44 protein-coding genes (1 of these 44 cut by a window edge) are annotated in these 57,671 nt (G+C 60.8%); 19 read left to right on the top strand and 25 right to left on the bottom strand.

The window, feature by feature from the left end:
• Positions 1-528, top strand: partial view of a hypothetical protein gene (locus tag ACVIGB_RS00300; protein WP_456717646.1) — the 3' portion only. The gene continues 936 nt to the left of window position 1, outside the view; 528 of the gene's 1,464 nt are visible here — the last part of the coding sequence; the start codon falls outside the window, past its left edge; it ends in the stop codon at positions 526-528.
• Between the two features lie 47 nt (positions 529-575).
• Here ACVIGB_RS00300 and ACVIGB_RS00305 read toward each other — a convergent pair whose 3' ends face one another.
• From ACVIGB_RS00305 to ACVIGB_RS00315, 3 genes are all read right to left on the bottom strand, one after another.
• Positions 576-1,421, bottom strand: a complete 846-nt coding sequence (locus ACVIGB_RS00305) for a DUF7007 domain-containing protein (protein ID WP_456717645.1) — start codon at positions 1,419-1,421, stop codon at positions 576-578.
• Positions 1,422-1,434: 13 nt separating this feature from the next.
• Entirely contained in the window at positions 1,435-2,127 is a 693-nt protein-coding gene (locus tag ACVIGB_RS00310; protein ID WP_456717644.1) for a hypothetical protein, read from the bottom strand.
• A 216-nt stretch (positions 2,128-2,343) separates the two neighbouring features.
• Positions 2,344-3,303, bottom strand: coding sequence for a hypothetical protein (locus ACVIGB_RS00315; protein WP_456717643.1), 960 nt, complete (start codon positions 3,301-3,303; stop codon positions 2,344-2,346).
• Positions 3,304-3,504: 201 nt separating this feature from the next.
• Here ACVIGB_RS00315 and ACVIGB_RS00320 point away from each other — a divergent pair, with 201 nt between their 5' ends.
• From ACVIGB_RS00320 to ACVIGB_RS00330, 3 genes are all read left to right on the top strand, one after another.
• A complete protein-coding gene (locus ACVIGB_RS00320) occupies positions 3,505-4,521 on the top strand; it encodes a hypothetical protein (RefSeq protein ID WP_456717642.1) in 1,017 nt (338 codons plus the stop codon).
• A 27-nt stretch (positions 4,522-4,548) separates the two neighbouring features.
• The gene (locus tag ACVIGB_RS00325; protein WP_456717641.1) at positions 4,549-6,429 is read left to right on the top strand and encodes an ATP-dependent helicase; all 1,881 of its coding nucleotides are present in this window, start codon (positions 4,549-4,551) and stop codon (positions 6,427-6,429) included.
• A 216-nt stretch (positions 6,430-6,645) separates the two neighbouring features.
• Positions 6,646-8,190, top strand: a complete 1,545-nt coding sequence (locus ACVIGB_RS00330; RefSeq protein ID WP_456749063.1) for a single-stranded-DNA-specific exonuclease RecJ — start codon at positions 6,646-6,648, stop codon at positions 8,188-8,190.
• Positions 8,191-8,281: 91 nt separating this feature from the next.
• Here ACVIGB_RS00330 and ACVIGB_RS00335 read toward each other — a convergent pair whose 3' ends face one another.
• On the bottom strand, positions 8,282-9,514 hold the full coding sequence (locus tag ACVIGB_RS00335; RefSeq protein ID WP_456717639.1) for an RNA-guided endonuclease InsQ/TnpB family protein: 1,233 nt from the start codon (positions 9,512-9,514) through the stop codon (positions 8,282-8,284).
• A gap of 110 nt (positions 9,515-9,624) precedes the next feature.
• Positions 9,625-10,959 (bottom strand): hypothetical protein, encoded by a 1,335-nt coding sequence (locus ACVIGB_RS00340; protein WP_456717638.1) that lies wholly within the window; start codon positions 10,957-10,959, stop codon positions 9,625-9,627.
• A gap of 298 nt (positions 10,960-11,257) precedes the next feature.
• Between ACVIGB_RS00340 and ACVIGB_RS00345 the strand changes: the two genes are divergently transcribed.
• Positions 11,258-15,553, top strand: a complete 4,296-nt coding sequence (locus ACVIGB_RS00345) for a bifunctional DNA primase/polymerase (protein ID WP_456717637.1) — start codon at positions 11,258-11,260, stop codon at positions 15,551-15,553.
• Positions 15,554-15,661: 108 nt separating this feature from the next.
• On the opposite strand, the gene ACVIGB_RS00350 is transcribed toward ACVIGB_RS00345, so the two are convergent.
• Positions 15,662-16,483, bottom strand: coding sequence for a hypothetical protein (locus tag ACVIGB_RS00350; protein ID WP_456717636.1), 822 nt, complete (start codon positions 16,481-16,483; stop codon positions 15,662-15,664).
• A 174-nt stretch (positions 16,484-16,657) separates the two neighbouring features.
• On the opposite strand from ACVIGB_RS00350, the gene ACVIGB_RS00355 reads away from it, so the two are divergent.
• Both ACVIGB_RS00355 and ACVIGB_RS00360 read left to right on the top strand, forming a co-directional pair.
• Positions 16,658-17,677, top strand: coding sequence for a hypothetical protein (locus ACVIGB_RS00355; RefSeq protein ID WP_456717635.1), 1,020 nt, complete (start codon positions 16,658-16,660; stop codon positions 17,675-17,677).
• A gap of 470 nt (positions 17,678-18,147) precedes the next feature.
• Positions 18,148-18,618, top strand: coding sequence for a hypothetical protein (locus tag ACVIGB_RS00360; protein WP_456717634.1), 471 nt, complete (start codon positions 18,148-18,150; stop codon positions 18,616-18,618).
• On the opposite strand, the gene ACVIGB_RS00365 is transcribed toward ACVIGB_RS00360, so the two are convergent.
• A complete protein-coding gene (locus ACVIGB_RS00365) occupies positions 18,551-19,075 on the bottom strand; it encodes a hypothetical protein (RefSeq protein WP_456717633.1) in 525 nt (174 codons plus the stop codon). The two genes, ACVIGB_RS00360 and ACVIGB_RS00365, sit on opposite strands and share 68 nt — an antisense overlap.
• Positions 19,076-19,159: 84 nt before the next feature.
• Here ACVIGB_RS00365 and ACVIGB_RS00370 point away from each other — a divergent pair, with 84 nt between their 5' ends.
• Complete coding sequence (locus tag ACVIGB_RS00370) at positions 19,160-19,696, top strand: macro domain-containing protein (protein WP_456717632.1); 537 nt, start codon at positions 19,160-19,162, stop codon at positions 19,694-19,696.
• On the opposite strand, the gene ACVIGB_RS00375 is transcribed toward ACVIGB_RS00370, so the two are convergent.
• From ACVIGB_RS00375 to ACVIGB_RS00385, 3 genes are all read right to left on the bottom strand, one after another.
• Complete coding sequence (locus ACVIGB_RS00375) at positions 19,693-19,974, bottom strand: hypothetical protein (protein WP_456717631.1); 282 nt, start codon at positions 19,972-19,974, stop codon at positions 19,693-19,695. The two genes, ACVIGB_RS00370 and ACVIGB_RS00375, sit on opposite strands and share 4 nt — an antisense overlap.
• A gap of 444 nt (positions 19,975-20,418) precedes the next feature.
• On the bottom strand, positions 20,419-23,316 hold the full coding sequence (locus ACVIGB_RS00380) for a TraM recognition domain-containing protein (RefSeq protein ID WP_456717630.1): 2,898 nt from the start codon (positions 23,314-23,316) through the stop codon (positions 20,419-20,421).
• 493 nt (positions 23,317-23,809) lie between these two features.
• Entirely contained in the window at positions 23,810-24,463 is a 654-nt protein-coding gene (locus ACVIGB_RS00385; protein ID WP_456717629.1) for a hypothetical protein, read from the bottom strand.
• Positions 24,464-24,523: 60 nt separating this feature from the next.
• Here ACVIGB_RS00385 and ACVIGB_RS00390 point away from each other — a divergent pair, with 60 nt between their 5' ends.
• On the top strand, positions 24,524-25,423 hold the full coding sequence (locus ACVIGB_RS00390) for a hypothetical protein (RefSeq protein WP_456717628.1): 900 nt from the start codon (positions 24,524-24,526) through the stop codon (positions 25,421-25,423).
• A gap of 2 nt (positions 25,424-25,425) precedes the next feature.
• Here the strand turns inward: ACVIGB_RS00390 and ACVIGB_RS00395 are convergent, their stop codons facing one another.
• The 3 genes from ACVIGB_RS00395 to ACVIGB_RS00405 all read right to left on the bottom strand — a co-directional run bounded on the left by ACVIGB_RS00395 (position 25,426) and on the right by ACVIGB_RS00405 (position 27,070).
• Complete coding sequence (locus ACVIGB_RS00395; RefSeq protein WP_456717627.1) at positions 25,426-25,764, bottom strand: hypothetical protein; 339 nt, start codon at positions 25,762-25,764, stop codon at positions 25,426-25,428.
• A gap of 64 nt (positions 25,765-25,828) precedes the next feature.
• Positions 25,829-26,410 (bottom strand): hypothetical protein, encoded by a 582-nt coding sequence (locus ACVIGB_RS00400; protein WP_456717626.1) that lies wholly within the window; start codon positions 26,408-26,410, stop codon positions 25,829-25,831.
• A gap of 63 nt (positions 26,411-26,473) precedes the next feature.
• Positions 26,474-27,070, bottom strand: coding sequence for a hypothetical protein (locus ACVIGB_RS00405; RefSeq protein ID WP_456717625.1), 597 nt, complete (start codon positions 27,068-27,070; stop codon positions 26,474-26,476).
• A gap of 258 nt (positions 27,071-27,328) precedes the next feature.
• On the opposite strand from ACVIGB_RS00405, the gene ACVIGB_RS00410 reads away from it, so the two are divergent.
• The 6 genes from ACVIGB_RS00410 to ACVIGB_RS00435 all read left to right on the top strand — a co-directional run bounded on the left by ACVIGB_RS00410 (position 27,329) and on the right by ACVIGB_RS00435 (position 33,137).
• Complete coding sequence (locus ACVIGB_RS00410) at positions 27,329-28,519, top strand: hypothetical protein (protein WP_456717624.1); 1,191 nt, start codon at positions 27,329-27,331, stop codon at positions 28,517-28,519.
• Between the two features lie 60 nt (positions 28,520-28,579).
• Positions 28,580-29,620, top strand: coding sequence for a hypothetical protein (locus ACVIGB_RS00415; protein WP_456717623.1), 1,041 nt, complete (start codon positions 28,580-28,582; stop codon positions 29,618-29,620).
• A gap of 12 nt (positions 29,621-29,632) precedes the next feature.
• Entirely contained in the window at positions 29,633-30,709 is a 1,077-nt protein-coding gene (locus ACVIGB_RS00420; protein ID WP_456717622.1) for a hypothetical protein, read from the top strand.
• A 142-nt stretch (positions 30,710-30,851) separates the two neighbouring features.
• On the top strand, positions 30,852-32,033 hold the full coding sequence (gene rseP / locus ACVIGB_RS00425; protein WP_456717621.1) for an RIP metalloprotease RseP: 1,182 nt from the start codon (positions 30,852-30,854) through the stop codon (positions 32,031-32,033).
• 46 nt (positions 32,034-32,079) lie between these two features.
• Positions 32,080-32,289 (top strand): TraR/DksA C4-type zinc finger protein, encoded by a 210-nt coding sequence (locus tag ACVIGB_RS00430; protein ID WP_456749105.1) that lies wholly within the window; start codon positions 32,080-32,082, stop codon positions 32,287-32,289.
• A 167-nt stretch (positions 32,290-32,456) separates the two neighbouring features.
• The gene (locus tag ACVIGB_RS00435) at positions 32,457-33,137 is read left to right on the top strand and encodes a hypothetical protein (RefSeq protein ID WP_456717619.1); all 681 of its coding nucleotides are present in this window, start codon (positions 32,457-32,459) and stop codon (positions 33,135-33,137) included.
• Here the strand turns inward: ACVIGB_RS00435 and ACVIGB_RS00440 are convergent.
• The 7 genes from ACVIGB_RS00440 to ACVIGB_RS00470 all read right to left on the bottom strand — a co-directional run bounded on the left by ACVIGB_RS00440 (position 33,106) and on the right by ACVIGB_RS00470 (position 46,966).
• A complete protein-coding gene (locus ACVIGB_RS00440; protein WP_456717618.1) occupies positions 33,106-35,034 on the bottom strand; it encodes a hypothetical protein in 1,929 nt (642 codons plus the stop codon). The genes ACVIGB_RS00435 and ACVIGB_RS00440 overlap by 32 nt on opposite strands.
• Positions 35,031-40,160, bottom strand: coding sequence for a strawberry notch C-terminal domain-containing protein (locus ACVIGB_RS00445; RefSeq protein ID WP_456717617.1), 5,130 nt, complete (start codon positions 40,158-40,160; stop codon positions 35,031-35,033). Before ACVIGB_RS00445 ends, ACVIGB_RS00440 begins: the two co-directional genes overlap by 4 nt.
• Before the next feature lie 67 nt (positions 40,161-40,227).
• Complete coding sequence (locus ACVIGB_RS00450) at positions 40,228-40,983, bottom strand: hypothetical protein (protein ID WP_456717616.1); 756 nt, start codon at positions 40,981-40,983, stop codon at positions 40,228-40,230.
• Complete coding sequence (locus ACVIGB_RS00455) at positions 40,980-41,987, bottom strand: hypothetical protein (protein ID WP_456717615.1); 1,008 nt, start codon at positions 41,985-41,987, stop codon at positions 40,980-40,982. Before ACVIGB_RS00455 ends, ACVIGB_RS00450 begins: the two co-directional genes overlap by 4 nt.
• Positions 41,988-42,078: 91 nt before the next feature.
• Positions 42,079-43,629, bottom strand: coding sequence for a hypothetical protein (locus ACVIGB_RS00460; RefSeq protein ID WP_456717614.1), 1,551 nt, complete (start codon positions 43,627-43,629; stop codon positions 42,079-42,081).
• On the bottom strand, positions 43,626-45,149 hold the full coding sequence (locus ACVIGB_RS00465; protein ID WP_456717613.1) for a hypothetical protein: 1,524 nt from the start codon (positions 45,147-45,149) through the stop codon (positions 43,626-43,628). The genes ACVIGB_RS00460 and ACVIGB_RS00465 overlap by 4 nt, the downstream gene beginning before the upstream one ends.
• A 128-nt stretch (positions 45,150-45,277) precedes the next feature.
• The gene (locus ACVIGB_RS00470) at positions 45,278-46,966 is read right to left on the bottom strand and encodes a hypothetical protein (RefSeq protein WP_456717612.1); all 1,689 of its coding nucleotides are present in this window, start codon (positions 46,964-46,966) and stop codon (positions 45,278-45,280) included.
• Between the two features lie 299 nt (positions 46,967-47,265).
• Here ACVIGB_RS00470 and ACVIGB_RS00475 point away from each other — a divergent pair, with 299 nt between their 5' ends.
• Positions 47,266-48,528, top strand: a complete 1,263-nt coding sequence (locus ACVIGB_RS00475; RefSeq protein WP_456717611.1) for a WG repeat-containing protein — start codon at positions 47,266-47,268, stop codon at positions 48,526-48,528.
• Here ACVIGB_RS00475 and ACVIGB_RS00480 read toward each other — a convergent pair.
• Together ACVIGB_RS00480 and ACVIGB_RS00485 are read right to left on the bottom strand one after the other, a co-directional pair.
• Positions 48,456-48,992 carry a DUF805 domain-containing protein gene (locus ACVIGB_RS00480; protein WP_456717610.1) on the bottom strand — a complete coding sequence of 179 codons (537 nt, stop codon included), beginning with the start codon at positions 48,990-48,992 and terminating at the stop codon, positions 48,456-48,458. The two genes, ACVIGB_RS00475 and ACVIGB_RS00480, sit on opposite strands and share 73 nt — an antisense overlap.
• Positions 48,989-49,447: a hypothetical protein gene (locus tag ACVIGB_RS00485; protein WP_456717609.1), complete on the bottom strand. Its 459-nt coding sequence runs from the start codon at positions 49,445-49,447 to the stop codon at positions 48,989-48,991. The genes ACVIGB_RS00480 and ACVIGB_RS00485 overlap by 4 nt, the downstream gene beginning before the upstream one ends.
• A gap of 391 nt (positions 49,448-49,838) precedes the next feature.
• On the opposite strand from ACVIGB_RS00485, the gene ACVIGB_RS00490 reads away from it, so the two are divergent.
• On the top strand, positions 49,839-51,071 hold the full coding sequence (locus ACVIGB_RS00490; RefSeq protein WP_456717608.1) for an RNA-guided endonuclease InsQ/TnpB family protein: 1,233 nt from the start codon (positions 49,839-49,841) through the stop codon (positions 51,069-51,071).
• 12 nt (positions 51,072-51,083) lie between these two features.
• Here ACVIGB_RS00490 and recQ read toward each other — a convergent pair whose 3' ends face one another.
• The 3 genes from recQ to ACVIGB_RS00505 form a co-directional block, all read right to left on the bottom strand.
• Positions 51,084-52,973 carry a DNA helicase RecQ gene (recQ, locus tag ACVIGB_RS00495; RefSeq protein ID WP_456717607.1) on the bottom strand — a complete coding sequence of 630 codons (1,890 nt, stop codon included), beginning with the start codon at positions 52,971-52,973 and terminating at the stop codon, positions 51,084-51,086.
• Between the two features lie 72 nt (positions 52,974-53,045).
• Positions 53,046-54,032, bottom strand: coding sequence for a hypothetical protein (locus ACVIGB_RS00500; RefSeq protein ID WP_456717606.1), 987 nt, complete (start codon positions 54,030-54,032; stop codon positions 53,046-53,048).
• Positions 54,029-54,868 carry a hypothetical protein gene (locus ACVIGB_RS00505; RefSeq protein WP_456717605.1) on the bottom strand — a complete coding sequence of 280 codons (840 nt, stop codon included), beginning with the start codon at positions 54,866-54,868 and terminating at the stop codon, positions 54,029-54,031. The genes ACVIGB_RS00500 and ACVIGB_RS00505 overlap by 4 nt, the downstream gene beginning before the upstream one ends.
• A gap of 367 nt (positions 54,869-55,235) precedes the next feature.
• On the opposite strand from ACVIGB_RS00505, the gene ACVIGB_RS00510 reads away from it, so the two are divergent.
• On the top strand, positions 55,236-56,891 hold the full coding sequence (locus ACVIGB_RS00510; protein WP_456717604.1) for a hypothetical protein: 1,656 nt from the start codon (positions 55,236-55,238) through the stop codon (positions 56,889-56,891).
• A gap of 11 nt (positions 56,892-56,902) precedes the next feature.
• Positions 56,903-57,196: a hypothetical protein gene (locus tag ACVIGB_RS00515; protein ID WP_456717603.1), complete on the top strand. Its 294-nt coding sequence runs from the start codon at positions 56,903-56,905 to the stop codon at positions 57,194-57,196.
• Positions 57,197-57,671 lie beyond the last annotated feature (475 nt).

A 57,671-nucleotide genomic window follows, 5' to 3' on the forward strand; every position in this document is an offset into this window, starting at 1 on the left:
CGGGCTGCGGAGCTCTTCCAGGCTGACGTCGGCGGTGTAGCGTCGGCGGCGCAGATGATCTCTCGCCGGGGCATGCCGGAAGCTGTAACCCCGGAAGCAAGGCTCTACGCCGACGGGATGCCCTATCAAGGTGCCGATCGCGGCCGCGCTGAAGCATTTCTTGCCTCGGCCGACAAGATGGCCAAGATCAACATTGCCGCAAGCTTCTCGGATATTCGGTTGCGTGAGTTCGCAGCGAGAATGCTGGTCGTCTATGACGGAGCGAGCAGCACAGACTTCCATGCCGCGGTTGGTGAACCGCGTGGCAGGCGGCTAGATGCCCTTGGTCGTAAAGCCCTGGAGCGTCCGCATGCCGACATCTCGGCACCCTGGGAGACAATCGCCAAGGCGAAGGCGGATGCCGAGCCTGGCCGGGATGGCGGTTATCTCAATTGGCTGTCCGCAAGGTTTTCCTCGTCAGAGTCCGAGCCACCTATGGCAACCGATGAAGCTTCGCCGGCTGTCGGGCAACTCAATTTTGGCTTCTGATTTCGGTGATAGCATCATCGCACTGCGCAAGTTGCGCGGCCATGACGCTATGGAGTCGGCATCCCCGGAATAGCGTCGATCTCGCGATGGCGGGACGGATCGATGACGAAGGCCAGCTCTGGCGACCTCGCAGCGTATTCATGGTTGGGGACGAGAAAATTCTTCTCCTCAACGGTCGTGTTGAAGGTGCTGCGGTGGCCGCCCAAGGTCGCGGTCACTCGCGTCATGCCCGGATTTTCGTCGTCGTAGATAGCCGAAATCGCCTGCCAGTCGTTGGCGTGACGACGGCCGTGCTCTTCCTCGCGAAGCGTTCGCGACTCCGACGGTTCGACCTTCTCTCCGGTCGCCGCCGTATAGGGGTGGGGGTAGTATTCCTTCAGCGTCTTGATCGCTATACGGCGTTCGCGTGAGGTAAAGAGTTCGCCGTGAGTGAAGGCCACCACGCTCCAAGCGCAATCCTCTTCATACCAGGCGCCGTCTCCGCAGGCCTGGCGGAGCGCCGGGTGAACCTTGGCATTGCGCTTTCGATCAAGATGAAAGCCGCCATGGCCCGGGGTCGTATATTGGACGACGCCGTCGCCATAGACGACCTTGCCGTCGGCCTCGCCCCATGGGGTGCGCTTCTTTTCGGAGACCGTTTCTTCTTGACGGCTCGGAAGCGATCGCAGTTCGACCGCATGTTGATAGCGATCCGCTACATCGCTCCGAGCCTCTTCCAGGGAGCCGTAATGGTAGCCGAAGTCTTGCTCCCACTTCTGGGACGAACGCCAGGTCTCTGTACGCCAATTTTGGTGGCGCGACCCCCCGGCAGGCGTAATGATCCGGATCCGGAACGCGTCTTCTTCGGCGCTGAACACGTGATTGCCCTGGGCGTCGACAGTCCATTTGGTCATGGGATTGTTTCCCTCACATCCTGGGTGCAGCGGTCGTCTCGAGATCAGAGACGTCGATTTCGAGAAGGCGAAGCATTTCGACGACTTTGTCATAAGCTGGTCCGGACGATGCCCCGATTTCTGCGATAAGATCGCGCGCGGCCGAGGCTAGTTCGTCCTTCTTGACGCGCTCGATTTGGAAATTTTTGATCGTCGACCCGATCATGTTGGAGACGTGAAGCTCGATGTCCTCCGGGAGTTCTTTTCCGTTCAGAGCCATCTTCCAGAGCGCATGCATGACGGCCTCTTCGGGAATGATGCCAGAAGACCAATCGCTCCAGCTGCCACCGTCGTCCGGATGGATGCCGTTCATGAAGTAGCGCACGCGCTCGGTGTCTGCCGGCAGGCCGATGCTTTCCGGCACCAGGTCGACCGCCGACGGGATGAACTGCTCGGATAATTTGTCAAGACGATTTAGGTAGGCGCTGTCGCCAGCTTCAGCAATGGTGGCTTCGTAGTTGATGTAACGGCTGGCAACATCCTTGCGAGCCGCATTGATGACGGTCTCCAGGACATTGACGAAGTTCTCGGCGTCGAGCGCCTTGAGTCCTTCCTGCCATCCGATGTTGCATGCAAATGCTGGTGCGATCGGCCCCAGGATGGGGTGATCGGCAAAGGTCACCTTGAAGTCGACTGAGTTGTTGAATTGTGCGACGGGGGCGGACATGGGCAGAGATCCTCTTCGAACGGTTTAGGGTTGTTGCAGCTCGGAAGCCACTTCGGGCTCATTCGGCTTTTCCACGTCGCACCGCGTGACGACGGCGCGTTCCATGGCGGTAATGCGGGTTCTGATGTCCGTGATCGGCCTGCAGTGGCTGAGCAGTCATCGACAACTCCTGAGATGATCGGTCGACCATGGGGTCTCGGGTTGCAAGCCGCAAAACTAAATGGCCGGAGCGAGTGCTGGCGTTGCTTCGTTTCCCAGAAGCGTAGTGGCTCTCGCCGCATCGTAGGTCAGCTCCTGAGCTTCCGCAGACCCAGGCGCGCCCCGATCGAGCGCCCGCTCAAGCTCGAACAACGAGTTTCGCTCCCGCGTCCGATTGACGAAGTCCTCGACTTTCTCGGCGTTGGCCTGAATGAATTCGACAAGTGACGTTTTCAGCCTTTCGGCGAGGCGCATATCACGACGGAGGCCCGGTTTATCCGGGTGCTGGAAAACCGCCTTCGGTTCGCCTGTTTCTGGACCCTCGGAGTGGCGCCAGCGGAAAGAGAACGTGGCCGTCTGGTTGCCGATCTGGAAAGGAGGTTCGGTAGCGTCAGCACCCCCGCGGAGCACCATGTTTTCGCCATCGGTTTCGATAACGGCCGACCCGGCTGCGCACGTGATCTTCAGCGCCGTCAGTCGAAACTCTTCGGCTTCGAGAGCCAAATCGTAGAGCGCGCTCGTGATCGTCTCGGTTAGGGTTTCTGCCTGATCGGCCGAGAGAAGGGCGAACTGGCGATCCGCGACAACCGTGTCCGCTGTTTCCTGGGCGAGGTCAGCGAACCATTCGAGGCGGTCCGGCTGTTCGCGGGGCCGATCTTTGGATGGTGTCTTCTCGAGGAAGGTCTTGATCGCGAAGGACCAGCCGGGCGCGAGGTCGATTTGCAACGGCTTGATCATTGAGTGGTGGGCCGCGTACGCATAGGCCGTGCCGTGCCAGTCCCGTGGGTTGAGGAAGCCATCTTCGACGGCCTGCGACACCGCATCGTCCCACCACTCAATGATCGTCTCTCCCGCGTCGCCATCGCGGTCCTTCCGTGACAGGCAGACGTGAGCGCGGTCACGCTCGAACCACGTGGTGAGAACGGTGTCGCTCTTTTGGGTTGCCAAGGTGCAGGTCGGAATTCGTACGGTGGGCATGCTTCTATTCCGTTCGGGATCGTCCCGATTTGGGGACAGGTCACGGCAAGTCGCAATGATCGTCTTATGAAAATCCGCCGTTTCGTGTCCGCAATGGCGAGCCAAATAGGGAGCCAAATGCACTAAAATTAACCATTCGGGACTGGGTGTGGCCCGCCGGCAATGTTGCCGGCGGCGGAATCCGGATATGGTGGCACCATCATGTTTGCAGATTCTGTCCTAGAAAGAACCGGGTTCCGCTACCCAAACGGAGCCTCCCATGACGCCATGCTGTCGGGTTTCCGTCGCCGGGTACGTGAGGCCCGCAAGTTTGTGCTCACCAAGGAAGCTGTGGCTATGGCGGCAAGTGTCAGCTTGTCGCGCCCGTCCTCAATTGTCGCGGCGCTCAATTGGGTTCGCCTGAAATCCGACCCGATGTGGATCGAATTTTCGAATGCGGACCTGCGCGAGGCTATGGCGAATATGGGATCGCCGAATATCAGGCATGAGCATGCGGTTTCCGAGATCGTGCGATCAGGGTTTCTCTTGCGCTCGACTGACGAGGGGTTTCTGACCATCGAGTACGTCCATGCCGATCGTACGGACCGCGGCGACGTCATTACGGACCTGGCCCCGGTTTTGATGACCTTCGACTTGTCCGATCAGGAGATGCCGCGTGTTTCGACGGCAATTAAACCTAGTCTCCGAGGTGTAGATGGCAAGCTTCGGCGCCATCTCGAGTGGGTCTCCAAAGATCCGAAGGAGGCCGCGGCCGAAGCTAGTTTGCGGGATCGTTTCGCTTATGTCTCGCACCCCGACATGAAGGGGGCGCGAGATTTCATCGTCAAGATCAAAGGTGAAGACGGGGCCGAGCTCACGGAAGAGAACCAGGCGTCCGAAGGATGGAGGCTGTTTAACAATCTGGGGCTGAGTACGCTGATCTTGCTTAATTGCAGGAATGCGGTCGCCACGACCGAGGTCGTGCCATCAGCCAAGCTCAACAAGAACCGTTCCGCCAAGGGCAAGGAGCCCCTCCAGGCCTATGAAACCGTTACCATGCATCTCAGTGCGGCCGCCCAGCGCCGGCAAGCTGCGTCAGGGGATGGCTCCGGTTCGCGTGCCGCAACCATTGTTTTTGGGCACTTCAAGGTTCGTAAGTCAGGGGTTTTCTACTGGAATGAGCATTTCCGATCTGGCCATGGGGAAGCCAAGCCCAAGACAGTGATTGTGAGGGCCTAAAGGGCGCTTAAAGGATTTATCGAATCCTTGGGACGAAAGTCGGGATACGGTGGAAAACGGTGCGAAACGCTGGCGTCCATCGTTCCGGACGGCCACAACCTCCCTATGGAGCTCTCCTCAACACCCCCGCAGCCGCTCAAGCTCGACCCTGAGCAGGAGAAGGCCGTCGCTCATAGCGGCGGGCCGGCGCTCGTGATCGCGGGGCCCGGTGCCGGAAAGACCAGAACTCTGGTTGCCCGTTACCTCAGACTGGTCGAAAGCGGCATCCCCAGAGAATCCATCCTGGTTTCCACCTTCACTTCGCGTGCAGCCGATCAGTTGCGAGAGCGGATCGCAGCAGCGCAAGGTGCGTTGGCGCCGGACGATACTTCGCGGCTGGCGGTCGGCACGTTCCATTCGATTTGCGCACGTCTGTTACGCCGTTTCCATGCGGCGGCAGGTCTCTCGAGCGATTTCACAATTGTGGATACCGCGGAGCAGAACGCGATCCTGTCCCGTCTCGGCATTCGCTGGGACGGTGGCGAGAATGACCTCGTTGACCTGATCTCTCGCTGGAAGGACATGATGAAGTCGCCTGGCGATGCGGCCGCGGAGGCGTCCGTTCGAGGTGATCGTAGTCTTGCTGAGGCTGCCGCCCATTACGAGACCTACGAAATCGAAAAGGAGCGGCTGGGGGTTGTCGATTTCGCGGATCTGATTTCCCGGATGATCGAGGCGATGAGGCGTGAGCCAAGGATTCGCCTAATGTTGCAAGGACGGTTTTTGCATCTACTAGTAGATGAGTTCCAAGACACCAACCCCCTACAATTGAATTTTCTCAAGTTCATAGTCGGGCGTTCTCGCGCCGTCTTCGCCATTGGAGACGATGATCAAGCAATTTATGGCTGGCGTGGCGCGAACGTGGATTTCACCGTAAATTTCGGTCGGCATTTCGCTGGTTCAACTGTTTATCGTCTTTCCACCAATTGGCGCTCTCAACCGGCCATAGTGGCGGCTTCCTCGGGGCTGGTTTCGGCGAACACGAGGCGAGTGCGAAAGAATCTGGTGGCAGCGCAGAGAGCGGGAGCTCTGGATGCTGTTACCATCCGCGGTTTTGCGAACGACACGGAAGAAGCCGAATGGATAGCCGGTTCATGCCGGACGCTCTTGTCGCGCGGCGCCAGGACCGCGGACCTTGTTGTCTTGTTTCGGACGGCTTCGCTCTCACCGGTGCTGGAGCGAGCCTTCTCGCGCTTCGGCGTGCCGGCGACAGTGCAGGGCGCGCCGCGCTTCTGGGATATGCAGGAGACGATGGCGGTCGCAGGGCTAATCGCTATGGCGACCAATCCGGCGGATTCCGAGTTGCTCTATCAGGCTTTCAAGCCAGGCCGGCGGCGGGACCAGCTCGTTGAGTGGACCCGGAATATGGCGGGCATGCCGCTGAAGAACCTCGCCCCCTCGGCCGCGCGCGCGATCGAGGAGTATCCGCCGCCGGGCCTGTCCTCCGAGCGCCTTGGCCTTTGGCTCGATTCCGCGGGGCAGGCTTCGAACGAGGCGCTGCGCTTTCCGGATGTCACTTCCTTTCTCGAATTCGTGCGCATGCAGCGCGCGGCACCGCGTGATGCGAGCCGAGAGGGCATTCCATTGATGTCCATCCATGGAGCCAAGGGGCTTGAATGGAGCGGTGTCTTTGTCTGCGGTTGCGAGGCACATCTGATGCCCCATCACCGGACGAGCGACCTCGAGGAAGAGCGTCGTGTGCTTTATGTCGCAATGACACGTGGGAAGAAGTTCGTGTCGCTGAGCTACGCGCGCGAACGCTTTTCAAAAGGGCAATCGCCCTCGATCTTTTTGCACGACATCGCCGACCGTTCAGCGGGCAAGGCGGTTACCTGGAATGGGCGGCCCGCGCGGCCGTCGCAGGGTTAATTGGAGGTAGTGATGCGTTCCGCGGCAGCTCGGTCGATGAAAAACGCGGCATCGTGGTGCGCGGCAGTGTCAGTGCGCGGCCGGTCCTGGACCGACCCGACGGTGTTGGGGTCGATCGATTGGTCGGGCGAGGCTCCAAAGACGGCTGTTGATGTTGCGCGTCGGCGCGGGGTCGAGGATCTGAACAGCTTCTTTCGGCCGACATTGGCCGCCACGATGCCCGATCCGAGCCGGATTCCGGGGATGGAAAACGCTGTTACGTCGTTTTGTGACGCGGTCTTGAGCGGCAAACCGATGGCGGCTTACGGGGATTATGACGTCGATGGGGCGACCTCGGTTGCCCTTGTCGTTCGATACCTCGCCGAGCTCGGGATCGATTGCCAGTTCTACATCCCGGATCGACTGAAGGAGGGGTATGGGGTCTCGACATTCGGGCTCGATCGCCTCGCAGACCGTGGCGTGCGTTATGTTGTGGTAGTCGACAGCGGTACCAATGCCGTCGACGAGCTTGCCCATGCCACATCACGCGGCATGGAGATGATCGTGCTCGATCATCATGAGCCGGGGTCGTCGCCGGTGCCAGGGGTCGTCAATGCGAAGTGTTCGGACCAGTCGCGCATGTGGGATTACCTCTGCTCCGCCGGCCTTGTGTTTCTCTTTCTGGTGGGGGTCAACCGAGAACTCGAGCAGCGCGGCTGGTTCGCCGAGGGCGCTGCGATCAAACCGGATCTACGCCGGTTTCTTGGTCTTGTGGCGCTCGGCACCGTGGCCGACGTCGTTCCGTTGATTGGCCTGAACCGGTCCTACGTGGCCACCGGCCTCGGCAGGATGACGGACCTGACTGGCATGCGCGCGCTGATCGAGGCGACAGACGAGCACGCATTTTCGGTGCGCAGCCTCGGATTCGTGTTCGGACCATGCATCAATGCCGCGGGCCGCATTGACGACACCTCGCTTGGGGCAAGGCTCCTGATCACCGAGAGCGCCGACGAGGCGGCGCAGCTCGCCGAGCGGCTGGTCGAGATCAATCGCGAACGACAGGGTTTGCAGCAGTTGGCGGCAACCGCCGCTGTCCGTGCCGGTGTCGAGGGGCATGTGAACGAGTGGCCGGTCGTTGTGATGGACGATCCGGAATGGCACCCCGGGATCGTCGGCCTCACAGCTTCGCGGCTGCGCGAGACGTTTGATCGTCCGGCAATGGTGATCGGTGCGGGGGGCAAGGGCTCCTGCCGGTCCGTCGAAGGTTTCGATATCGGTGCCGCGATCTTGGCCGCCAAGGAAGCCGGCATCCTGATTGCCGGTGGAGGCCATCCGATGGCCGCCGGGTTTACGGTTGAAGAAGGCCGGATTCAGGAACTTGCCGATTTCGTCGGCTTGCGCGCGGCCGACCTGGTGCGTCCACCGCTCCAGGTCGATCTCGTGGTGGAAGCCGGCCAGCTCACCCCGGAACTTGCCGCCGAACTGGAGCCGCTGGCTCCGTTTGGCGCCGGCAATCCCCAGCCCAGGATTGCGGTTGTTGGCGGGCTGCTGGCCACGGTTCGTGAGTTGTCCGGTCGACATTTGAAAATGGTACTGCGTGGACCCAGCGGTGAGACGGAGGCCATGCTGTTCGATGGTGTCGGGATCCCGTTTGGCGAATCCTTGAGGGCGGCCGAGGGACAGCGGGTCGATCTGCTTGGGACCATCCGCATCGACAATTACGGGGGCTTCGCGCGCGCGGTCTTGCGGCCGGAGGACGCCATGGTCGCTAGGCTGGATTGATCGAAGTGATGAAAACCAGCGCGCCCTTCGATCTATTATTTGGCTATTCGGATTTCGGTGTTGAAGCACGTCGATCCTGGTCCGGAACGCCTTAAGCTGCTTCCGCAGCTTCAACGTCCGTGTTTCCGGGACGACGCACGGGCTGACGCCCCACGTTGGCGTCCCCGGGCGGCTTGCCCCGCCCGTCGTGCCGCAGGGCACGATCCAGTATGTTCAGCGCCGCGTTGTGATCGCGGTGCAGGTCGGCGCCGCAGCCACAGCGATGGCGGCGCTCCGCCAGCGTCTTCTCCACCGCGGCGCCGCAGGACGAGCAGTCCCGCGAGGTGTTGCGTGGATCGATCTTCACCACCGTCCCACCGGCTCTTGCAGCCTTGTAGGTCAACAGTTCGATCAGACGCGCGGGCGATGCGTCCAGCATCGCCCGGTTCAACCCGGCTTTCTGCCGGACGTTCTTCCCAGGATCACCGGCCGTGCCCCTTGCCGAGCTGGTCAGGTTCTTCAAGCGAAGCTCTTCGACGCCGATCAGCGCGTAACGCCTGGCCAGATCGGCCGACACCTGGTGCAGGTGGTTGGAGCGGACGTTGGCGACCGCACGCTGAAGCCGGGCCAGACGCTCTCGGACCTTGGCGCGGCGCCTCGAGCCGCGCGCGCAGCGCGCCAGCGCGCGCTGCGCGATACGCAGGTCGCGCTCGCGGCGAGACCGCGGACGCACGTTCTCGATATGCCGGCCCTCGCTCGTCGTCACGAGATGCTCGATGCCGACGTCAAGCCCGACGGCCGTCTCCGGCCGGGCATGAGTGGCGGCGACGGGGACATCAACCACCAGGCAAACGTACCAGTGCCGCCCCTTCCGCGAGAACGCCGCGGTCTTCACCGCTGCGCCCGGCGGGAGCTCCCGATGCAGCCGCAGGCGCAGCGCGCCCGCCAGCGGCTTGAACCGCAGCTTGTTTCCCTGGAGCCGGATCCCGGCCCATTCGGCAAAGCCAAAACAGTCCCAGCGGCTCCTGCTCCGGAAGCGCGGGAAGCCGGCCTTCTGGCCGCGCTTCACGCGTCCGAAAAACCCCTTCATCGCGTCGTCGACGCGCCCCAGCGTCCACCGCGACAGGTTCGCGGGGACGTCGCCGTAGTCCGGGTCGAACGACCGTATCTGCGTCAAGGATTTGCACTGGTCGAACCTCGAGATCGAGACCTTCCGCTTCGCCCAGGCGTCGCGGCGCTCCTGCAGCGCGGCATTGTACAGCTGGCGCTGCGCCTCGCAGAGCCCGGCGAGAACGGCGTATTGGCCGCGGGTCGGCGCCAGCTTGATGCGGTAGGTCAGAAACATTCGTGGCAGAAGTTCTCGTTACGTTCCAAGAGAACCATGCCCGGCCGACAACGACCCGTCAAGGACTCGTTCCGACGCCGAAATCCGAATAGCCATTCCTTACATGCCGCCTAGATCGGGAGGTCAGGCAGCTGTGCTGCGGTGGCCGGCTGCGGCTGGGAAGAGATCACCTTCACGCCTCGTCCTCCGAATTCCAGGGCGGCCAGCCGGTCCCGTTCAAGGTTGCGGCAGTAACGGAAGACCAACTCAGCAAATCGGCTTGCTGCGACCTCTGGGACGTCCTTGCCGACGGTCGGCATGAAATCCTGCCCCTGAAGAATGCGATCAACCGTGGTTTCTTGATAGGCACCTCCGCGTTCGCGTGGGGCAGATCGATACTCGTCTCCGAGCCGCAAGATCCGACCGACGGCGGCACGAACGGTGGCCTCCCGCCGGATCGCTGAAAGCTCGCCACGATCGGCCCGGCTCTCGGCCTGGCGGGCGAGTGAAACGTAGTTTTTCGGGACGCTTGGCCACGTTGAGGCAGGCCAGATCGCGTTGTCCGGCCATGTCGATGCCAGACCCCGATAGAGCAGTTCGGGTTGATTGGTCTGGATGAACGGATTTGCGGCTTCCTCGGGTGCAATCGCGTCGTCCTCAGCAGCATAGAGATTGCGGAAATGACGCTGCCAGGTTCTGGCGACCTTCGACAATTCGCGGTCCGCGGCATCCCGGACTCGCGCCAGCGCAATCCGCTCGGCGTAATAGGCGCTGATTGCGAGCGCACACCACAGGCTCTTCATTTCAGCTTTGAACCTGTCGAAGCCACTCGGGAAGACGGTGTGCTTCATCAACTCGTTCGAGATTTCCGCGAGGTTCGGCAGCTTAACATAGCTTGTGTTTTGCCAATCTCCCCGCTCGATCAGTCGTGCCGCCTGGGGCAGGTCCTGGAGTGCTACGAACAGAGCATCGGATTCCATTTCATCGATGAGGGCATGGATATACCGCTCCAACCGCGCGATTCGTCTAAGGGCGCGCTGTCGTACTTCGGGAGTTCGAAGGTTTGCCTTCTCTTCATAGGCTTTACCGTATGCTCTCCAGTCCCCTTCAACTTTCGATTTGATATCCTGTGCGTCGGTGGGGCGGTCCTGGATCCTCCGGCGCAGCACGTCGCTTGCAGCAGCGCGCAAGGCGGGCTGCGGCAACTCCCCCCGAAACATCCGCCGGCCGGCCTTGGCCATGACCTTGTCCTGGTCCGGCGGGAACATCCGAGCGTCCCGGACGCCAAGTCCAACCGGTTCTTCCAGAACGTGGAACTCGTGCGTGACAGTGAATGCGATGGCGTCCGCGCGACGCAGCTTGATCGCAGGATCTGCTGCGATGGCCGAGTAGGAGCCGGGTCGCTTGTCCCCGCTTTCCTCGTCCCGCCGCATGATGGCGAGCTCCGGAATGCCAATCTGATCCACCCACCCGGGGGCTGCTGGTGTCCGCTCCGGCGTGGATTCCGACGCGCGCGCGACCGCATTCCGCAGCGGAATTACCGACAAATTATGGACTTGTGCTGGCGGTGTCGCGGACATGGCATTTCGGGTGAAGAATCGAATTGCATACTCTGCAGGTTATTCGCGAGGATCAAGCGAATCCTTGGACGTCAACGAGCAGCGTTGACAGCGTGCCGACCGGTGCGCAAACGTGATCCGGCTGACTCGAGCGGGTTCACACCCTGATGCGGGATGGCTCTTGGACAATGATGGGGCGGAGCGGATGACCGCGGAAGCGGGGACATCAACAGACGGCATGACGACGGCGGGGGCTCTGGAGCGGCTTTCCCGGCGTTTGACTGCTTTGTCGATCGATGTGTCGGACGAGGTCGAGACCAGCGTTGATTTGGTGTCATCTCCGGGCGCCTCGGTATTCGGTGCGATGGCCACTCGTATCGTCGCAAATGGTTGGAGCATCTATCCGCAGCTCGCCCTTGGCAATCGTATGCCTGGCAAGGTTGACGGCGAGACAATCCGTCCAATGAACGATCACGATCTGCAAAACCGGTTACCGACGCCCGGCTTTCTGAAGAAGTGCATCGAACAGTGTCGTAACCACAATATCGCTCTCGTCTGCGGTCCGGCGTCGTCAGATTGTATGGTTATGGATATCGATATCCTTGACCCGGCCTGGAACGCGAAGATCACCGCGCTTGCTTTGAAGATACTCGGCCCGACGCCGTTCCGGCGCGTCGGCAAGGCGCCGAAGATCGCCCTGTTCTATCGCTGGTCCGAGCTGCCCGACGGCGAAACTCCGCCTGCAAGCAGGAGCTGGCGTTTCGATGACGGCGATCAGCAATCGGCCGACGGGCTAGAGCTACTGTCGCGCGGCAAGGTCGCGACGATTTTCGGCAAGCATCACACGACGGGCCGCGATTTCCGTTGGCACGGACCATCTCCGTTCGATTCACGCTCGGACGAGCTTCCAATCGTAACACCCGATCAGGTCAAGGAATTGATCGAGGAGGTTGGCAAGGTTCGTCCGTTCTACAAGGGGCACGCCGGGCTTGCCGCTACCGATGTGGATTGGAGCCTTGATCCCGAGAGCGATATTGTGGTGCCGCGGCCGCGCCGGGCTCGCGATGGCACTGTCCCGTGGACGGAAGATGCGCAGGGCAAAGTCGTTGACGGACGAGAAGCCTATCTGACCCATCTCGTCATGATGTCTGTGAGGCATAACCCGCAAGCCGTGGGCACCGAGAAGGGCGTGGCTTCTCTCAAGCGTATCATTCTCGACGCGTTTCGCGGCGCCGCGGAGATTAGCGGCCGTTGGGTGGGCGGTAATCTGGAGAGAGAGGTTTCCACCAAGGTCAATCAACTGGTGCGCAAGGCCAGGGACGGTAATTTTGTTCTGGCGCCTCCTCCGCGCCGCGATGCTTCAGGGAACTTTTTGACTGAAGTAGAGCGACCAGTCGCCAGGGTGTTGCCAGAAGGCAAGATCGACACGTTGTCGTTCATTCCTCGACCCGATCCCACCGCCGCGCTTCGGTATGCAGGCCGTCGGCGTCTGAAAATCTACGAGCATCCGATCGGGACTTCCGAGGCGGAAGTCGAGCGCCGTCGCAACGCCCGTGCTGTCGTCACCGATCGCAGCAAGGAAGGGAAACGCACCTCCGAGACCATCGACAAGGCCGTCGGGGCCTTCCTGGAGGACATCTATCGTCCGATCGATGAACGTCGCAACGTGGTGCATCTCCTGAAGACGCCAACGGGATCCGGCAAGACGTCGCGGACCTTCCGTACCATCGCGCTCGATCCGCGAACCAAGGAAGACTATGTGATGGAAGGCAAGGACGGTCTCGAGACCGGCCGCTTTCCATTCCTGTTTCTGCTTCCGACCTACGCCAACATCGGCGAACTCCGGGCAAGGGCGGAAGTTCTCAACCTGGATCCGTCACTGAGCGACGAAAAGTTCGAGAGCGCGGCGAGGGAGGCTGGCCTCGTGCCGGCTGATAACGTGGACGCCAAGATCAAGGAGTTGAGGCGCGAGGCGATGGCGGCCGGCCTCAAAGCAATGATCTACAAGGGCAAGATCCAGGCCGGCTGCAAGATGGCAGATAAGCTGACGCTTGCCATGTCGGCCGGCATCTCTACGTCGGGCTTTTGTCGTGCGGAGGTCCGTCAGAAGGATGCCGCTCCGGGACAGGAAAAGGATATCCGCTACTGCCCCTACCATCCCGACGTAAACATGGAGGAGCCTTGCCCCGCGATCTTGCAGCGACGGGAGATACAGACCATGCATGTGGTCTTTCTGCCGCACGCCTTCATGTCGCTCACGCTCCCTGAGGAGCTTCACAAGGTTCGTGCCGTGATCGCCGACGAGCGCATTCACGATCTCTTTCTGCACGCCGCGCGGTTCAAGCTGAACACCTTCGACCGCGCGCGCCCGCCTCCCAAGCTATCAAAGAAGGAGCGGGAATCTGGCCTGACGCCGGAAGAAGTCGCCTTCGATCGGCAATGGGCGGCAGGCATCGTCAAGCGAGCGCTGCAGGAAGGTAAAGATCCCGCGCATGAGATCGTGCAGGAATGCCGCACGGAGGTTGCCGCGGATGCGGAGACTGAGGCATTCGCGCTTGCCAAGATCCGGGTCGAACGCGCGAAACGGTGCTGCTCAGGTTCGTGGGAGATCTCGTCGCTGATCACGCCTGACATTGCGATGGAAGAGCTGCGCGAGATCTGCGACACGCCAGCCGGCGTCAATATCCGGGAAGAATGGCGATTTTGGGCGATTGTGCTCGAGGGGATCGAGAAGGCGGCCTCCGGTTCGCTGCTTCGCGCTCTACAGCCCGAGAGTGCGCCGCCGGTCCTGGAGCCGACGCTTGACAGAAGATTTCAACTTCTCATGCCGGCCGATCCGGAACAGCGGCCGGATCCCGAAGTCAGAATGTCGTGGCGGACCGATCCAAATTGGCCCGATCGCCCTTTGCTGCTCTTGGACGCCTCGGCCGCGCCTGAGATCGTGTGCAAGATCCTGAAGCGGAAGATGGAGGATCTTCGTCTGACGCCGCTTGAGACGTCGATGAACATCTACACCGTGGCTGTGATCGATCGGAGCTATGCCACGTCCAGTCTCGCGCCCAAGACCAAGGACCAGGAGCAGAAATTTAAGGCCGCAAAGCTCGTCACCCAGGTGCGGGGGTTCCTTTCCCTTCTCTCGGCAGCCTACGGCTGGTCGCGTGTCGTCGCCGGGACAACGATGGCCATTCGGCGGGTGATCAATTCCGGATGGGTGTGCCCGGACAATATCGATTGGGTTCATTTCGGGGCTCTACGTGGGCTGGATTTTGCAAAGTTTCACGCGGCCGCTGTTTCGATCGGCAGACTTGAGCCGCCGCTATGGGTGATCGACGCGACGGTGGCCGCGCTCACCTACGACGATTCGGATCCCGAGCTTCCTTTCGATCGGTATGGCACCGAGCGCGACGAAAAAGGCGAGCCGCTGCGCCTGCCCAATGTCGGTACCACTGTGAGAATGCGGTCGGGCCATGATTACATCATCGACGTGCCGGGCTATCCGGAATTGTCCCAGGCAGAAATCAAGGCGAAAGGCCGTGATTCCTGGCACCGGATCGTCCACAAGCAATACCGCGAGGAGGAGCAATCGCAGTTTCTCGGGCGTTTGCGCCCTGTGTATCGCGAGGGTGAGACGCCGGTTTGGTTCTGTGTGGCAAAGGTCATCCCCGAGGGCGTGATCTGCGATGAACTCGTGTCACTCGACGACGTCATGGCGGACGCGCGCTCGGCTCCGAACCTCTGGGAGGCTGTTCGCCGCGGCCAGGGACTCTTGCACCCGTATATTGCCTATTCGCCGCCAGAGGAGGATACGCGGGCTCTGACGGCGCCACGCGGTGCTGCGGATCTTTATCCGGATCCAGGTGCTGTCGAAGCCGACATGCGCAGGGCTGGTCTGGATCCAACGACCGGCCGAAACACCGCGCGGTATGCGTGGGGCTTTACGCCCTATCGGGTCGAACGCTCGGACGGCGACGTGAGTTTCGCTTATGCGCGTACCGATCTTGAGGGTGACGGGCGGGAGTCCGAACTGGAGTCCGCGATCAACTGGGGTCTCCTTTGCGCAGGACTAGCTGCCAAAGTGACGCGAGTGGTCAGGCTTTCTCCGATCAGGCCGTTTGACAAGACGGTCCGTCGCAAGACCCCGGACAAGGTCGATCTGGAGTTGGGTGATTTGACCGATCGCTATTTGACCGAGATGAACATGACCGAGGATGCCGCCGCGGCGGCGATCTACGGACTTGAGCTCGATCGCAGGCAGGATGGGTCGATCTGGTTCAAGGGTCTGCGGGAACCGAGCGCACATGGGTCCCTGCTCGTACCGCTGATGCCGGCCATGAACGACAAGGAGTGGGTCAAGATCAAAGGGAAGGGCGCAACGTTGGCTGAGCGATCGGCATTGCTTGCAGTTCACAGGCATCAATTGGTTGACGCCGAGGCAGCAGCGGCGCCCGCGAGTGCGGTGGTCTCGGGTGACCAGGCGGATCATTCCGGCGGGCACGTTTGACGTTCTGGCGCCTGATCAGGTGGGTCTTTCACGGTCACGATATCGATCCAGGACGCCTCGAGCTGGACACGCCTTCGGCCGAGCCTTCATCCGGGCGTTAACGACCCCTCATTTTCGCTTTTCCTGCCGAACCCACTTGGCTTTGACGTGCCCAGCACCCAGCGCCGGCGACGGGGTCTCTGTGGCTCTGCGGGCGCGGAGAAAGGGAAATGCGATCTGAGGATCCGTATAGCGCAGGATGGCCGAATAGCTTCCGGGCTCGTCCGGCGTGATCTGATCCACGGTCAGACACCATTCATGCATTTCGGCGACCAGCATTTCCGGATCGGCCACGCCGAAGAAGGAAATGTCGGCGGCAACTTCGTTGCCGGCCACCAGTCCGAGCTGATCGAACGCAGCCTGATCGATATGGAGGACGCCGGCAATTCGCCTGGGGCCAATGAACTTTGCCGCATCGAGGAAGATCTTGTGGTCCTCCCGCATGATGCGTTCGACGCCTTCCCGCACCTCCTTTGTGACGGCGGACGGTGGGATCAGCCAGGAGCGGCTGTCGCGCACCGCGCCGGCGACCTTGTGCTCGAGTGTCCAGTCTAGGACGTGCCCCGGAGGCAGCTCAATCCGGAGGCCGCCAAGACCGACCTTGAGCGTATAGGCGCGACTGACACAGGCATTACACGACAATTTGGGTAGAGCCTTTGTCCAGAATTCCGGTGCGGCCTCTTCCAGTGCCGCAGCCACCGCGGCCACAATTTGTTCCGGAGATTTGCGGGCATATCGGCCTTCGACCCGCCAGCGGCGATGCACCGGAACCCAGCGTCCCTTCATGCTCTTCAAAGCGGCTTTTGTGACCTCGTCGCCACGTCCGAAATAGATGTCGACGCCGTCGGAATCGGCGAAGCAGCGCACGGTGCCGAAATCGGCGATTGCCACGGTTTTCCCCCAAATCCACAAGGATTCGATTGTCAGAGTTTCGTCTGCACCGAAGGATTCGTCAATTTCGAGTTGCCCCGGTGGGGGAAGGGTGAGACGATAAATTGTTGACAGGGCCGCGAGCGGCGGCCTTCGGGTGTTTGTATCTGCAGAGTGTAGCAAGGGGAGTGTGAGATGACGTCGGCCGGCAATCGCAAGACCAAGATCGCGACCGTGATCGGGTCGGACAAGGGCGGCATCGGCAAGTCGTTGCTGGCTTCCCTTTTGGCAGATGCGTATGACCAGGGTCGGCGGCCGCTGAGCGTGGTCGAGATCGACCATCAGGGCAAGCTCCGCACCTCCATGGGGCAGCGGGTCAACCTTTCGCTGGGCGCCAGCGCCGATCTCGGCGAGATCGCGAAGGATCGCAAGTATGCCGAGCGCTTCTACAACCCCGTGTTCAACTGCTGGCGGAACGGCGACTCGTTGACCGACCTCGGTGCCAACGTCACCACCCAGCTCTTCAACTGGATGCAGCAGTGCCACATCGGCGAGCTTGCCGCCATGGACGGCATCCGCTTTCGCTTTGTTGCCGTCACTACCCCGGACGATCAGGCGCTGCGTAGCGCCTATAGCGCGCTCAGCAACGCAGTGCGACAGCTCGGGCCCGAAACCGAATACTATCTGGTGCTGAACGCCTTTTCGTCGAATCGTGGCTTCGATCTGCTGGAGCACCACCCGGTCTTCAAGGACCTGGGCAATATCAAGCAGCTGAAGTTCCTCTTCATTCCCAATTGCGACAGCGACCTGATGGAGTATGGCCGGGCGCGCGCACTTTCCCCGCTGGCCGTTTACAGGGAGCGCGAGCGCCTCATCGAGGAGATGGGACTTGGCCGGGTTGAAGCCCATACGGAGCAGAAGCGCTTCGTGTCATGGATGATGGAGGTCCAGGAGGCGCTGCGCCCGCTGTTCGCGGATTCCTCGGCCCAGGCCGCGCCGGCGCCCCAGGCTTCCGAAGTGCCGTCGGTCCGCAGCGAGCCCGCCAAGGTCCATGATTTTCCCCATGGCGATGTCGCGGAGCGCCGCGAAGAGGCCCCGAGGCGCAGCTACCCGCCCAACGGCGCCGTCGTGGAAGATCTGCTCGGTCGCCGTGAGGGTGAAGGTTTCGACCACCGGGCGGCCCGTCGCGTCCACGGCATCGATCGTGCAGGCTAAGCTGTTCCATGTCGCTCGCTGAAGATCTCTCGGAAGACCGGAACCACTACCCCTTCATCTCACCGGTGGAACAGCAGCATTTGCAAGCTGAGTTGCGCCTTGTAGGTCCGGCAATTGTGTCCGGCCTGCCGACTCCGAGTGTTGCCGATCAGATCGAAACCGGATTGCGCGGCCTCGTTCGTACCATTGCCCACGGAGGCATCTCATCAACTCCCAATACCGTTCATCCAATCAGTGCGGCCGTCGAGAAGGCTCGCGTTTCCCCTCATCACCCCGCTGAGCGTTCGGAAGCCGATCGCTTCGCGCCCCGGCGCGTCAAGCCGGTCCGGCCGGGCGATGAGGCAAATGACGACATTCCGAGGTTCTTGCGCACTCAGGTGTCCGAGAGCAGGCCCGACGTGCAGCAGCGCTCTCCGGAGCGCGCGTCCCGGCATCATCCTGATCTGCCGCGGTCGCTGGATCCCGTTAGCATGACGCTACCGGTGTCGGCGCCGCCGACCTTTCGTAAGTCGGTCCGCGTTCCGGCCGTTGGCTCGACGGTGTCGTTGCTTCTTGCCTATTCGGTGTTCTTCCTGATCCCGTTGACGTCCTGGGTCTCCGACATGGTTGACCCCAGGATCGCGGCTGCGGCGCCGGCCATCTACTTTATGGGCTGGCTCACGATCCATGGCTGGCGAAGAGATCAGATTGCCCAGCTGCGCATCCTGGCCGCTTGGCAGGGCTTCCAGATGGCATCCGCGCTCTATGCGATGCGGCCCGGATCGGGAGCGCTGCATGGCGGGATATTCTGGAGCGCCTCGGTAACGGCAGCCTGTGCCTCCCTGTTCGTGGTTGCCGTCCTGGCAATCGTGGAGGCGGGCGAATTCCGCGCTGTCAGGAACGCGCAGAAGTCGTTGCCTCAGGCGGTGCCGCCTGGGGTGCGGCGGCCCCAAGCGAGGTAAGAACCCAGGTCATCTGGGCGGCTTCCTGCTTTGCCTTTCCAGCGCTCATCGGCTCCCGCTCGAGCCGCAGCTTCGGCTTGATCTTCTTGCGCCGCTTATGGCCGTTCGGGGCGAAGACAGGCAGCAGCTTCATCGCCTCCTGTCGCTTGCGCGGTTTTCCAAGCGCAGTGCGGACGATCTCTTCGGCCTCGGTGAAGTCTAGACCGCGCATCTTGATGTAACGAAGCAATCCGTCCAGCGCATCCTTGAGCTTCGTCAGGTCTTCGGATTCAGCGTTGCCTAGCACGAGGCTGCCGCCGGCGTCGACCTCATCGAGCGTCTGCCGGAGCATCAGCAATCGCTGCGGCAATTGCTCCTTGGCGATGCCGATGCGGACACAATGCGGTGCCGGCTGCCCGGTCGGTTCAATCTCCAGTTCACGGACGGCTTGGACGAGACGGTGAATCTCAGGGCGCATTTGGAGGCTCCGGCATCGCGGTATGCTCTCGATCCTGTCATAGTGACCGGCACGCCGGAAGCGCGTGGACTGATGGAGTCGGGGATGAATATTCGTTACGTGGTGGGAAATCTCCTGGAGGCGCGGGAAGACGTCATCGTCCACGGCGTGAATGCAATTGGTCGCTTCGGAGCCGGGGTGGCGGGCGCGATGGCGACGATCTGGCCGGGCGCCAAGGACTCATATTTGGCTGCCCATGCATCGGGCCGCGTGAAACTTGGCCGGGTGATCTGGGCGGATGTCGGCGATCGGGTGATCGGGCATGCGGTGACCCAGCCGACGATCGGCCGGACTGGCCTTCACGTCTCCAGGGAAGCGCTGGTCGCTTGCATGGGAGAGGTTGGATCGGCGTCTGAACAAGGAATTCCCGGCACCAGGCTAACGTCTGGCTTCCAAAGCGTTGCCATGCCGAGGATTGGCGCAGGGTTGGGGGGCGGAGACTGGCGGCAGCTTGAGGGCGCTATCGAGGAGACATTTGAGGGCATTTGCCCGCACCTGGATGTCGCGATTTATGTGCTTGCGCCGCAGGATGTTCCATCGTGGCGGGCGGTTTCGGACGCCCGCACGTTTCGGCGCGGTTAGCAGCTGCGGCTGGCGCGGAGGAAGAAGGTCATCTCGGTCCGGTCCTGATGATCAATGCGATCGACCTCTCCAACCGGCGAGAAAAATACCGAGTACTTGTCCAGAATGTCGTGAAGCATGTCGCGCGGTGAGAACCCTTCGGCTACCGCGTTTGCGACGTAACGACTGATTTCGGTCTTGATCGCGGAGACCTCTTCAGCGATCTGGCCGGCCCATCCGAGAACGATGACGTCCGTGATGACTTTTACGACGCGGACATCCGCAACCTTTGTTGTCATTGAAATTACCCCTGTTACGTAGTCTTTTTTGTCGCCTAACGTGTTGCCCTTTGGGGGCCCCGGTGGCGCTTATTTTTCACTCCGCTCCTGCAAGTCGCAAGAGAGCCAAATGTGTTCATGAAATGGCATACGAGCACCGGGGTCTGCAACTAATTTGTCACGACTTGTCTGGGCATTTCCTGCGGTTTCTCCCGCAATCTTTCGATATTTTCGGGCGATCTACGAAACGCAAAATGTAAATCCGTAGCACTACGGCTCAGGCCAGTTTGCCCATTGGCGTCCCACGTGTGACGAATTGAAACACGACGGACTTTACTGTCTCAGGTTAAGCCGACGTTTGCCTAAACAAGGAGTCCTTGTTCGATTCCGGTCGAGGGCAGCCTGCAATTTCCTCCGGATTTCCAGTTAACCTTGTCGCCACTTTTCCGGCCACGGACAACGGGCTCACGCGTGTTCTTCGAGCAAGTCGGACAGGAAGGCGTGGGTCATGCCTTGTGCGTCGCCCTTCTCCATCTGCCTCTCGAACTCTTCAGGTCCGACTACATCGACCCTCTTCGCCGGATCACCTCGGTCAACCCATTGCGACGCGCGGGCGGACGCCACGTCGGCTCGCTCCAGGTCGGCGGCCGTCGCCGGCGCGAGTGGCGGCGGCTGGTGAGTGAGCGCCTCCGCGGCGCCGGTTGCGGCTTCGTCCAGGGCGGCATCCACGGCGTCCACGCCCGGGTCCCCGTCGAAGTCGAGCGCCTCCAGGAAATGCAGGGCGGTCTCGTTGTTCTGCATCTTGCGCGCCATATCGTAGGCGACGTTGTCGACGGTGACGCCGTGCGCGACCTCCTTCATGCGGGACGGCGCCGGCGATTGGGCGGCTTCCCGGCGGGCTTCCGGCGAACCGAGTGACTCGAGCGCCGAGGCGAGGCTTGCGGTCTCGTTCTGCTCGTAGTCGTCGTCCGGCGGCGGTGGCGCGTCGTCGAATTCGTCAGCAAAGCCTTCCGGCGGTGCCGTCGGCACCCTGGCGCGGAGCGCGTCGAGCGCGGGCGGCAGCCCGGTGCGGCCGAAATCGGCGCGGCGGGCCCCTTCCGCAAAGGGAGAGGCTGGCTGCGCGGGTCGGGCAGGACGCGCTGCGGCCGGGGGCGGCGCCATCGAGGTGGGATCGACCAGGCCCGGCACCTGGGACGGCGCGCGGGCGCGGCCGGAGCGGACCAGGCCGTCGTTGGCCAGGCCCTCCATGGCTCGGACGTCGCGGGCGAACTTGTCGCCCTGCTTCTGCATCGCCTGGCCGATCGCAGCGATCGAGGCCGCGGCCGCGGTGATCAGGTCGGTCGAGCTGGCCTTCTTGCCGTCTCCGTAGGCTGCCCGCAGGAAGGCTACGGCGCCGGCCGAGATCTCGTTGCGCAGCGTCGTCGGATCTCTCTTCTCGGCTGCCAGTTTGGCAATCGCCGCCCGCTCCTCTTTGGCGCGCTGTTCGATGATCTTGGCGAAGCGCGGATCGTCGAGGCGTTCGGCGACGTCGACGAGGACCCCGGTTTTCTTGACTTCCTCCTTGGTTGGCTTGGAGAACGCCAGGAAGTGGTTGGCGCGCAGCTCGAGCTCCTTGAGGCTCTTGCCGTATTCGAACTCAGGCCCGGCGTGGAAGGTCTTGATCTTGAACACGCTGTCGCGCCAGGTGACATAGGCCTCGCCGACGCCGAGCGCGCGCAGGTTGCGCACCGTGATGCGCTCCTGCTTCTCGAAGCGCGCCTCCATGTTGTCGAGATAGGGCGTGGCGAACTCGCCGGACTTGGCGGCATAGCCCGCCACTTGCGCGAAATGGCCGACACCGGCGGACTCGACCGCGAGCTTGGCGGTCATCTCCGTCTCTTCCACGCGCATGAACATCTTCGTCGTCGTGTTCGCAATCATCGACTTCGCTTCCTTGTCGTCGTTGCGAAGCATTGCCGGGATGTCTTGGGTGGCGAACACGAGTGAGAAGCCGAGCGAGCGGGCTTGCGCGCTCATGACTGCGAGGCCGGATACTGTGTAGTATCCAACCTCGTCGAGAATCACTACAAAAGGTGTAGGCGAAGAATATGGCCTAGCATCAACAACTATATCCCAAGTATTCTCGATTGTCGACCCCAAAGTGCCGCCCATCATTCCTTTAAGCATGGCGACAATAATCTTGCCGAGATTTGCGACTTCGTCGGAAGACTTTTCGAGCGCGGGCAGCATGACTACGAGGATGCGTCGTCCGAGCACGACGTCGTTCATGTCGACTTCGCCGTGAGGCGTCAGAAAGATGTGTCCGTAAACGTCGGCTAGACTTCCCAATATTCTGGTAAACTGCATTTGCAGGTAGCCATGCTGGTCGAGCGTGGTTTGTGCCTGCTTGGTCCCCTTGTCCTTCTGGAAGCCCGGCAGCGAGGTCAGGTACGCGTCGATCGAGGTGCGGATCGGGGCCGGCATGTGCGGCTCCTTCTCGCGGTCGGCAAGTTCGATGATCCTGTTGAGGTTGAGGCAGTCGCGGATGAGTCCGATGTTCAAATCGGCCAGTCCGGCATCGCGCTTCCAGACCAACGCGCGCATGACACCGGTGAAGAGTGCAACCGCGCGACCCTTCCACATCGCGCCGTCGCCGCCGGCGTCGTCCATCAGCGACACCACCATCTGGGTCAGCGAGTCCGATGATCCGGAGGTAAACGGGTTCAGCGTGTTCGACAGGATCTTGCCGCCAGCAACCCCGACGTCAGCGTTTGATGTCATCAGGTTGACGACGAGAATGTCGTCCTCACGGCCGAACCGGCGGGCCAGCGCGTAGATCTTGGCGAAAGTTGAGACGTCGCCTTTGCCGTCGCAAAACAGGAAGCCTGATCCCCACGACAACGCGTTGGCACAGAACCCGAGCAACGCTTCGGTCTTGCCGGCGCCGGTCGTTCCGACCACCAGGAAGTGCTGTCGGCAATCGTCGTTGGTCAGCCAGACCTGCTTGCCGGTGTCGCGGTTGGGCGCTCCAGCCGCCATTGTCGTTCCGAGAAGGAAGATGCCGCTGGCTTTGGTCGGCCGTTTATCCTTGGGACTCAGTTCATGAGGGTCGAGCACGCCCGACTGGATAGGAAGCTTGATCGGCGCCGTTTCCTTCTGGCTCAGTCCCCAAAATCCGAGTGCAACGGCCGTGATCAGTGCAAATATGCCGAATGCTGGAAACATGAAGGCGACCACCGCGTGGCCGATCAGGGTCACCACCATGGTATGCACGGAGCGAAGCGAGTCGATCGCCCTGACGAGGGGCGGACGCACATCGCGCATCAACGCGTGGGGCGATAGCTCCTGCGACGGGTCAAGATCCCTGATCGGATCGGTGCTCATGCGGCGTCACCTAATTCGTTGGTTGAACACCGCGATCCTAGCCTCGGCCGATTCATTTACCAAGGATTAGAATACAGTTTCCAATACCTCGTTATTTTTTCAGCAAGCATCCTGACGAATGCGTGTTGCCGGATGTTATGACGATGAGTCCGCGGGGGCGCGGGCTCACAGTCGTTGTGACAATGGGGGTAAGGGTATGTACGAAGCGGGTTCTTCAAAGGGTACGAGTGGCTTTCGCTTTCAGGGGCGGCGCAGAGGGCCAAAGCTTACGGATCAGGAGCGGGCCGCCGACGCCACGCGTAGCCGCGTTTTGATCGACGAGTTCATCGCCCGGAAAGGCGTAACGATCTGCAAGCCCGGCTTTGCGGTGGGTTCGCGACCGAGCCAGTATGAAGGCTTCTGACGGTTCGTAGAACTTGCACCGGCGGACATCCTTGCCGGTGCAAGTTCTGTTGGCGTATTTGGGCGGCCGGCCTGCTGCGCCGGAGCAGCGTCAGGGTTGAGCTGAGGCCACGATCGTACGGAGCGTTCCGAGATCCGGCGAACCGCGGATGATACGGGTTTCCCCGTCGCGGCCGCGATAGATTAGTGTTGGCGTGACAAACGGCCGATTGGTCTCGACGTAGAGCTCAGGGCCGATTTTGCGTTTGAACAGGATGGCCTGGCGGGTTGCGGCCTTGATGTCCGTCGATTTTGCAGGTCTGCCCGCGAACACCTCTTCCAGGGTTTCTGCTCCCGCGTCCCGGGCAAACAGTGCAGCCGCGGGAGCGTCGGAAGGGACCGCGCCAGGTCCAGATTGACCGGCGGCGCGGACGAGTGGCGGCACGGGCATCCAGTCATACTTGGCTTTGGTGAGCATTGGCCGAATTCGGCGATAGAGCTCGGGAGATCTCGGGCAGCTGAATTCGAAGACGATCCGGATACGACAGTCGCCTGAGCCTTCGACGATCCCGTGGAGCTGATCGATGTCGGCGATCAAGTAGGGGGAGGCGGGCAATCCCGGCGCGGCGGAGCCTGGAAGGAATAGGTCGGATCGCTCCGCGGACGAGGACGGCAGATAAAGTTCGCCGCCGGGCGCGGCAAATGCGCGAGCTGTAGGAAAGGCTGCTGCGACAGTCAGGAAAGAACGTCGGGTAAACTGCTTCATCTGTCTTGCACTCGCCTTTCAACGTCCTGACAGTACGAGCCTCACCGCGGCACCGGAAGAATGCAAAAGTCAGTTTCCACCATCGTAGCGGCTCTCCTGGCATTGGCCTGCGCCGGGAATGGCGTTGCTCAGAGCGAGCCGGCAGCAGTCGTATCGCCAGCGCAATCGGAGGCAAATCTGCGCCCCGACAATATCCCGGCCGACGGTTCGACGGACGATGGGGCGTCGGTCGAACGGCAGGCCAACTTTGGGCGGGTGCCCTGGGTTCTCGTGATAGAGGCTGTTCGAACTGCCAAGGGCGATTTGGTGCCCTGGGATGGCGATGGAGACTGGGCGCGACTGTGGCGGGTCCCCGGGGAAACGGCCGGCACCCGCTATGTCCCGGTGGATGGTGACGCGGAGGATCGTTTGCATGTGCGCAGCCCAGAGAAGGCGAAGGACTCGCTTCCAGGTGGGCTGGGCTTTCTCGCCGGCAAGTACCGCGCCCCGGCCATAGCACTGGTTGTCCGAGAGCCCTCTGCGGTTGCAGTGATCCCCTGGCGAGGGAGTTTTGGAGTGTGGTCGCGGACGGAACTGCCGTCCAACGCTCCTGCGGACGATGCCAAGACCGAAGCCCTGAAACTGATTTCTCGCGCGTTCCCAGCCGGCGAGCGGAAGGATGAACTCGTCGCGGCGCCGAAACTTCAGGCCAAGGTTCTCGCGTTTCGGCAGACGGGCGGGGAGATGCAGTACCAGGTCGTCATTCGCGGCCGGATTGCGCAACAGCAGCTGCTCAGGTTGATTGAAAAGGCGGGTGGTTTGTCCGCGGTGGAGATCGTGACAACCGCCGATGGCTACGACTTGGTACTGAACGATCCATCTGGGAGCCAGGAGCCGGTCGAACGGCGCCTCACCCGTGCCGGCCTGCCAACAGAGCCCGGCGGACGGTCGACCCAGGATGCGCAGACAGCTGCAGATTGAATCTACATGCGCAGAGCGGGACGCTGCGGGATCTCGATGCCGCCATCGGTCAGGTGGGACTTGACCTTCACCATGACCTCTTCGTCGGCGAAGCCATCCAGAAAATCGAGGCCCTCATCCAGGGGCCAAACATAATAGCGGTCGCCGGCAAGCCCGGTCTGTCGCACGAGCTGACCTGCCCGCGTCAGATGCCACCTCTCCATGTCGTTGTCCTGGATCGACTCGCAAACCGGGAAGGCTCCCTTGAGGATGCCCTCGACGTCGACGCGATTGAGGCGCTCGATATCCTCGGCGAGCTTGGGGGCAGCAAGGTCAAGGCGGAAGCATGTCGTGCTCTCCAAGTTCAGTTAAGGACGGGAAATACACGGAACGTATTGAGAATGCAAGGATTCGACTACATCCCGGTCAGGGCGCCGGAGAAGTTGCTCTATCGGGCTTTGCCTCGAGCGTGCATATTGATCGGGGATCCTCGTCGAGCAGGACGTACATCGTGTCCTGGCCGTGCTCGTGCGGATCGCCGAGCTTGGAGGTCAGAACGCGACATCCTTTGAAATCGCCGTCATAGGCGTATCGGCCGATGGCCTTGCACTGCTCGCGGCGCTGACCGACGACGAAGTCCCGCTCGTAAATGCTCATCGGCTTGTCCGACACGAAGTCGATGCTTCCGAGCGCGCTGGCCATGCTGAAGACGCCGGTGCCGACGGCACTGTTGACGTAATGGGTTGGAACCCGGAAGCGGATCCTGGCTCCCTTCCAGAGCGGCGCGCCGGCGGCATCGACCACGGGATAGTTGCCCTGGTTGACCGGAGTGCGAACGCCGCTCGAAAGTCCTTCCGGGAAACGCCAGACGTCCAGCGTTTCGATCTCAGGAATGTCGCCGACGGCTGCAAACAATCCCGTAACGTGGAACTTGCCGTTGTCCTCGGCCCACAGCAAAACGGGCTTCTTCAGGGCTGGAGAGGGGTCGATCGTGACGAACCTGGACATCCGATTGCGGCTCCGCATGGAAAGGGCGGGAGGAAATGCTTCCGGCCCGCCCTTTGGTATTTATCAGATCCTTGGGGAGATCGTCTGTTCCTGATCGAGCTCGCGGTCGACCCCGATGTCAGCGAATTCGGGCTTGAGCTCGATCAGGCGCTCCCAGGCCTCGTTGATGTCGGCGTGGGAGGTGATGAACTCCAGCCCGAAGCTCTCCGCCTTCGGCTTGATCCCGATATCGCCCGCCAGCGAGCTGCTCTCGGCGACCGAGAGCGCAAAACGCCAGCGCCCGTCCTTGATGTCCGGCTTGAACTGGACAACGCCTGCCAGCGACTGGGCGTAGATGCCGTCGCTGCCGACGGACCACGCCGGATGCTCGGCTGAGTAGGTGATCAGGGCGGCCTGATAGATGTTGTGCTGTTTGGCCAGTTCGGCGCCGAAGCCCGGAGCCGCTTCCTTGAAGCCGAAGCTCTGGGCGGTCGCCTGGACGAAGGCGTCGATCGACTGGCCGGCTGCGAACGCATCCCTCACGCGGTCATAGCCGCCCGGCAGGTCGCTCTGGACGGCGCTGAACGAGACGCCGTATCCCGCCGTCATCCGGCGGTTGATTGCATCCAGATAGGCCTTGAGTTCGTGATTGATGGTGCGCGGTGCATTCGTATCGGTCATGGCGACAGGCCTCCGTCCGTGTCGGAGTGAAGCATGATGGGTGCTCCTGCAAGCGGCAATGCTGTCCCCAGAGAAAATTTCGGCGGAGGTGGAGCGAATTCCTGTCGCCGGGAAAGGTTAACGGCCCAATCCTTTCGGACCGGGCCGTCTGGGAACCTTGCCACGCTCTTCCGTGTCGCCACGGCCCGCATGTCAGGCAACGGAATGCTGACTGAAGTCGGAATAGCGTGCAAGGACTCGTCGTCAGGAATTCGGTGGTTGTTCACACTGTTGCGACTTGTCGAGGCTGCGGCGACACTCGGTGTCGGCATGAACCAGAAGCTCGTCACCATCCCGTACTGCTACCGTATTGGCTTCGTCCCCAAGGGGAAACGCAAGCCGATCGAGTATGACGTTTCGACGTCAATGACCGTCGCTCTGGCGGACTACGATGAGGCTGATGCGCCTCGAATCGTTGCACTATGGCGCCCTAGACCGGACGAGTACGACGGGCAGGTGGTCGAGATCAGGCATGATTGTCGGCGCTTTCTTGTTCCGGTCTTTCCGCACAGCAAGCTGGATACGGGCGGGCCATTGGAAGGCAATGAACGGCGCCTCAGCGGAGAGCAACTCGTTTCATCGATTGCGGATCCGGCGGTGTCGACGCGGTTCTTCCGCTATGCGATTGTGGCTCCTGATGTACCGCGCGGCGACAAGGTTAAGGTCATTCCTGAAGCTGAGCTCACCATGGCTCTGGGGCTCGGTCAGATCAAATGGGACAACAAGGCGGCCATGGAATCCGGGCTGGCCGCACTCACCGACAGGTTTGTCCTGATTGGCGGTCGTCCATTCCATCAGGTGTGCGAGCCCTTGATCAAGATCGATAGTTATCGTCCGCTGCGGATCGATGATGTTTATCGGTATGACCAGCGACAAGTGTCTGTGCTTCTCGATTGGTCCGAGGGAGAGCCGTTTCATTTTGAGGGCGGCACGTATCTGTTCCGTCTGACAAATGCCGACAGGGCCGCGATGCGGGTTCACGAGATGAAGCGGGATTCGGCTCGTGTGGTGAACGCGAACATCGATCTCGAGGTCCGGGATCCTACCGTATTCGGTTTCGATGACATCAATCCGGCCGTGGGCGGAGAATTGGTGGCGGCCGGGCGGCAGTATCTGAACCACGGACATTACCGGCCCTCGACGGATCCGCGGCGGGAGGAATTGCACAAACTCCTCGTCGTTGAGGATCAGTATTCAACATCCTTCGGCACGAAATATCGCTCGGCCCATTGGGATGACCCAGGATTGCCGCGTGCGGCCGAAGTGCTCCGGGCTCTGCTGGACGATGGGCTTGTGGATGAAGCCTGCCGCGAAAGGGTTGCAACTGCCGTCCAGGCCTATGAAGGCCTGGGGGGCACTCATTCGCTGAGCGCTCTCGACGAAGAGCTGCTGGGGGCCATCTCGCTATGATCTCGATGTTCGGTCTGTGAAGGATGTCCTCTTGTCTTCAATCGCTGTCGGAGTTTTTCGATGATTATCGACGTCAAGTTCCGGTGGACGCTTGCGTTTACCCTCAAGGGAAAGCGCAAGCCTGAGGATGCGAGAATCTCGGACGTCGCTCCTGTCGAGGTGCGAAGTATTTCCGGAGATGAAGCGCCAGCAGCGTTTCGCTATCAGGGCGTTGAACGATCTGATTGGGAGGGCCAGACAATCGATGTTCGCTCCTTCGAAGGTCGTCTCTGGCAGCCAAAGGCAGTCGTTGACTATGACGGTCGCAAGACGGTTGCTGCGCTGACGCTGGAGGAGTTTCAGGCGAAGCTTCTAGCCGACGACAGGGCAGTAGGTACTCCGTTCCAGCTTCACGATGCCTATTCAGATTACCGTACTTCGACGACATTGGATCACATTGGATCGTGTAAACTGGAAGCAGATTATGAGGAAAAACGGTCAGCCGTCGTGCAACAGCTGCAGCGGCTGGCGTTGGATCTCCTTATCGTGGACGGGGTAGTCCATGAGCCGGCTTGCGAGCCCGTCTATGTGATCAAGGCTTGGGGGCACGGTGACGAATACGGAGATATCGAGATTGAGTTCGCGTCTGACATCGACGCCGAGACGGCCCCGAACCGAGTGTTCCGGTCCGATCGGCCCGAAGAGGTTGCGGCGGAAGCGGTGGCGATGGGATTCGAGACGCCCGTCACCGAGATCAAGCCGGAGTACCGGATCGAAGTTCTGATTCCTGAATTGGTGACCTTTCAGTACGACATGGCGTCGCGCTTGCGTAAACAGGCGCAGCGCATCTGTGATGGCATGGTCAGCGATCTGAAGGACGCGGATTTGTCGTTTGCAGCCACCTACATTCAACTGCGGGACGCTCTGTTCGCTAACGATCTCGACAAAGTCGCCGGGATCGTGACGAACGACCTTATTCCGGTGCTGGAGCCAAAGTCGCAGCTAATTGGCTTCCGGACCTGGAATGAGGAATCTGCACGTGAGCTTCGAGAAGAGTGGTTGAGGTTTGGAGGGGACGTGACCCTGCCCTCCGATCATGAACTTGTCGGCCTGGCTGGTTGAAGGAGACTACGAATGACAAAGACACGCATCATCGACGTACCGATCAGCTACGTCTACAAGCTTGTACCGCCGAAAAAGCGCAATGCCCTCGAATACAACATCATCGAGAACGTACCGGTTGAAATTCCTGACCTGACGCCGGCTGAAGCTCCGGTCGCCATGCGCTTCAAGCCGCTGAGCTCGCAATGGTCCGGGGATAAGCCAATGGATCACCACTGGTTCGACGAACGGCTCTATGCTCCGTTTGGACGCGCTGCTTCCGGACAATCGTCCTTGACCCTTGACGTCGACGGACTGCTGAAGCTGATGGCCGATCGCAACAGCGACGGCTATTACGTGCCGTTCGAGGTCCCCCGCAAGCTCTGGGACAAGCAGCTGCCCTATATGGATATCAAGGATCTTCCGCCTGGCCGGGAAGAGGACAACGGAGCGATCGAGCGTGCCGAGAAGGTCGCAAAGGTCCAGCGACGGGCAGCCGAAATGATCTTTGTCGACGGCCGGGTCTACCTGACTTGCGAGGAGCCGGTTTATCATTTCGGGTATAGCAGCAGATGGGGAAGCCACAAGGTTAAGGAAGACGAGTCGCTCTGTTACCTGCAAACAACGCGGCCATCGGAAGTCAAGGTGCACGAAGGGCCTGATTGGTATTATCGGGTCGATCGTCTGAATGAGGCGCTTGCTCGGATCCGGGACATTGACGAGCGGAACGGTCACAAGACCCCGGACGACCTCAGTCAAATCGCCTGGAACCAGGTTCAGGTGCTGTTGCCGGAAGCTGTGCGATGGCATTTTGATCCGCGTCCTCGCGTGGACTATACGCTCGACTCAACGTTCGACGAGATGAAGCGGCATCTTCCGGAGGCCAAGTTGCCGTTTATGCAGACGTTTGTCGCATTCCGGACGCTGCGGGGTGAGGAGCCGCGCGATTATGACAAGGTTGCTTCGTTCTTCGAGAACGAACTAATCCCCGCCATGGAAGCGGAAAAACTGGATCCCGACAGGGTTCGCAGGACGGTCTCCGAGTGGGTAACGCGCGAGGATCCATCGGCTATGCCGACCAATGACCTGGCCGCCATGGTCAAGGCCTGACCCTCTCGAGGCGCAACGGAACATCGGGGATCACCTCGCGGTTTTTGTTGACGAAACAGTCGTGACATCCGAAGGATTAGATTAACGGTGGGGCCGTTCTCGGGCCCCACTTTGTTTTCGGATCCAACGGAGCGCCGGTTTCATGCACCTTTTTGACTACGTTCATGCCTTCGGTGCTTACCTTCTGCCTTTCCTGATCTTGATCCTGATCCTGGTCGTTACCCATGAGATGGGCCATTTCCTGGCGGCTCGGTCCCTCGGGATCTCTGTTGCAGAATTTGCGTTCGGATTTGGTCCTCTTCTGCTCGGCCGGGTGGACTGCAAGGGCTGCATGTGGAGCGTTCGGCTGGTGCCGCTTGGCGGGTTTGTGAGGTTCGTGGGCGACGAAAATGCGGCGAGCGCCAATGTTTCAATTCCGGAAGATCTTGATCCCGCCCAGCGAGCAGGTTTGTACCAGCTTCGGTCGGCCGGCCAACGTGCGTTCGTCTTGATCGCCGGCCCGGCGGCGAATCTGATCACGGGTGTCCTGGTGCTCACTGGCCTCTATTGCTTCTACGGACGACAGTATAGCCCGCCGGTGCTGGCGCAGGTCACGGTCGGCAGTCCCGCTATGGCGGCCGGCTTCAAGGTGGGAGATAGGGTGCTTTCGATCGACGGGTCCTCTGTCGATCGTTTCGAACAGATTCAGCGAATCGTCGCCGCTCAGCCCGGGCACCGGCTGAGCTTCAAGATCGAGCGGGATGGCAAGACCAGTACGATCGACGTCGTACCGGAAAAGACCAAGCTGTCGACGAACATCGGCGTCGAGCTTGAAGTTGGCCGGATCGGGATCGTCAGCAAGCCGCCGGAACCCGAAAAAGTCTCGCCGCTCTCCGCCCTTCGGCTCGGCGTCTCCGATATCTGGTTCTTTACCCAAGCCACCGTGACATCAATTGGCGAGATGGCGATGGGCGTGAGGCCGCTCGATCAGGCCGGTGGTCCGATCAAGATCGTGCAGCTCTCCGGAGATTCGGCCAAACACGGCCTGCCTTCCTTCGTGATCCTGATCGCGGTGCTTTCGGTCAGCCTTGCGGTATTCAACCTGTTGCCCGTGCCGATCCTTGACGGTGGGCAGATCGTGATCTGCGCGATCGAGGGGCTGCTTCGCAGAAAGCCGTCCGAGAAAATCATGGACGTCTCCTTCAAGGCCGGATTTGCGATGGTGCTCGGATTGCTCGCGTTCGTGTCCTACAATGATATTGCTTCGCTCTATCGACAGGCGACCAGGCCTTCAGCACCGCTATCTGACGCTGCTGCGACGTCTCAGAGCAAGGCATCCGAATAGCATCATTTTCGGTACAGGGGGCACCAAAATGGCCGACGACGTGGACATGGCTCAGGGACATGCCGAGCGTTATCTGGAATCTGCGATCCGCGGTATTTCCAAGACGCTTACGGGGGATCCTGGAGCTCCGGTTGCGACAGAATGCGAGGAATGCGGCTCCGATATTGCGGAGGCCAGGTTGAAGGCGTTGCCTGCGACGCGGCACTGTTTTGATTGCGCTTCGGCGATGGAGCGGGGTCGGAAGCTACGCAGATGAGCGAATTTATTGACGAGTTTGCTGAGGTCCTACGCTCGTCCGATGGTGCCGAACGGCAGCAGCTGCTGGCTTGCCTTCCACTTGCCAGGCGCGTCGCACTGAGCCCGCGACTGACTTCCGCTGTCTATGACGCATTGAACGATACACCCTCGACCATCGAGCGAAATATGGATCTGATCGTGCCCCCGCACGACAAGGTGCTGTGGGTCGAGATGGACGGCTATGCCCGTCGACCGCTCCTGGAACGGACCGAGGGGACGATCGGCGGTGGTGATCGGGTCGGTTACCTGATCATGAGACATGAGGCCGATTCGAATGTCCTGGTTTGCGCGATCGCACGCAAGACGCCGGACCGCGTCGGCGGAGCCTGTTACCTGATGCCGGCACTTTGCGCGATCAGCCTCCCTGAACTGGCGGAGTTCTCGGCGACCAGCCGGCGCTATCTTGATCGCGAGCGGCAGCGCTCGCAGCGACGGATGGTCATGATGGTGCGGTCCTATATCCCGCCGGGGGTTGAGGAGGAAATCCGGGATCTTGGAAAGGCGTCCAAGCAATTTGACAGTGAGAAGTCACTGCTCTCGGCTCGCGGAGAGTCTGCTCCAGAAGGCGCATTCATGATTGCGACGCTCCTTGCTCTGTCGGCCGTCAACGTCTCGATCGGTGACGCAGACGGTGTCGCCGAAATGACCGAACTCGTTCCGCCGGCTCGCTACCGGCTGGCGGCTGCTTTTGGATGGCGGAGACCTGACAGTGGATTTTTGAGAGCTGGGCGCTCGCTTCGATTGACCGGGCGGAAGCAGACCGACCAAGAGGTGGTCAGGCAGGAACCGAAATCCGCCGCGGCGTAATCTCGATCCCGACTGCGTCGATGTCCGGCAGTTCCAAGAAGCGTTGGACAGACAGCCCCCGCAATCCCTTGCCAAGGTAGGGATCGAAGGCGCGGAGCGCCCGCTCGATGGCGCCTTCCTCGCGCCATTTATAGCCGCACATGCGCTCGACGTCGTCGTTCCAGTTGGAAACGAGTCCGATCAGGTACTGACGGATGCCTTCGAAATTGAGCGGCACTCTCGTGTCTCTCACGGCCTGGCGAAACCAGTCCCATGCGTCCCTGGCATCTGCCGGCGGTTCGCCATTGCGCCGTCCCCTGTGCTGTTTGACTTTCATTTCCCGGTCACCCTCGCTGATGGGGAGGAGCTCGATTGTCGACAGGCGCTTGAATGATCCATCCTGATTGATCAGGCGGAAAGACATGATGTGATGGCCTTGCTTGCGGCAACTCTCTGAATAGCCGCCAACACAATGAGCGAGCCCGTGGGAGCCATCTTCGTTGAGGGTTGACGTTCCTCCAAGTCCGCGGCCCTCGTCGGCAAGCTCCCGTGGATCGGTTAGAGGTATAATGCTCACTCCATTCGGTGCCAGCACTGCATTGCACAGTGGCGCCCAACCATCCTCGGCGACTTGCTTGAATGCAGGCCGTACCGGTTCGCCAGCTGCAATCTGCTGGATGTGTTCAAGTTGGGTGGCGAAATGCCGTGACGTTTCGAAGATCGCCGCGGCATTCTTCCCGCCGAACAACAAGCGCGCTGCCGCGTGGCGCGCGGCGGCTCGCTGGGGCTCGCCCAGGTAGGGTTTGGTTTCGCCTCCGAGGGTTGCGGCCGCAGGCATGACCACAAGCCGCGCGAAGGTTTCGATCATGTGCTCGAGTTCGACGACCGCGTTCTGCAGTGCGCCGAATGATTCATCGGGAACGACAGGGTTGCGCATCCATTCTCGACGCTGCTCCTCGTCGAGGTTCTCCGGCGGGCGGGTGTCGGTATGAGCCTTTGCAAGACGTTTCCTGAAATCGGTCCATTTGCCACCGCAGCCGGCGACGAGATCCGGAAATGGCATGCCGGAGACGGAAGGCAACGTGCGTCCGAGCCCACGTGCGCTCGACAAGAAGGCGTTCCATTCTTCCGGGTTCTTTGGAAACCAGTCCGGAGGCAGCGATCCGAGCTTTTCGGCCAGCCATTCGGGCGTGATGCCGTTGGGGACCGGCCAATCCAGGCTCTGGATACGACGCAGGACGCCTTTCGAAAACACCGGCCTTCCGTCACGCAGTCCGAAGCCGTCGATTAGCGCTTCAGCCAGCGGCTTGGCGCCGTCGATCGCGAGCTTGGTCCTGAGATTGCGCGCCATGGCGACGGCCAGCATCGGATAGGCTGACGCTGCCTGAAGCCGCTGGATCCGGCGTTGCTCCCGGTCAGCGCCGCCCTCTCCGGGTGCGTAGAATGCAAAATCCGATCGTGAGAACCCGGCCGTCGCCCGCAGGGCCTTCAGCGCTTCGCCATCGATCGCTGCCACGACGGGTGACATGGCCTTCATAAAGCTGCGCCGGATTTCACTCAGGGTTTCATCATCGGCTTGGCGTCCATCGTCCGACTGGGCACGCATGCACAGGTCCACGATGGTGCTGGCCTCGTCCCGGCGGAAGAAGCCGAAATAGGAGAGCCCTTCGGACAATTTCTTGTCGGCCCATTCGCTCTTTGCCGCGGGGCCCTTGCGTATTCGCTCGAACGCCTCGGCGAGATCCTCGTCGAGCACGACTGCCCTTTCTGACAGCGGACCGTAGACGGTCGGGACCCCCAGATTGCTGACCGTGATATAGGCGCCGGTGACCTCGGTGCCTGTGCGCCCGAGTACGAGGACGCCGGCGACAATGCCGAGTTCAGGATGAACGAAGCTGCCGATCTTGATGTTGTTCATGCCGCGAATCCTGGAGCGACCGGCTGTTCCGGCTTGGAATTATCGATCATCCATTGCCGATGTTGACCCGAACAGAACAGGCGCACGCCCTTGTGACGGAGGGCGTCGATGGCCCGCCGGGCGGTTGCGATGTCGATGTCGACTTTGATCGACGCGCCGTTCTTCTTCGCTTCTCCCATTCTCGCAATCGTAGCGATGATCGGATCCTCGTGGAGGCTTCCGTAGCGGCGTGAATGGGCAGGCGGAAACTCAATCTGAAGATTGTTCACTTTTTGCGGGCTTCGACGCAGCGAGACGCCGCCTTTTGCTAGATCTTTGGATGAGCGCAGTTCCGCATTCTGCTTCTGAATCAGGTCAATCGCGAGATCTGTCGTCTCAATTTCGATTGGGAGAATGTCGAGCGAACGCCAGTGCCGCGACAACATGATGCCGCGCTGCTTGGCTCCGTCCTCCGTCTGGAATGTGACGAGTGTTCCCATGCCCGGACGTTCAACTGCCAACTTCATTCCGCGGAACAGGTTGCCCGTCAAAATGCGACCAGCTTCGACCTTCGAGACCATCTTGTCGTCAAACTCGCGCATGATGGCTTCGTAGTCTTCACCCTCGAGGCCACTTCCTGCCTTGAAGGCACTATCCTCAAGGAGGGTCTTGAACTTCATCACTCGCGGGTGCACGTCGCCTGGGCAGACGAACTCGACCGCGTGCATCGCAGCGGCGTGCTCGAAGCCCGGTCCGGCGTGTTTGACCGAAGTGACAATTCCCAGCAAGGGCTTTTCGGATTCCTCCGGAGAGCTGAACGAAATCGAGCAGCCCGGCCTGATCTCTCGCAACATTCCCTCGAGCAGCTGCATGCGCCTGTTCTGTTCGACCAGGATGCGATTGTTCATCGCAAGCCCCTCGCGAACACTCGGAATCCGCTCCTCGAGATAGTTCTCGAGCAGCTTCTCACGGTTTTCGCGAAGATAGTCCGCAAGGGCTTCGCCGTGCGCGGCGGAGGCGTTTGTCAATCCCGACTGAACCGCATCTATCACATCTTCCTTCCGCATCGGGTTGACCTTGCGAACGATGGCGACCTCCACATTCTTCAGGGGCGCGTGGAAGACGGAATCGACCGTCTCCGCGTCGCCGCCGTTGAATACGGATTCCGAACGGATAACGACCGTACCCTCTACTTCCTTCGTCTTGAGCGGGGTCTCTCCGCGCGCCTCAAGCTCTTCCATCGTTGCAGCATATTCGGCCGACAGCTCGCTGATGATCTGTTCCTGCATGGAGACCGGCAGCATAATCAGGCGAGCCAGAAATTCGTTGGCCGACCTGTGGTTGTCGAGATTGAGAGGCATTTCCAGCGCCTCGACATCCTTCGCCGTGCGCCTGCTCTCCTCGACCTCGACATTCCTGCGCTCGCGCTGCTGGTTGCGATCCATGTCGAAACCGAGGCGTCGCATCAACTCGGGCCGGGCCTCGGCGTACCTGCTGCAAACGCGATCGCCGACCGAGTTGATGAGATCCGGAATATCGCGGATCAGCGCGGCGTTCTCGCGGTTGGATGAGACGTTAGCCGACATCCGCCGGAGCTGTGCGTTTCGCATCGCGTGCTGACGCACCTCGATCGGTAGACCGGACAGGATGCCTTCGATACGGGGGCCGACCACCTGATCGTAACGATTGACCCGTCCGTAAGCCTGAATCTGCCGCAAAATGTCGGCGAGCGGCTGCAGTTCGATCATGACGCGACGGCGCTTGTCGGCGAACCGTGAGCCGGCGTGAAGATCGATGCCGGTGCAACCTGCATTGTTGATTACCAAGGCATCGATCTCGCCGGAGTTGAAAGCGTTCTTGATCCGGGTCTTGTCGATGCGCTGGCGGCGCATGACGCGGCCATTCCGCAGCTCGAGCGCGCGGCCGGTAATCTCGTCGCATACGAAACCGGCCGCGTTGATACGGTCCTTGACGGCGTCGATTGCCGAAGCTGGCAAGGATGGTAACCGATCGATCATCGAGCGTATGCGGTCCGTTGGACCCTTGAGCCCGGGGTAGAGCACAGTCAGATCGATGGTCCGGATCTTGTTGTCGGTGTTTTTGTGCACACCCGTGGTGATCTTCGTAAGTGCCCGGTGGACCAGCCCTTTGAATTCCGGGACGGACGTTCCATCAAGATCGTCTTCCTTCTCAGCGAGCTCTTCGAGGAAGGTCTGAATGGTGTTTTCGACCAGGATCAGAGGTTTCTCGTTGTTGCGCAGGGCCGTCAGCGCTCGTTCAGCCGCCATGTCGATTTTGATGGAGGCGACAAAGAGGCGGGTAAGGCTGTACAACGGGCTGCCAAATCGAGGGCGCGACAGCGCCTCCTTCTCCATCAGTTCGTGGAAAGGCCTGGCTTCCCCATTGCCGGCTTGCTCGCGTTGGATCCGGTCGGCAGTCTGGCGATGAGCTTCGGCCGTCTTTCGTTCGACCTCCAGGTCGAGTGCTGCCATTTCAGCCAAAATCGGTGCGAACTGATCCATGAAGGCGCGATTGCGGTCGAAACGCGCGCTGTCGGACACCGAGGTGAACTCCATTTGCGACAGGTCATGCTCGCGACGGATCATCACGCCGTCGCTGACGAGCATGGTTGACAGCACTTCCTGCATTGTCTCACCACCCTTCGCGAGGATCGACACCAGCGTGTCGGACTTCATCAGGTCGGGGAGAAGCGGACTATAGAACCCCATGGTTTTGGCGTCCTTGGCAAAGGTCGCCGACGAGTAGATGACATTGCCCGGGCGCGCTTGTTCGATGACCTTGGTGAGGGTCTTGGAGATATTGGAGTCTCCCGATGCCCCATTGTGGACCTCATCAAGGACGAGAATGGTCTCGTCGTCGACCATTTCGAGGAGCCAGGCGGCCTTGTCTCCCTGGCGCCGTTTCCAGGTCGCGTGGTCTCCCTCGCTCCGCTCAGTCGGGGGGCTCTTGATTTGACTGTACGTCATGAAGACGGCGTTGGCGTCCTCCGGCCAGGATAGATCGCGCAAGCACTTATTGACGGAAACGTTCCGTGCAGACTTGTGCACCACGGTCCCATCACGCTCGTCGATGATGTTCACGCCGTTGTTGAGAATGAATGGCGTGACGATAGCATCAGCTCGGATGTGCATGATGTCGCGCCAGATGTCCGAGAAATTGATGGGGCGTTCGGTCATGAATATGACCTTCCGCTTGCGGATGGCCGCGCGCTTGATGTGTGCCGCATTGAAGCGGCCCTTGCCGAGACCGGTCTGGTCGGCATTCAAGAACGCCCGCCCCCGCGTTTCAGCATGCAGCGACAGTGCCAGGGCGTCGACCTGTTCGGGCGAAAAAGAGTCCTTGAGCGAATCGATGTCGTAACCGAATTGGTTGCAGACCCAATCGTCGATATTGCCGTGCAGTCGGACGACGCGGTGGAGTGCTTCGCGGCTGGCGCCCTCGAGCGGGCGCGGCACCATCGTGGTCGGCGTGCCGATTTTCGACGCGGAAACGTAGGGGGCCTGGAACGCATTCTGTTCCAGCTCCGGATCGGCGTCACTCAAGGTTGCATCGTGGGCGCCCGAGAAGAAGGTCTCGAGCTTCATGCGGTTAGCGACGACTTCGGCGGTCCATGTCCACAGCGAGGCGAAGTTGTTCACCTCCTTCAATCGCATTGCGGATTCCGGCGGCTCTTCAAGTTTCTCGGGCCGGCGGCGTCCGACCGCCAAGATTCGCATCGGGGGCGCTTCGACCTCTCCGCAATGGAGCAGGCCCGAGACATCCACCGTGCCTTCGATTGCGAAATTGCACCCGATCCAGACCTGGAAGCGGGCGAGTTCGAGCTCCTCCTCGGGAGTAGCCGGACCGTCGAGAACCAGGACCGCCCGCCCCTCATCGACTCGCTGAGAGAGCATGGTCGCGACTTCGGCCAGGTCTCCACGGGTGAGCTGCGGACCGGCAGAGAGCGTGATGGGCTTGTCAAGAAGCCTCCGGGGATAACGACCCAGCACGAGATCGGAGTCTCGGTAGTCGGCGGCCTTCAGAGCCACCAGGCCTTCGGCCTGACCAAGCTGTGCTGCCTTGATCCCGAATGACGACAGGCTGACCTGGAGCTGAGCCGACAATGCCGGATCGTCCTCGCGAAGCCTGACCTCCATCCCGCGGGGCAGGTGCGACATCAACTGCCCGGCGCCCCCGTGGGGAACGGTCAACGTGCGCCCGAGGAGGTCCTCTTCGGTACCCAAAATGCGTTGGGCGACGATGCCGATTGGGAGAGCCAGTCGATCGGACGACGGGACCCCACTGCGGTCGAAGGTCGTCAGGAAGGGAAGGCTTTCGTGTAGCGTGCACGCCTGATTGAAGACGTCGCGCATGGACCCTTTCGAACGGCGCGCCAGGAAGCGCGCGGCCGCCGCTTCGATAGCGGCACGGACTTTGGTCAGACGTGCGTCGTCCCGCGACAATGCGGTGTCCGCTTCACCGAAATAGATTGCGGCTTTCTTGAGGAAAGCGTCATCGCGGATGCGCTCGCCACGGATCAGATCCTCGATCAGTCCGTCGGCACACATTGACAGGGTTGCATCGTCCGGGGCGCGTAGAAAAAGTCCCGGGGAGGCAGGCATGACGTCGGATTCGAGCGTCAACCTGAGGGATGCGTCATCGCGCATGAAGCGGCCATCGGGACCATCCCAGATCATCTTGCCGAGCCGGTTGCGGCCGACTGGCTTGGATTTCTTGAGCATTTCCTCTGCTGCGGAGAGCTTGACCTCTTTCTTGGCCGCGACGCCCTGGGTCAGGTCGACGAGAACATCGGAACGCGAGACATTGGTCACCCGGCCTTCTGGGAATTCGCGCAAATAAGCCGACGCGGACACCAGGTTGCCCCAGCGGAGCCAGAGAGGTCCATTCGCGGTCTGATGGCGCGTAAATCCGAGCTGTCTTGCCTGCCGATCGTAACGATCGACAAGGTTCTCGCCTTCCTTCAGGGGCAAAGCAGGTGTCGCGTTGGCATCTCGGCGGAGGACCTGGACTTCCCGATAGGACGCTGTCCCGTTGGCACCGGGATTCCCAAGCTTGGCCAGCACGAGTTGAAGTCCGTAAGGCGACAGGTCGGGCCAGAGGAGTTCGTCACTTTTATTGGTCATCATCACGCCATTTCACGGGAAATCCTTCCGACCATCGCCGGAGCACCCGCAAGGCGCAAGTAATCGAATCCTACAAGCGAGCGATGAGTATGGATAACAGGAGCGCTATTCCGATGACCCCAGTAGCGAGGCCCGCGATGGACATTTTGATCGCAAGACGGTTTCGTTGCGAAAGTGCCGCCAGGACGACGGATGAGACGTCGAAATAGGCGCCTGCCGCCCCCTGGACCAGGGGCACCTCTTGCCAGCTCGTCGGGAGAAATTTTGCAACTGCCGAGATGGTGTCAACACCATCGGCAGTGACTGAGAAGGTTAATACCCGGTCCAGAGGCTGATCTGTTGGATGAATTCCGAGAGTTGATGCTCCAATCGAGACGCGATCGACGCCCCAGGGAAACATCGGCATCGAGCTCGAGCGGATCTCGAACCCTCCATGCACTCGCCTCATCCAGTAGCGGGTTGGTTCGCTAGGAGCCTGATTGTCGTCATCCAGGTCGGCAAACCGGTCTTCCGGCGCGGGCACGCTGGGGAAGGGGAGATCGCCGGCATCAAGGAGGGTGCGAGCCTGCGAGATCGCTGTATCCCAGGCGAGGTGCTCCTCTTCGAAGTTGGGTAGCGCAAGCGGGAATCCGACACGAGCCGGAACAACCGGCAATGAACCGACGAACGAGCGCAAGTCAGCATCTTCGCGATGGAAGGCGCGGGTTTCGGCTCCCGCGGCACCAACGGTGGTTGCCAGCATGACCTGCTCGGGCCAATCCGGGATCTGCCTGCGGATATCGTCGTGTTCAATGACGAGAGCGAAATCGCCGCCGACATCCTTCATAGCTCGCCTCCGTTCATGGCTGACGACATGAAGGCGTGGACGGCGTCCTGAATGCCGCCGTGGCTGACTCGAATGAAATTCATGGCGGTATTGTTGCCTTCTGGCTCGAACGGCCCTGCGATCACGATCCGCTCCGCGATCGCGCCAAGCGCCGATCCGGAAAGCCTTGCCATAGCGGCCGTGAGCGCCTGTCGACGAGTCCCTGCCCATCGCCAGGTAGGGCGCCCCTGGTTGGCTTTTTGCACCGGCAACCTTGCAAATGCCGCCTGGGCTGCGGCCGCTAGCCAGGACTGCGCAGATCGGGCGAAGTATGGGTTTTCCGTGGCAGCTTCGATCCGCCGGACGTAACCCAGGGGAGGAGGCCCCAGCGCCTGTCGGAAGCAAGTGCCTATGGGACCGTCCAGAAGACGCATGGGATTGGTGTCAGGGTTCTGCTTTGTCTCTTCAACGGCCTTGCCTGCCCGCCAGACGAGGAGCTCGGAGTCCATGCCGGCGACAGCCAGCCGCCAGCGATCGTCCCTCGGCCTGTTGACGAGGGTGATGTTGGCTTTCGGGACCAACCACCAGGACGGCAGGTCGACGAGCGTCCTCAGGCATGACTCCAGGGCATCCTCATCCACACGAACGTAGTTTGCATGGGCGGCCATCGCAAAGACGTCCCGTTCGTCGTCGTCATAGGAGCGTTCTGCGGTCTCGTCGGCCGCCGCCAAGTCGAGTGCCTGCATCAGGACTGCTGATGCGGTGGCGAGATCGGCGTCCCGAAAGCGATCTGGTAGTTTCCAGCAGCGTTCTCCAAGGTCGCCGATAATCGGCAGTCCCTCCGAGCCCACTGACGCGATCAAGCCAGCGATGAGCCGGGCCGGATCGTGCCCATCGCGATTGCGGAACATCGGGTCGGCCGGTCCGAAGCCGAACAGAGCTTCCCAAAGCACGTCGCCTGGGGTTGCCGCGATGAGCGCTCCGATCTCATCGGAACGGACATCGCTTGGAAGGGTGGTGGTCATTGATGATCCGGAAAAACAAGAGCCCTGTATGCGAAATAGCACGGCACTCCTGAATTGCGCACCTGCTCTGGAGCTCCTTTCCCCGACGATCTCAAATCGCCAGGCTGAGCAGGGCCTCATTTTCGTTGTCGAGCGCGTTGGCGTGTTTCACGAAGGATTCGAATAACTTATTCGAATCCTGTGGAGCGCCGTTGCCGCCCGGCCGTCCGATTGAGCGATCCAGTCGCCAGGCTCCGGAATAGTCCCGGACGAGCACCCCCGCGCACGGCAGGATCTTTCCATTGGATTTCTCGATGCGGATGACGCGGGTCTCTCCGGCGGCGGCCTGTTTCAGCGCTTCGAGGACCGAGCGGTCGCAGCCGGCATCCACGAGCCGCTGTCCGTCACGCATGGAGAGTACCTCGATTGTATCGCATTGAGTGACCGGGTCGGCTAGCGCCCCACACGGCAGCGCCCGATCGATCCACTCACGACCGTCTTGCGGTCTTGCATCAAAGGCATCCACCGCGGCACGGAGGTAGCGAATGCTGTCTGACAACGAGCGATGGGTCTCGTAAGAGACCCATTTGCCCATCGACGAGTTGACATCATAGGTCGCTTGGGCGGGAACATGCTTCTCCATCAGATCGAGTAGCCGCCTTGCCGTCTGTGTGTACTCCGGGGAGAGCCGACCGGCGTCGCGATCAAACAGTTGCTGCAATTCCAAGATCGTTGATAGTTCTGCCCCGTTCATCCCCTTCAGATGCCGCGGGTCAATGAGGTTTTTGCGGACGCAATTGATCGCGTCCTCGAGGATACGGATGCGTCCCTCGAACAGGCACTCGGTCAGGTCCAACCGTCCAATATAGACCGAGTTGTCGGCAAGGCATCGAGCACCCTTGGACGAGACGGCCATGTCAAAGGCAATTGCAGCTGCCGTCTCGTCCACCCGCCAGCGATGAATGTTTCCGGGCGAGAGATCCCACAAGAGTTGGAAGCCGGAAGGCGTCGTGCGAACCGACTGGTCCACGATAAGATGAGAGGTAGCAGTTCCGACTGAGGCTTCGTTGCCGGATAGATAGGTGGAAACATAACCGAGTGCCGGCTCCGATACTCTCATGCAGAGCTTGCCGTCGATCTCGCGCAGATCCTGCAATGCGCGATGACCAATCAAAAGTTGCGTGGCAGTGATGCCCCTGGAAGCATCCGCGTCCCAGCGACGCAGGCCGCCTTCTTTTTTGTATTTCTCTTCAATCTGCTGTCGCGTGGATGTCTTTTCGGACGACACTGAAAGGTCGTAACCTTTCTCTCCGGCCAGATGAAGCACGTTGAATGGATCTTTTGCCATTTTGCGACGATCCGCGATTAGCGTTGGCGCGTCGCTGGATTCGCAGATTTCGACCCAATAGGCATCTTCGGCGCGGTAGGTCTTCACGGTCTCGCCAGCCGGAGCGTAGAAGGCGGACCGGCTGCGACGTTCGGTCCGGTGAGCCTCTTCGCCCAACAGCGAACATCCAAGCTCGAATGCAACCGTGACCGGACCGCGCGGCGCCTGAATTTCGACATCCGTTGTCGCGTAAGCGGTTTCGGTTTCAACGGTACGCCGTCGTTTTACGACATACTCGATGCAATAGCTGAAGGGGACGGTCAACCTCAGGCTCATGGGCTCATCTCCAAGATCGGGGTGGGCGCCGGCGCGAGGTGCGGCTCGGACTCAAGGGCGGCTGCAATATGACGTTCGACGAGAGCACGGTGCTCCGGTGTGCCGTATCGCACCTGCAGACCATCCTCTCTGAGCGAGGCAACCAGCAACGCATGCTCGGACGTTGAATATCCTCCTTGCTCCCTGATCGCGAAAACACGTCCTCCGCGGGCGATTTCGTCGAGCATGCCGGTGGCATCGACATTGAGGCGGCTCGCGATTTCAAAGAGCTTACCCTGAGACAGCAGCTCTACAGACGAGATTCTACCGTCAGTGTCCCGCAGCATGTTCAAGCCAAAAGCGCGGTCTTCCCAACCCAGTTCGGTCGGGCGGTTCTGGTAGCGACGTAGCGCGTCCCGGGCGAATTCAGCAGCTTGGGTGCGAAGTTCAAGGTGGTCCACAACCATTGCCGCGCGCGACGGTTCGAAATTTCCCGGGTAACGCTCGCCGGACCATTCAGGTCGCTTCGGCCGGACCTCAGCGAGTTGCTTCCAGCGCTCGGTTTGCTGAGGCGAAAGCTCGGGAAGAGAGGCTACAACCTCCAACGTTCGCAAAAGCCTTGGCGTGACCTGGTCACCAGATTCGGAAAGGGTATCGCGTAGTGCGACGGCACATTCGATCGCATCTGGTAGGAGCGACAGCGGGTGCTCCCAGAGCTTTTTGAGTGCCTGGTGGGCCAGCGTGACGACTGCGTCGACGTAGGGAGTTGCCCTTACAGCTGTCGGGTCGACGATCTCGAAAGTCGCAATCGTCTGCACTTCATCGTCTGGGTGTCGCCGTTTCAGTTCTGCCCGGCCGAACTCGGACTCCGTAAGGCTGTAGTAGTGAGACCTGGCATCATCCCAAACCAACCCATTGTAGCCCGCCACGTCTGAGCCGTCGAAGGATCGCGCGGCCTTGCCGAATTTCACGGCCGCTGAGCCAAATTTCCGGTCGATGTAGAGAACCGGTTCATGGCAGCGCACGTAGATCTTGTCGTCGATCGCCATGAAGGATCGCGCGCGACGTTCCAGCTTTTGCCTGACCTTCTCGCCGCCGTCGTCGCTGTACATGCGAAACGGCGTTGGGTGTCTCCGCTCCAATTCGCTGCGCGACCTAGCGTTTCCGGCGGCTTCGGAATCGTGGGGAATGTTAAGATGGAGGCCTGCGAACAGGCCTTTATTGAGACTATCAGCGGCCAAGGACGCTGCAGCCGCCTCGACGGATACGGATTCGACGTAGAGCGCACCGTCGAATAGTACGATCTCTCGTAGTGAGCCATCTGGCTTGGCACAGAAGGCGTCCTCGAAGGACCATTTTGGCGGATCCTGGTTCTGGCGAGCGCCCGGCAAGGTGCCGACGCGGAACACAGTCTTCACTGACGAGCGCGGCACTTCCGGAATTTCAATCTCGCCGGTTGCGGGAAAATAGGCGGCGCGGGTCTTGATCGCGCGGGCAGGTTTAAACTGGACCGGGTACTGGAACTTCAGCTGGAATTTCATGTCGCCAGGAACTCGTTCAAAGCCGTCCTCGAGGGGGAGGATTCGTTTGTACTAGGCCGGTCCGCAAGAGCGAAACGCTTAGGGGATCGTCGTCGTTGCGGGCTCTGGTTCGCTGGTGAGAATGGGCGTCATCTCAATGGCTCTTCCACTGTTTCGAACGGTGTCACGTCCTCGATCGTTACGCCGAGATTGGCGAGCGCTCCGCCCGGAATGACGGCGACCAGAAGCCGCAGTGGTCTAACGTCCTCGGAAGCCAGATAGCCGGTGAGCTCATCCTGGCCCGATACCACGGTGAGCGATCCGCGCGCGATCTTGACGACAAGCGTGTCATCCTCCGGGGCGTCCGGCGCGATAGACCAGCGGTCTCGCCGGGTCGTCGAGAAAATGTGTCTTGCGGTCTGTGCGGGCAAGTCAACGAAGCTCCAAACCGCGTCCTTGTATTCGTCGGGGGGTTCTCCGAGAGCGGCCACGAAATCCGCGGCCATTGGGTCGCGCACTCTGATGAGGCGAACGGCTCTGGCTTCCGCCGGAACGATGGCGAATGGCATTGCGATCAGCCTGGCTTCGACCGGCGACAGGGTCGCGTACCAGTCGATCTCGTCGAAGGCGATGGCGGCGTCGAACCTGTGCAACAACGGATCCATACCAGCCTCGGCGAGCACCCAGTCTCTGCCTGAACCCGCCGACATGACTTTGATCCAATCCTGAGGCGCACCCGACGCTCCGAGCCGGAACAGATCCGATTTTATCCGTTTCGGGGTGGTGTTGAACGCCCGCGCCAGCAGACCTTCGAGGTCGGCGCCGTGCAACTGGAGGGTTGAACCGATGCGTTCGGCAAACATCTGAGCATGGGCTGCCGCCAGTGATCCCTCCCGATCGCCGGCGTCTCGGGCTCGCGGCAGACCGCTTCCACCATCGTCCCTGTCTGCGACAATCCTGGCCGCTTGGCCGATCTGGGCCGCGGCGAAATCGGTGACCGGGCGCAATCGTCCACGCAGGCCCTCGGTTTTTTCTTCCAGGAGCTTGGCCTGTGTTTTCAGGCCAGCCATCAACCTTCGAATACCCATCTTGATACGCTCCATCACGTCGATAATTTGTTCCAGCAATCCCCTGCGCCGCACCGTTCCCGCCGATGCTCCCGAGCCGCCTTCGGTCGTCGGGCCTTCGAACGGGCCGAGTGACCCGGATGCAAATTCGGGGGAGGCGCGCGGCGCACCTCCGATCGTTGAAGCGGATGGCCCGGATTCATCGTTGGCCGCCAAACGGGCCAATAACGTTATCAACAAGATCAATCCGACAAGACTGAGCGCCCACCAGGGAAGTCCAAGCCATTTTCCTGTGCTTGTACTGTCTCCACCCGATCCGTCGATGTAGGTGGTGACTTTTTCCTTGATCGTAACCGCGGACGGGCCGGCAGGAGCCCGGATCGAGGATTGAGCTTGGTCGTAGAGTATTCGGGCCTGGGAAAGCACGCCCATCCCGAAAAAGTCCGGTAAGCCGAGGAGGGCCGCGCCGAGCATAATTGCCGTCGTTGCACGGCGGATCCTAGCTTCGCCGGCGTCGGCATCGCCGCGCCAGCCGAAGCGCGCAAGTGCTCCGAATATGCCGAGCTTTTTCACGACGGTACCGCCGGCGATCCTGGATAGGCCTGATGCCAGGATGAACAGGCCAGCTACGGCAACGGCCAGGGCCACGGCGAAGCTGACGAGCGACGTTTCTACGGAGCCGCTGGCGGCCGCCCAGGCGGGCGCCGGCGGCAATGTCACGAGCGTCGCCTGCGCAGCCAGGAACGCTGCGCGGCGTCTGCCTGCGTGCATGATTCGATCCTCTTCTCCGGGCACATCTGTCAGGTCGAAGCTAGTCCATATGGCGCGTGCAACAAGGATTCGATTGACGAATGGTGTGGATGGGGTCCCTCCCACGCGTTCCGCCTGCCTGCGCGCCGCGCCAATATTGACCGAAGATGAGGACTATTTCGATGTCTATAACGACCTTGCGGGCCACGGGGGTCTTCGCCTGCCTTGCGCTCTCGACTGTTGCTGGAACCCTTCCGGTGGCGGCGGAGGGCACTTCCTCGGTTAAGTCGACTTTGTCGTCTGGGCGAGGCGAGGTGCTGATGAGCAGTTCGCCGCGACCGTCGTGTCGGTTTTCAAAGGCGAAATGCGGCTATGTGGACGATGCGGGCCGACCGGTGATCGCAGCAGAATTCGATTGGGTCGATGGATTCGCAGGCCCATCGGCGCGGGTGAAGGTCGCGGGTCTGTACGGATTGATTAACCGCAAAGGTTTAGCCGTCGTCCCGCCGATCTGGGACTATATTGCGCCTCTCGATCATGGACGGGCACTCGCGTTGAAAGATCGCCACTGGGGTGTCGTCGGCGAAGGCGGGGAAGTCCTTCCGCCTAGATATTCCGGCATCGTTCCGATGTCGGGCGCCATTTTTGCGGTGTCGATTTCCGAAGCCGATCCGCCGCCAGTCGACCAGGTGACCCTGGAGCGAGAGGAAAGGCTGCCTGGCCCGCTCCTTCCGTTGTCCGGCCGGTGGGGCATTGTGAGTGCGCCAGCTTCGTGGATTGTCCCAGCCGCGAAGTATCGAGAGATCAGACGTTTTTCCCGTGGCGTATCGGATGTCATTTGGGCTCGCTCGGCCGCGAAGTGGCAGCTCGTTTCCTTCACGGGTCTTCCGGTTACCGACGCGCTCTATGACTACCTGGATGAAGGGATCGATGATCTGGTGATCGTTCGGACGGCTAACCAATGGAACGTCGTTGACGCGGCCGGCCGACAATTGCTGCCCTCCGGCACCTCCTTCGTTCGACGCAGGCCGGACGGCTCAATCAGCTATCAGGTGGGCAATGCCGAAGGGCTGGTGGCCGATGGCGGCAGGATCGTGTTGCCGGCTCGATTTGAACGCATTATCGAGACGCGCAATGGCTATGTGCGCGCGATCGTAGCTGGCTCCGAGGGCTGGTATAGCCGCACCGGACAGCCTATAGCCATGCCTTCTGATACTGGTGCGACGCCAGTGCCAGGTCAGGCTGACGCCAGCTACCGAAGAGAAGCGGGTGGCAGCGTCCTGGTTTGCGATGAGGAGGTGAAGGCCGTCCGCAGGGGCGCGGTTTGGGGTTATGTCGATGCTCGGAACGTGACGTTCATTTCACCCCGTTTCCGCGCTGCAGGATGCTTCGAACGAGGCGAAGCTTTCGTCGTAGAGCGAGATGGCAGCGCTTGGTGTCGGATCGACAAGTCCGGACGGATCATCCGGGCCCAATCCTGCACATGCCAGCCGCAGTCGAGTGAGAAGGCTCAATTCAAAGCCGGCGGTCGATTGCCGGGCTGCAAGGCGCCGAACGTCGGCGAGCGCGGCGGATCGCCGTAGGCATTGGTGCCTTGGGTGCCGGGATATGCGATCAGGGCCACGAGCACTGCGATGCTGCCGAATGCCCCGAGCGACTGAATGACATCGGCGGTGAGCCCTGAATACATGAGGCCTCCAGCGAGCCACACAAGTGACGGTACGGACATTGGTATGGTCCACCAGTTGCTGACACCAATGTCATTGAGCCGCGCGCGAACCGAAAAAAACAGGAGCGACGTTGTGGCGAGCTCAGCGACCAATCCGATTAGGGCGAAGGCAACGATCCCGGTAATATCGTCCATACCTGCGCCGCCGGTGATCATCGGGCCGCCGACGAAAATCAGGATCAAGCCACCAACGATGGCCGAAATGATGCTTTGATAGATGACTGAAAGGCCAAATTGGACCCGGCCGATCCGTCCTTGGGCTCCAAATACGGCGGCAAGCCCATAACCGACGGCCCCATGGCGATTTCGCGCGATCATTGCTCTTCTCCGGCCGGTTCGAGCACAATCGTCGGAGGCTTACGGCTCCTCACCATGACAAGGACGGCCAGAAGCCCCAGCACGCCGGCGACCGACGCGGTTCGGAAGAGATCCCATCCAGCGATCGGATCTCCGGAGGACGCCGGGTGGATGAAAGCAGCTCGTAGTTCGCTCGCGAAGAGTAGGACAAGGAGCGAGATCCAGAAAGGCGACATGCCGGCGTCTTTCAGCCTGGCCTTGAGCCAGAGTGCGATCAGGCCCCACACGAGGATCGAGCAAGCAACGGAAACAGCCGTCATGGTGTATTTTGCGAAAGGTGAGAGCGATTGTGCCCAGATCATCAGCGCCGCGGCCAAGACCGAAAACAGCCAGAGGTATCCAAAGCCGACCAGGAACTGGAGCCGGCCGATGCGTCCGCGCAGCGGAAAAATAGCCGATGGTCGATAGGACGTCATTAATGGCTCCGCTGGGCCCGCTGTTCGGTTATCTAATCCTTGGAGAACAACTGCCTCTGAGCAGAAGGTCAAGTTGGCGGGCGGCGTCCTCCCCGTTGAAAGCGGGGACGGACGGCAATTTCGCTGGTTATCCAGGCTATCATCGGCGCGGTGACAGGAAATGCTGGCTGCAGCCGCCGGTGTCCGGAGCCTTGGACGGGCGCCTTAGCGGCTGCGTCCGCAGCCCAAACAGGTCATGATCCAGCCGTTCTATACCTGAAGAATGCCCAAGTGGTCTTGGGATGCTCTCTCGCATTGAGTTATGCTGCGTATTGGTAGTGTTTCAGTTTGAATTGACAGCTCTGCCTGTGTCTGGTTATGTTCGTCATATGTTCTAGTCGCGTGAGGCGTCTTGTTTCTCAGTTTTCAGTACGGCTTGCGCCCGACACGCGTACAGCATCGCGCGCTCGAGCGAATCCTCGAGAAACAGCGTCTGCTTTACAATGCGGCGCTGGAGGAACGGATCGAGGCGTGGCGCAAGGCGCGCACCTCGATCACCACGATCGATCAGACTAAGTCGCTCACGACGATCCGCCAGGATGATCTGGCCGGTTACGGCGCACTGCCTGCAAACCTCTCTCGCTGGTCGCTGAAGAAGGTGGACGAGGCCTTTCAGGCGTTCTTTCGCCGCGTCAAGGTCAAACACGGCAAGGCGGGCTTTCCGCGCTTTCGTGGACGCGCCGGCTGGCGCTCGTTCGGCTTCTCCGAGTTCTCCGGTGTCCGGCTCATTGCCGGGAAGATCCTGTTCAAGGGGCTCGCCGGCGGCCTGAAGCTGCACCTGCATCGGCCACTCCCGGCCGGTGCGTCGATCCGCTCCTGCGTATTCACCAAAGACGGCCGCGCCTGGCGCGTCACGCTGCAGGTCGAGGTGCCGGACCTGCAAACCGTGCGGCGGGAGGCAGGCGACCTCGTCGGCATCGACTGGGGCGTCGAAACGCTGGCGACGCTGTCGACCGGCGAGCGGATCGAGAACCCGCGGCTCGGTATCGCCGCGGCCGCAGGGATCCGGCGGGCCGCTCGCAGGCTGGCGCGCGCCAAGCGCGGCTCGCGGCGGTTGAAGACCAAGGCGCAGCTGGCGCGACTGCAGCGCAAGCTAGCCAACCGGCGCCGGACTCATTTGCACCAGGTCTCCGCCACGATCGCGCGCCGCTTTGGCGCCATTGCGGTCGAGGAGCTGCGGGTGACGAACATGACCGCGTCGGCGAAGGGAGACGCGATCAATCCAGGCAAGAACGTCCGGCAGAAGGCCGGTTTGAACAGGGAGATTCTCGACACGTCACCGGGCATGCTGATCGGGATGTTGCGCTACAAGGCTGCAAGGGCCGGTGGACGCTTTGTCGCCGTCGATGCGAGAAACACCTCGCAGGACTGCTCGGGATGCGGCGCGCAGGTTCGGAAGGACCTGAATGAGCGCATCCACAAATGCGTGCATTGCGATCTGGAAGTCCACCGCGACGTCAACGCTGCGCGGAACGTCCGGAACCGGGCCGTAGCGGGTCCGTGGAGCGGCTTTGCGCAGCAACTGCCGAACGTCCTCGCTGGAGGACGTCGCTCCGGAAATCTCACGGCGAAGATCGCGGCTTGACGGCCGCGAAATTCAAACTGAGACACTACCGTATTCGGCGACCACTTCGAGGAATGCGGGACCGTAGCGGTCGGCCTTTACGGCGTCGATGCCAAAAATTTCCGCGAGCTCGAGGCGTGTTTTCGGCATGCGATCTACGATGCCACGCAAGGTCTTGTCGTGGGCGACAATGTAGGGCTTGACCTTTCGCGATCTGGCCAAACTCATGCGCGTTCGCCGCAGGGCATTGAACAGCGTGTCGCCAGGGGCCCTTGTGGTGAGCAGGTTGCTCTGCCTCGAGGTGATCTTCGACTTGCGGCGGCTTCCCTGCCGGGCAAAACCGCGGAGTTTCTTCGCGCGCGCCGGTGCCTCGTCGATCACTGGATCGAGCCGGAGCTCCACCTGGGCCCCTGCGTCGAGCACGGCAGCTCCAGCCTCGGTGATTTTCAAGCCGGCCATGCCGGCGTAGTCTACCGACGCCAGGCCGAGCGCGATCGCTTGCCGCAGGGTTGACCGCCATGTCGTTTCCCCGATGTCGCGGCCGCGACCTGCCGCCGTCAAATCGATATCCTTCTTGCTTGCCATGCGATCTGGCACGTCGCCGCGCAGGAACTGAACAATTTCATGCGCCTGGAAACGCTCGCCGGTGGCGCGGATTGCCTCAAGCGCTTTGCGCACCACGGAGGTGCCGTCGATGGTATCGGGCGGTTCGATGCATGTATCACAGGCCATGCAGGCGCCGGGATAACGCTCGTCGAAATGTCCAAGGATGGCGGCGCGGCGGCAGCCGGGCGTTTCGCAGATGCCGATCAGCGCATCGAGCTTGCATGTCCCGGTGCGCTTTTCAGCTACACCGCCCTTGCCCTTTCGGATCATGCGCCGGCGCCGGGAAACGTCTCCGGAGCCGAACAGCATGAGCGTATGCGAGGGCGCGCCGTCGCGACCCGCGCGGCCGGTTTCCTGGTAATAGGCCTCGACAGAGGACGGCAGGTCTGCGTGCGCCACGAAGCGCACATCCGCCTTGTCGATGCCCATGCCGAACGCAATGGTCGCGCACATGACAACGCCGCGGCCGCCGGTGAAAGCTGCCTGGTTGGCGTCCCGGATGGCCGGGGTGAGGTTCGCGTGATACGGCAAGGACCTGTACCCCTGCTTGCACAAGAAGGCAGCGAGCTCTTCAGTCTTTTTCCGGCTGAGGCAATAAATGATGCCACTTTCGCCCTTGTGGTCTGAAACGAAGCCCAGCAGTTGCTTCTTCCAGTCTTTTGCCTTTTCCTCGATCGCGTAGGAGATGTTGGGACGATCGAAAGATTTGGTGAATCGACGGGCACCCTCGAGCCCGAGGCTCGCGATCATATCGGTCAGGGTCTGGGGATCCGCGGTTGCAGTCAGTGCCACGATCGGCACGCCGGGAAACCGGCTCTTGAGAGTGCCCAGTTCTCGGTATTCCGGTCGGAAGTCGTGCCCCCAGGTGGAGACACAATGGGCCTCGTCGATGGCCAACACGGAAATCTTTGTCTTCTCGAGGATTCGGGAGAAACCAACCGTCGCCATCCGCTCGGGGGTCACATAAAGGAGATCGAATTCGCCAGCCAGCAGCTGGGCCTCGACGTTTTTCTGCTCGGACCGAGAGAGGCTCGAGTTCAGATAGGCAGCCCGAAGGCCGATCTGGCGGAGCTTTTCGACCTGATCGCGCATGAGTGCGATCAGCGGCGAGATCACGATGCCGGTCCCCTTGCGACAGAGGGCGGGGATCTGGAAGCACAGCGATTTTCCGGCACCGGTCGGAAACAACACCACCGCATCGCGGCCGTCGATGATGTGGTCGATCACTTCACCCTGGGGACCCCTGAATTCGGAATGCCCAAACACCGTCTTCAGCGTGGCGAGGGGGTCGGAGTAGGAATTTTGCGCTTCAATCATGCCGGATAGTGTGCCCCGGGGCGGGTGAAAGAGTGGTTAATATCGGTATTCTAATCCTTGGAAATGAAGTTCTTACGGCTTCGGTGCGGTATCGCGGCGAGCCGCGCCCGACAGGATTTCCAGGACCGAATCGCGATATTCAGCATCCTTCTGTAGCATCCGGGAGTGCATCTCGGCCACTGCGGCGACGGTGCGGCGAGCGAGTTCGCCGGATAGTCGCTCGAAGTCCTCTGCGTAACCACGGTCGAGCTCCGAAAGGGCCGCAGCCGCCTCCGCCGAGGCGTGATCGAGCAGAACGGCCGACTTTTCGACATATCGGTGCGGATCGGTGCCAGAAATAGGGTCGTCCTGCCAGGTGCTATTTCCGATCAGCGGCAGGCGTTCGATATTCTCCAAATAGAGCCTGTTTGCGGTCTCCTTCACCACTGTGGCCGTCGCGTAGGCGCGCGTGATCTTTCTGCTCGGCAGCGGGAGGGTCGCGCCCTTAGGCAGGATACGCTGCACATCGTCGGGCAATGTTGGCCGCAGGACACAGGCCCTTCCGATCACGACTGTCCGTGCGATCGAGGCGCGAGCTGCGTCACGCTTTGCACGGAGGTTGGCGAGTTGCCTGGCGCCGGCTTCGGCCATGAAAGAGAAGGCGACCGGAGTTGGCAGATAGATGGATTGGGAGAAGTGAAAAGCATCTTTCCTGCCGACGAATTCGCGACAGAATTTCTCGTAGCGAGCAACCTCAGCCTTCCGGTCCAGCCCAGTGTGACCAAGCGGATGGAAATGCTCGAAGAATCCGGATTTGCGGAACTGATACGTGTCCACGTTCACGTTATTGGCGAACTGGGCCATGATGTTGACGGCCGTGGGGTTGACGCGCCAGTCGCCGAACGGCGGCCAAGGACGATTGATGTGAGGCTTGCCGTCCTCGGTTACCGTCCGTTCATAGAGGTAGATCTCGTTGCTGTCGCTCTGGGTAAAAAAGCGTGTCCCGGGACCTTTTTCTGTCACCCATTCGAGTAGAGCCAATCCGCCGAGACCGAGTGTCGGTTTGCGAGACCCGATCACGCCAACGCTCCAAGCAGGAGCTCGTCGTTCGGGTCGAATTGGATCGAGGGACCGCCGGCGATGAGATCCGGCTCGAGCCCGAGGGCAACCGCGGCCTCGACGGCGGTCAGCCACGAGCCGCGGGGGGCCGGAATTCCATATTGATCGTCACGATCGATCTGACGAAACAGGGAGTCGATCCGTTCAGCGGCGCCCGAGAGCATGCCCCCCGGCATCAGCATAGCCTCAGTTTCATCGACCTTGCTGGCGATGTCAGCCGGCAGGCCCGACATCCAGTACTGTGCGGTGAGCGCGCGGCGGGCTGAGTGGAAGGCCGTGGTCATCAACTCGCGCAACAGGCCGTCGCGGTCGCGGACGAGGAAGCGGCCGTCGGCTTCCTGAAGAGTCATTCCGGAAGATTTGAATTTCACACCGGCTCGCGCGGCCCACGCCGCGGCGGTCTCTTCGGCGGCTACGCGGTCGAGAAGCGGGAAGGGGATTCCTGGCTGGATCGAATTGGGGAAGGGCTTCTGATAGTCGGTAGTCGCCTCTCGATCCAGCGTAACCGTCCAGATCGGCTCGAGATCCCGGCGCCAAAGCTGACCGTCGACCAGGAGCAGGTCGGAAGCGACCTTCTTGGCGCGCTCAACCGGCCAGGCCGTGTTGTCCTTGTGGATCTCGCGCATGCTGCCGAGGAGCTCATTGTAGGAGGCCTGGGCTCGCCCCCTGAACTTGGAGAAGAACGGATTCTGCCCCCACACCTCATCCTGGGCGACCAGATCCTCGAACGTCGCCGCGCGCCCGGTCGGACCTTTCAGCTGGCGATAAAGCGCGCCTGCGTGGCCGGCCGAGACCATGCGGACGGTTTCCTTCTTCCGTGGTCGCCCGAATTTGGACCATCGCTCGTAGCTGAGTACGAGGGCCTCTGGGTTATCCAGCTGCTCCGCCTCGGGCACTTCGACAGTCGCTGCGACATGGCACCAAAACGTTTTCACCTTGCTTTGGCGCCTTGCGATACCGCGAATGGTCGCGGGAACCCTGATTGTCAGCTGGCGAGACATGGTTGAATTCCGGTTCTGAGGCAGGTCGACACCATAGCCTCCCGACTTGAAAGGCTGAACGCCAAGAGCAATCGGTATACACAAGGATTAGAATACGACAGGTTTGTGATTGCAGGACTGCCGATTATGGTCGCAGAAACCCCTCCTGAATGCGACCACCCTCTTGTCCAAGTCATTTCCACCGCGAGTTGAAGCCGTTGCGAGCGCTGATGAAGCGCCGGCGCGGCGCCGGCGTCGTTCGACCGCCGTCAAGCGAAAGGTGATGCCAAAGAGCTTCATTGGCAACTTCCTGGACGGTCCGAGGCCGAAGTTTGCTTCTCAGATCCGTACGAACGCCGAGATCAGCCGGTATCTGCTCGAACTGTCACTCGAGGATCTTGGTGGCAAGCCGATCACCGGCCCCTCTCCGGAAGGCGACGACCGCATCGCTCGCACCATGGCGATGGAAGTCATTGCGGCTATCCAGCGCGATGGCCACGCGGAAGCACAGCATTGGTACACGTCTTCGCTGAAAAAGGCGGAGGCTATCATCGGGCTCATGCATCCCGAGATCATCGACGACGCTGCTGCGGTTCGATCCAAAGCAGCCGGGTTTACGAGCGCACGCGATGCTCACTTGGTGATGGTTGCCGCAATGGCCATTACGAGCCAGTCGGTCACCGTAAGGGACAACGCCAGGTTCGCCAAGAAACAGTTCGAGCACTATGTCAAGCATGGCCGCTTCGACACGACTGTGGTCATGGGCACCAAAGCGCTGTCGATACAGCGAAATCTCCAGAAGTTTAACCAACTGGTCGAGGTCTTCCAGCACGATTACGCAGCACTTCGCACATTCCTGACGACCGAGTTCACTATGGCTGAAGTGGCCGCGGCGGCCGCAGCGTCCGGCATGCGGATCAGCGGCGGTGAAATGGTTGACGAGCCGGTTGTAGGCGGAATTGTCTTCGGCCCAAAGATTGGAAATTCATTCCTCGCAAACCTTCTAGGAATATATTCCTCGCTTACGATTGATCTGTGGTATACACGCACCTTCGGCCGCTATACTGGAACTTTGATGAAGGATTCGGTTACGTCCGATCAAGTGGATCGTCTTAGTTCTTCGCTCGCGCGAGACAATAACATTGCTGCTGCGTTGCGGCGTCAAGATGCTTGGATAGATCCCGATGACCTGGGAGTGCTCGAGAACGATGACTTGCTCGCCTATGCTCGAAAGGTTCAGAGAACCTGGGAAGAAGTGCGCAGTTCGCTCGTAGAACAGGGGTCGGACAACGCGTCGATCTCGAGACGTAAAGCTGAACTTGAGTGGCCTAACGCGGCCGAATCCATTATCAAGTCGCTCGGAGCGCCGGTGGATGCACCCGGCAGCAAGAGCAAGCGCCGGTGGATGCGACAAGTTACGAACCGCGCTTTACGAATCCTTGACCTTCACGGTTACAAGATGAGCATCTGCGAGTTGCAGGCACTTTTGTGGGTGCCTGAGAAGCAGTTATGGCTTACTCTGAGCGGGAAATCGACCAAACTAAATCTGATTAGCTACGACGATGCCTTTGCGGCTATCGCACGAAAACAGGGGATAACCGATGATGCAATCCAGCAGGCAATACACTCCGTGGGAGCGAGGCGACTCGGAGGAAGCGCAGATCCAGGATCCGATCTCGCAAGCGACCCCGCAGCAGTTCGGGACCTTCATCTCGACACTCCGCCAGATCGCCGACGGAAAGAAGAAGGCCGCGGCCGACGAAAGTCGGTCGTAAGCGATCCGATCATTCCAATTCCGGTTTCGGAAGATGATCAGCCTTCGTCTTCCTTTGCGATGTAGCGGAGAGGGTAGTGAACCGGATTGAGATCACGACAAACGGCCCGATCAAGGGGAAACTTAACCTCCTTCGCGTCGCCGACGACTACGAGAACAGCAGTGTTGAGCTGGATCATGAAACGGTTGAGCGGGCCCTTCAGGAGGGGCGACTGCTGAAGCTTCTCGCGGATAGCCTTGACAGCGCTGGCCAACAAATACTTCGAGATGCCGTTGTTACTGGCGCGCCAGTGACGCTCGACGATGCGGACGTAGATTTGGCCACATTGGCGTCCGCTCTCGGTATCGACCCGCCGGCGCCGCGCTCGTGATCGACACGCTCCTCGTCCCGGTGTCCCGCTCACGTCCTTGGTAGGGAGCCGGCTGCGGCCTGGAGGGGTTGCAGCCGGCTCCCTCGGTTATGCGCCGCTGCGCACAGAATGCGCCTCGACCGAGGGAGCCGATTTCGGTGGAAAGTACGGGAAAGCAGGGCCTGACTGACGCTGGTTTCTCACGCCCTGTTTAGGGTCACCAGTGTGGCAGCTGCATTCTGAGTCATCCCCGACACAATTGATTAACCCAACCGGCGCGGGTTAGCGAACGTCTTAGTAACTGACAGTTGCGAATCCTTGACCGGTGTGCGCTTAGTGGCTCGTGTTGGTGACGATTTGTTGGTTGCCACGAGAAGCTTCCGTGTTGGCGGAGAAGCGTGTGGATGAAACGACCCATCAAGGACTCGATTGCGTATTTTAACTTCTGATTAACATCCTGCCTTCTACGGTATTTTCGACTAAGGGACGACGTAAA

This window comes from Bradyrhizobium sp. USDA 4341 (assembly GCF_054063755.1).

Bases quoted from the DNA above. Each gene is read 5' to 3' on its own strand.
- ACVIGB_RS00305 (WP_456717645.1), bottom strand. From the start codon at position 1,421: ATGACCAAATGGACTGTCGACGCCCAGGGCAATCACGTGTTCAGCGCC.
- ACVIGB_RS00310 (WP_456717644.1), bottom strand. From the start codon at position 2,127: ATGTCCGCCCCCGTCGCACAATTCAACAACTCAGTCGACTTCAAGGTG.
- ACVIGB_RS00315 (WP_456717643.1), bottom strand. From the start codon at position 3,303: ATGCCCACCGTACGAATTCCGACCTGCACCTTGGCAACCCAAAAGAGC.
- ACVIGB_RS00320 (WP_456717642.1), top strand. From the start codon at position 3,505: ATGTTTGCAGATTCTGTCCTAGAAAGAACCGGGTTCCGCTACCCAAAC.
- ACVIGB_RS00330 (WP_456749063.1), top strand. From the start codon at position 6,646: ATGCCCGATCCGAGCCGGATTCCGGGGATGGAAAACGCTGTTACGTCG.
- ACVIGB_RS00335 (WP_456717639.1), bottom strand. From the start codon at position 9,514: ATGTTTCTGACCTACCGCATCAAGCTGGCGCCGACCCGCGGCCAATAC.
- ACVIGB_RS00345 (WP_456717637.1), top strand. From the start codon at position 11,258: ATGACCGCGGAAGCGGGGACATCAACAGACGGCATGACGACGGCGGGG.
- ACVIGB_RS00355 (WP_456717635.1), top strand. From the start codon at position 16,658: ATGACGTCGGCCGGCAATCGCAAGACCAAGATCGCGACCGTGATCGGG.
- ACVIGB_RS00360 (WP_456717634.1), top strand. From the start codon at position 18,148: ATGACGCTACCGGTGTCGGCGCCGCCGACCTTTCGTAAGTCGGTCCGC.
- ACVIGB_RS00365 (WP_456717633.1), bottom strand. From the start codon at position 19,075: ATGCGCCCTGAGATTCACCGTCTCGTCCAAGCCGTCCGTGAACTGGAG.
- ACVIGB_RS00370 (WP_456717632.1), top strand. From the start codon at position 19,160: ATGAATATTCGTTACGTGGTGGGAAATCTCCTGGAGGCGCGGGAAGAC.
- ACVIGB_RS00375 (WP_456717631.1), bottom strand. From the start codon at position 19,974: ATGACAACAAAGGTTGCGGATGTCCGCGTCGTAAAAGTCATCACGGAC.
- ACVIGB_RS00380 (WP_456717630.1), bottom strand. From the start codon at position 23,316: ATGAGCACCGATCCGATCAGGGATCTTGACCCGTCGCAGGAGCTATCG.
- ACVIGB_RS00385 (WP_456717629.1), bottom strand. From the start codon at position 24,463: ATGAAGCAGTTTACCCGACGTTCTTTCCTGACTGTCGCAGCAGCCTTT.
- ACVIGB_RS00390 (WP_456717628.1), top strand. From the start codon at position 24,524: ATGCAAAAGTCAGTTTCCACCATCGTAGCGGCTCTCCTGGCATTGGCC.
- ACVIGB_RS00400 (WP_456717626.1), bottom strand. From the start codon at position 26,410: ATGTCCAGGTTCGTCACGATCGACCCCTCTCCAGCCCTGAAGAAGCCC.
- ACVIGB_RS00405 (WP_456717625.1), bottom strand. From the start codon at position 27,070: ATGACCGATACGAATGCACCGCGCACCATCAATCACGAACTCAAGGCC.
- ACVIGB_RS00415 (WP_456717623.1), top strand. From the start codon at position 28,580: ATGATTATCGACGTCAAGTTCCGGTGGACGCTTGCGTTTACCCTCAAG.
- ACVIGB_RS00420 (WP_456717622.1), top strand. From the start codon at position 29,633: ATGACAAAGACACGCATCATCGACGTACCGATCAGCTACGTCTACAAG.
- rseP (WP_456717621.1), top strand. From the start codon at position 30,852: ATGCACCTTTTTGACTACGTTCATGCCTTCGGTGCTTACCTTCTGCCT.
- ACVIGB_RS00430 (WP_456749105.1), top strand. From the start codon at position 32,080: ATGGCTCAGGGACATGCCGAGCGTTATCTGGAATCTGCGATCCGCGGT.
- ACVIGB_RS00435 (WP_456717619.1), top strand. From the start codon at position 32,457: ATGGATCTGATCGTGCCCCCGCACGACAAGGTGCTGTGGGTCGAGATG.
- ACVIGB_RS00440 (WP_456717618.1), bottom strand. From the start codon at position 35,034: ATGAACAACATCAAGATCGGCAGCTTCGTTCATCCTGAACTCGGCATT.
- ACVIGB_RS00445 (WP_456717617.1), bottom strand. From the start codon at position 40,160: ATGATGACCAATAAAAGTGACGAACTCCTCTGGCCCGACCTGTCGCCT.
- ACVIGB_RS00450 (WP_456717616.1), bottom strand. From the start codon at position 40,983: ATGAAGGATGTCGGCGGCGATTTCGCTCTCGTCATTGAACACGACGAT.
- ACVIGB_RS00455 (WP_456717615.1), bottom strand. From the start codon at position 41,987: ATGACCACCACCCTTCCAAGCGATGTCCGTTCCGATGAGATCGGAGCG.
- ACVIGB_RS00460 (WP_456717614.1), bottom strand. From the start codon at position 43,629: ATGAGCCTGAGGTTGACCGTCCCCTTCAGCTATTGCATCGAGTATGTC.
- ACVIGB_RS00465 (WP_456717613.1), bottom strand. From the start codon at position 45,149: ATGAAATTCCAGCTGAAGTTCCAGTACCCGGTCCAGTTTAAACCTGCC.
- ACVIGB_RS00470 (WP_456717612.1), bottom strand. From the start codon at position 46,966: ATGCACGCAGGCAGACGCCGCGCAGCGTTCCTGGCTGCGCAGGCGACG.
- ACVIGB_RS00475 (WP_456717611.1), top strand. From the start codon at position 47,266: ATGAGCAGTTCGCCGCGACCGTCGTGTCGGTTTTCAAAGGCGAAATGC.
- ACVIGB_RS00480 (WP_456717610.1), bottom strand. From the start codon at position 48,992: ATGATCGCGCGAAATCGCCATGGGGCCGTCGGTTATGGGCTTGCCGCC.
- ACVIGB_RS00485 (WP_456717609.1), bottom strand. From the start codon at position 49,447: ATGACGTCCTATCGACCATCGGCTATTTTTCCGCTGCGCGGACGCATC.
- recQ (WP_456717607.1), bottom strand. From the start codon at position 52,973: ATGATTGAAGCGCAAAATTCCTACTCCGACCCCCTCGCCACGCTGAAG.
- ACVIGB_RS00505 (WP_456717605.1), bottom strand. From the start codon at position 54,868: ATGGTCTCGGCCGGCCACGCAGGCGCGCTTTATCGCCAGCTGAAAGGT.